The organism is Magnetospirillum sp. SS-4, assembly GCF_902729425.1.
Taxonomy (GTDB): domain Bacteria; phylum Pseudomonadota; class Alphaproteobacteria; order Rhodospirillales; family Magnetospirillaceae; genus Phaeospirillum.
In genome coordinates this window covers 1-56089 of sequence record NZ_LR746532.1, presented here as the reverse complement: position 1 = coordinate 56089, position 56089 = coordinate 1, and the positions used below count along the sequence as shown (strand labels likewise).

The window sequence follows — 56089 nt, the reverse complement described above, 5'->3', positions numbered from 1 at the left end:
ATGGCGAAATGGGCGTCCTCGCCCACCGCGACGGGGCCGCCTTCCACCGTGCCGAAATGGACGATCAGGTCGCCCAGCTTCTTCTGGGTGTCGGTGACGGCGACGATGGCCTTGGCCCCGGAACCGGGGGCGCCGATGGTGATGATGCCGGTATCGCCCATCTGGCCGCCGGACTCGCCATAGAACGGAGTCTGGTTGGCGATGATGGCGACGCTGTGGCCGGGATGAACCGCCTCGACGCTCTTGCCGTTCTCCACCAAGGCGACGATCTTGCCCTCGGCCTGCTCGGCGTCGTAGCCGAGGAATTCCGAGGCCCCCAGCCGGTCGCGCAGTTCGAACCACAGGCCCTCGGTGGCGGCCTCGCCCGAGCCGGACCATGCCTTGCGGGCCTCGGCGCGCTGGCGTTCCATGGCGCCGGCGAAGCCGTCGGTATCGACGCCGATGCCCTTGGCCTTCAGCGCGTCCTGGGTCAGGTCCAGCGGGAAACCATAGGTGTCGTACAGCTTGAAGGCCACTTCGCCGGCCAGGGACTGGCCGTTGCCCAGCTTGCCGGTCTCCTCCTCCAGCAGCTTGAGACCCTTGTCCAGGGTGACCTTGAAGCGGGTTTCCTCCAGCTTCAGGGTCTCGGTGACCAATGCCTGCGCGCGGATCAATTCGGGATAGGCCTCGCCCATCTGCCGCGCCAGGGCGGGGAACAGCTTGTACAGCATGGGCTCGGTGGCGCCCATCAGGTGGGCGTGGCGCATGGCCCGGCGCATGATGCGGCGCAGCACGTAGCCGCGCCCTTCGTTGGAGGGCAGCACGCCGTCGGCGATCAGGAACGAGGCCGAACGCAGATGGTCGGCGACCACCCGGTGCGACACCCGGTGGGGGCCGTCGGGATCGGTTCCCGAGGCCTCGGCCGAGGCGGCGATCAGCGAACGCATCAGATCGACGTCGTAATTGTCGTGCTTGCCTTGCAGCAGGGCGGCCAGGCGCTCCAGCCCCATGCCGGTGTCGATGCTGGGCTTGGGCAGCGGAATGCGGGTGTCCTTGTCCACCTGCTCGAACTGCATGAACACCAGATTCCAGATCTCGATGAAGCGGTCGCCGTCTTGGTCGGGGCTGCCCGGCGGGCCGCCGGGAATCCCGTCGCCATGGTCGTAGAAGATTTCCGAGCACGGACCGCACGGGCCGGTATCGCCCATCGCCCAGAAATTGTCCGAGGTGGGAATGCGGATGATGCGGGATTCGGGCAGGCCGGCGATCTTCTTCCAGGCCGCCGCCGCCTCGTCGTCGTCGTGATAGACGGTGACCAGCAGCCGGTTCTTGTCGATGCCGTATTCCTTGGTGATCAGCCGCCACGCCAGCTCGATGGCCAGATCCTTGAAGTAGTCGCCGAACGAGAAATTGCCCAGCATCTCGAAGAAGGTGTGATGCCGCGCCGTATAGCCCACATTGTCCAGGTCGTTGTGCTTGCCGCCGGCGCGGACGCATTTCTGCGAGGTCGCGGCGCGGACGTAATCGCGCTTCTCGATGCCGGTGAAGACGTTCTTGAACTGCACCATGCCGGCATTGGTGAACATCAAGGTGGGATCGTTGCGCGGCACCAGGGGGCTGGACGGCACGATGGCGTGGCCGTTCTTCGCGAAGAAGTCGAGGAACGTGGTGCGGATGTCGTTGGCTGTCTGCATGGCTTCCATCGTGCTGGGGGTCAAGACCCGGACAAGGCGGCATTTTTACCGTGCGGGGACGGGCCGTGTCCAGGAGCCATCATTCCACCCCCCCGGCCAAGGATGGCCGCGAAAGGCCAGGCCGCCCAATTCGGTTGAAAGCCTTGTTCACCAGCATTATGATTGGCGCGCCCATGATCAAGGTTGCAAATATCATGACGAATTGCAGAATATGTGGAAATAAAATTGATAAATTCATGACATTCGGCCGGATGCCTCTAGCAAACGGCTTCCTTACAGAAGCACAGTTCAAGGATGAATATTTTTTTGAACTTGCACCAGCCTTCTGTGAATCCTGCCATACATTCCAGATTGTCGACCAGCCCGCGCCGGAAGCCATGTTCCATGGGGAATACGCTTTCTTCTCCCAGACATCGCGTTCCATGGCCGTTCATTTCGAGGCCTTCGCCAAGGACACCATGGCGCGGCGGCTGGGGCCGCAGGACCCCTTCGTGGTGGAACTGGGCAGCAATGACGGCATCATGCTGCGCCACTTCGCCAAGGCCGGCATCCGCCATCTCGGCATCGAGCCGTCGGCCAATGTGGCCGAGGCGGCCCGCGCCCAGGGCGTCAACACCCGCTGCGCCTTCTTCGGCGCCGAGACCGCCCGCGAGATCATGGCCGAACACGGCCAGGCCGACATCATCCAGGCCGCCAACGTCATGTGCCACATTCCCGACCTGAAGTCGGTGGCCGAAGGCGTGGCGCTGCTGCTGAAGCCGGACGGCCTGCTGATCTTCGAGGACCCCTATCTGGGCGACGTCATCCGCAAGACCTCCTACGACCAGATCTACGACGAGCACGTCTATGTGTTCTCGGCCATGTCGGTGGCGCGCATCTTCGGCGCCCACGGGCTGGAGCTGGTGGCGGTGGAACCCCAGAAGACCCATGGCGGTTCCATGCGCTATGTCGTCGGCCGCAAGGGCCGGCACGCGGTGGAGGCCTCGGTCGCCGCCGCCCTGGCCGACGAAAAGGCGCTGGGCCTGGACAGGCCCGAGACCTACGACCAGTTCCGCCGCGATTGCGAGGCGTCGCGCGACGGCCTGATGGCGGCGCTGAACGACCTGGCCGCCCAGGGCAAGCGGGTGGTCGGCTACGGCGCCACCTCGAAGAGCACCACGGTCACCCAGTATTGCGGCATCACGCCGAGGCATGTGGAGTTCATCTCCGACACCACGCCGACCAAGCAGGGCAAATGCAGCCCCGGCGCCCACATTCCGGTGAAGCCCTATGACGCCTTCGCGTCGAACTATCCCGACGTGGCGCTGCTGTTCGCCTGGAACCACGCCGAGGAGATCTTCGCCAAGGAAGACGGCTTCCGCGCCGCCGGCGGCCGCTGGCTGGTCTATGTCCCCGAGGTGAAATTCATCCCATGATCCTGTGCAGCTACCCCCCGGCGCAGAACCGGCCCCGCCGCCAGGCCATCCTGGAGGCGCTGGCCCGGGTGGTCGACGCCGAAATCTGCATTCTCGGCCGCGAGGTGGCGGCGTTCGAGCTTGAAATGGCCGCCCATACCGGAACCGGCCATTGCATCGGCGTCAACAGCGGCACCGACGCCCTGGTGCTGGGGTTGCAGGCGCTGGGGGTGGAGCCGGGCGACGAGGTCGTCACCGTGTCGCACACCGCGCTGGCCACGGTGGCGGCGGTGACCCTGACCGGGGCGGTTCCGGTGCTGGTGGACGTCGATCCCGCCACCCGCACCATCTCGCCCCAGGCGGCGCGGGCCGCCATCACTCCCAAAACCAAGGCCATCGTCGCCGTCCATCTCTATGGCCAGCCCTGCGACATGGACGCCCTGCTCGCCCTGTGCCGCGAGCATGGACTGGCCCTGGTGGAGGATTGCGCCCAGGCCCAGGGCGCCCGGCACCAGGGCCGCCGGGTCGGTTCGATAGGCGACGTCGGCTGCTTCAGCTTCTATCCCACCAAGAATCTCGGCGCCATCGGCGACGGCGGCGCGGTGACCACCAACGACCCGCAAGTGGCGGAACGGGTGCGGCAATTGCGCCAGTACGGCTGGGACGACGAGCGCGTCAGCCGCCGGCCGGGCCACAATTCCCGCCTGGACGAGATGCAGGCCGCCATCCTGCGGCTGAAACTGCCCGACCTGGACGCCGACAACGCCCGCCGTGCCGCCGTTTCCGAACGCTACAACCGCGATCTTGCCAGCCTGGACCTGACCCTGCCGCCGGTGGTGGCCGGGACCGAGGCCGCCCATCACCTCTACGTCGTCGAGACCGGAACGCGCGACGCGCTGAAGACGCATCTGGCCCAGCGCGGCGTCATGGCCGGCATCCACTACGCCCTGCCCGCCCACGCCAATCCCGGCTATGCCGATATCGTCCGCCTGCCGCCCGGGGGGCTGCCGGTGACCGAGGCGCTGGTCGGGCGCATCCTGACCCTGCCCATCTATCCCGAACTGACCGAGGCCGAGATTTCCGCCGTCATCGGCGGAGTGACGTCGTTCTTCCGGAAAGACTGACCCGGTGGAGGCGGACACGGACGCGCCCCGCTTCGAACAGGCGCTCCGGCTGCACGGGGCCGGTCGCCTCGCCGAGGCCGAGGCGGCGCTCCGCGCCATTTTGTCGTCCAACCCCGGCCATGCCGATTGCCTGGACCTGCTGGGCATCATCGCCTTCCAGACCGGACATGCCGAGGCGGCGATCGACCTGCTCGGCCAGGCCATCGGGCATGATGGCCAGTCGCATTCCCACCACACCAATCTCGGCAACATCCTGAGGGCCCTGGGGCATCCCGATCGGGCCGAGTCCTGCTATCGCCACGCCCTGGCGCTTCGCCCCGATTGCGGCCAGACCCTGTGCAACCTGGGCATCACCCTGCGTGACCTGGGCCGCCTGTCCGACGCCGAGGATTGCTGCCGCCGCGCCATTCTCCATCAGCCGGAGCTGGCGGACGCCCACCTGACCCTGGCCAGCGTGCTGAGGGGGCTGGGGCGGCCGCAAGAAGCCCGGCCGGCCTGCGAACGCGGGCTGGAGCTGGCGCCCGGAAGGATCGAGGGATGGATCAATCTCGGCAACATCCTTCAGGATCTCGGCCGGCTGGACGACGCGATCGCGCTGTACCGGCAGGTGCTGGCCCAACACCCGGACCGGGCCGAAATCCATAACAATCTGGCGACGGCGCTTGGCGACCTGGGGCATGTGGGCGAGGCGGCGGAATGCTACGAACGCGCCATCATGCTGAAGCCCGATTTCGCCGAGGCCCATTCCAATCTGGTGGTCACCCTGCCGTTCCTGTCCGGGGTGGCCGAGGAAACGGTGCTGGCCGCCGCCCGCCGCGCCGGCGCCGCGCTGGAAGCCCCGTTCCTGTCCATCCGGCCCATCCGCCATTCCAACGTTCCCGATGCCGGGCGCAGGCTCCGCATCGGCTATTTGTCGCCGTCGCTGCATTCCCATGTGCTGGCTCCCTATGTGGAACCGGTGCTGGCCGCCCATCACCGCGACCGGGTCTCGGTCCACGTCTACGCCCATGTCCCCAATCCCGATTCGGTGACGTGGCGGATGCGCGACCTGGTCGAATCCTGGACCTTCATCCACGAAATGAACGATGACCAGGTGGCGGCGCGGGTGGTCGCCGACGGCATCGACATCCTGGTCGACCCCATGGGCCACTGGGCCGGCAACCGGCTGGGGGTGTTCGCCCGCAAGCCGGCTCCCGTCCAGGTCTCCTATCTGTGCCAGGGGCTGACCACCGGACTTGCCGCCATGGATTACGTCATCGCCGACCCGTGGCTGAACCGGGACGGCGCCATGCGCGAACTGGCGGTGGAAACGGTGATTGAACTGCCGTCCGGCTTCCAGGTCACCTCGTTCCCCACCGCGCCGGACATCGGCGAACCGCCGGTCCTGACCAACGGCCACGTCACCTTCGGCAGCTTCAACAATCCATCCAAGATCTCGGACGCGACCATCGGGCTGTGGGCCAGGGTCCTGGCGGCGACGCCGGATTCCCGGCTGCTGGTCAAGGGCCGGAATCTCGACCGTCCGGGCAACCGTCGCGATCTGTTGGCCCGCCTGCATGAACGGGGCCTCCCCCCCGACCGGGTCGAGGTGCTGGGGTGGCTTGCCGCCGACAATCATCTGTCCGCCCATGACCGCATGGACATCATGCTGGACACCACCCCGTTCACCGGCGGGCGGACGACCCTGGAGGCGCTGTGGATGGGAGTCCCCGCCGTCACCCTGGTTGGCCGCGCCGCCTACGGCCGCTTCAGCTACAGCCACCTGTGCCGTGCCGGCGCGCCGGAACTGGCGGCGAATTCCCCGGACGGATACGTCGCCATCGCCACCGCCCTGGCCCGCGACCATGATCGCCTCCGCCATTACCGCCGCTCGCTGCGGCCCGCCATCCGGGCATCGTCGCTGCTGGACGCGGACCTCCATGCGAGTGAACTGGAGGCGGCTTTCCGCGAGATGTGGCGCGAATGGTGCATCTCCCTTCCGGAACCGGCCTGATGCTGCGCGAACGCATCGCCCGCGCCCTGACCGCGCGCCAGGACGGCAAGCTGCGCACCGCCCTGGCCGAGGCGCGGGAACTGGTCGCCCTGGCTCCGGAAACCTCGGCCTTCCATCAGTTCATCGGCGAGATACACGTCCAGCTGGGCGAGATGGACGCGGCCCTGGAAGCCTATGAGCGGGCCGCCGTCCTGGCCCCGGCCGAACCCACCTTGCGGCGGGCCGTCGCCCTGCTGGCGCTCAATGCCGGCCGCCCCCGGCTGGCCGCCGACCATCTGGCGGCGCTGGAGGCGCCAGAGGCCGACGACATCGCCAATCTGGCCGACGCGCTGGCCAGCGCCGGCGACCGAAACGCCGCCATCGCCGCCTATGAGCGGCTGCTCCGGCTGCGCCCGGATTCGGTGGACGCCCTGGTGGCGCTGTCCAGCCAGCTGATCAAGGCCGGCCGCCATGCCGAGGCTGAACCGCCGTTGCGCCGGGCTCTCGACCTGGCCCCCGACGACGCCGGAGCCCTGACCGACCTGGGGCTGGTCATCCTGGAGCGGGGCGAGCCCGAACGGGCCATCCCGCTGCTGGAACGAGCCGCCGGCCGCTCCTCGCCCAGCCTGGAGAGTCTGGTGGCGCTGTCCACCGCCCGCCAGAACTCGGGCCAGGCGGTCGGAGCCATCGAGGCCGCCCGCGCCGCCGCCGCCCTGGCGCCCCCCGACGACATCCATGTGGGCTTCGCCCTGGCGGCGGCCCTGACCACCCTGGGAGACGGCGCCGAGGCCGCCGCCCTGCTGCGGCGATGCCGGGAAGCCGGCCGGGAACCGGTCTCGGCGGTTTCGTGGCCGGTGCAAAGCCGGCTGCTGTTCAGCCTGCAATACGTCCCCGAGCTGCCGCCGGCCGAGATGCTGGCCGAGGCCCGCCGCTGCAACCGGCTGATCAGCCACATCCGGCCGCCGCCGCCGCCGCCGCGCTCCTGGGACCCCGGGCGGCGGCTGCGCGTCGGCTACGTCTCGACCGATTTTCGCGAACATGCCTGCCGCTATTACCTGGAGCCGCTGATCCGCCACCACGACCGCGAGGCCGTCGAGGTGTTCTGCTATGCCGAGTTGGGCAGGCCGGACGCGGTGACCGGGCGGTTCCAGGCGATGGCCGACCACTGGCGCCGCTGCGCGGACCAGGGGGACGAGGCGCTGGCGGAAACCATCCGGACCGACGGCATCGACATCCTGGTCGACCTGTGCGGCCACGCCGCCGGCAACCGGATGCCGGTCTTCGCCCACCGCCCCGCCCCGGTCCAGGTGGCGACGCTGATCGGCTATTCCGCCACCACCGGCTTCGACGGCTTCGACTATCTGCTGGGCGATCCCCATCTGACCCCGCCCGAACGCGACGCCGATTTCAGCGAGACCGTGATCCGCCTGCCCCGCATCATCGCCCCCTTCCAGCCACGGGACGACTGGCCCGAAATCGGCGGCGACGACGGCGACGACGGCATCGTGTTCGGCTGCGTCGCCGAGGCCGCCCGCGTCGACCGCCGCACCATGGCGACGTGGCGCCGGCTGCTGGAACGGGTTCCCCACAGCCGCATCCTGTTCAAGCAGGCCCAGTTCAACGATGCCCCCACCCGGCAGGCCTGGGCGGCACGGCTGGCCGAGCCGGCGGGCCTGGGCGAACTGGCCGGACGGGTCGACCTGGAGGGGATACCCGGCGGCTGGGGGCGCAACATGGGGATCTATTCCCGCCTGACGGCGGTGCTGGATTCGCCACTGCATTCCGGCAACACCACCGTGCTGATCCCGCTATGGATGGGGGTGCCGGTGGTCACCCTGGCCGGCCCCAATTCGTGGCAGCGGGCCGGAGCCTCGATCCTGGCCAATGCCGGATTGCCCGACCTGATCGCCCGAACGGATGAAGAATACGTGGAAATCGCCGCCGGACTGGCCGCCGATCCGGAACGGCGGCGCCGGCTGCGCCATGGCCTGCGCGCCATGATGCTCGCTTCGCCGGTCTGCGACGCCAGGCCGGTGGTGGCCGACCTGGAAGCGGCCTATCGCGGGATGTGGCGGGCCGCCTGCGCCGGCCGGTCCTGATCCCCCCTCACGCCAAATCCCGACAATCGGAACCGCCGATAGCCGAGGCCCCTTGGGCCTAGCGCGACACCCAGACCACCGACAGGTCGTCGTGGAAGCCAAATCCCCTATCCGCCAGGGTCTTGACCTCGCCGTCCAGATCGCCGGAACAGGTCTCGGCGATCCGGCGCACCCCTTCCTCGCCCAGCATGCCGTCCTGGCCGTCGCTGGCCTCGCTGAGGCCGTCGCTGTAGACCAGCAGGGCCGAACCGGGACCGAACGGCACCTCGATGGTCCGGAAGCGGGATTCGGGAACAAGGCCAAGGGGATGGGAATGGCTGACCAGCAGGCCGGCGGTGCCGTCCGCCGCCCGATGCACCGGCGCGGTGCCGCCCGCCGAGGCGAACACCGCCTTGTTGCGGGCCACGTCGAACACCACGTAGATCATGGTGGCGAACTGGCCGCGTTGCAGCACCGACAGCAGCGCCTGATTGACCCGTTCCAGCAGGGCCGCCGGATCGATGGCCTGATCGGCCAGCTTGGCCATCAGCACATGCAGGCGGAAGGTGTTGATGGCGGCGGCGATGCCATGGCCGGAAAAATCCACCAGATAGAGCCCGAAACGGTCGGGGTCGATGGCGACCACGTCCCACAGGTCGCCGCCCAGTTCGGACGAACTGCGAAACAGCGACGCGATCCGGACCCCATAGGCGCTCTCGATGGCCTTGACGCGGTTGGGGGCCGGCAGCAGGCCGTCCTGCATGGCCGCCGCCGCCGCCAGATCGGCCCGCAGCCGTTCCTGATAGCGCCGCAGCCGCGCCAACTGCATCCGGTTACGCAGATGCACCGAGACGCGGGCGATGAACTCGCGCTGGTCGATGGGCTTGACCACGTAATCCGAGGCGCCGAGGTCGAACGCCCGCGCCCGTTCCGCCTTCTCGCTCAGGGCGGTGGTCACCAGGACGGGAACGTCGCCGTGATCCGGGTCGGCGCGAAGACGCGACAGGAACTCGAAGCCGTCCATCCGGGGCATCATGATGTCGAGGATGATGATGTCGGGCACCAGTTGACCCAGCCGTTCCAGCCCGTCGGCCCCGTCGACCGCCATTCCGATGGTGCCGATGCCCATGGCGCCCAGCAGCGCCTCCACCAACTGACGGTTGAGAGGATTGTCCTCGACGATCAAGGCCCGGCATTGGGCGAACTCGGGTGGCTGTATCATGCATCTCTCCTCCCTGCACTATTATGCACGACGCTGGCCTTACGGCCACAACCATGCTTCAGTATCGAAATGTTTTCCGGGCAGGGTATCTACGTATGGGAGATCAGGCAGAGTTCGCCGCCATGGCCAAGCGGCTGGGGGATCGGGTCAAGGGATTCCGGGCGCGGCGGGGCATGTCCCGCCGGGATCTGTCGCTGCACACCGGCATCTCCGAACGCTATCTCGCCCAGTTGGAAAGCGGTCAGGCCAATGTCAGCTACAATATCTTGTGGCTGCTGGCCCAGGCCATGGGCCTGCCCATCGCCGAACTGATCGAGGCCGAGGCCGAGGGGCATCACCCCGACCTGCCGCTGGCGCGCAAGCTTCTGGAATCCCTGTCGCCCGAGCAGCAATCCGAAGCCTACGTACTGCTGCGCCAGACGTTCAAGCGCGGCATCAAGCTGTCGCGCCGCGTCGCCCTGGTGGGGCTGCGGGGCGCCGGCAAGACCACCCTGGGCAAGCGGCTGGCGGAACGCTACGGCGTGCCCTTCGTCCGGGTCACCTCGGTGATCGAGCAGATCGCCGGCATGGACATGACCGAAATCCTGCTGTCCATGGGGCAGAAGGGATATCGCAAGCTGGAATTCAGCGCCCTGGAGACCTCGATCGCCAGCCAGCCCAGCATGGTGCTGGAATCCGGCGGCTCGCTGGTGTCCGAGCCCCACACCTACGACCTGCTGCTGCAATCGTGCTTCACCGTCTGGATACAGGCTTCCCCGGAAGAGCATATGCGACGGGTGATGAGCCAGGGCGATCTGCGCCCCATCGAGGGCCAGGGCCACGCCGCCATGGAGGACCTGCGCTCGATCCTGGAGGCGCGCAGCCATCTCTACGGCCGCGCCGACGCCACCCTCGACACCTCGGCGAGAAGCGTCGACGACAGCCTGGAGGAACTCTCCCGACTATGCGCCTCGCATCTGGGGCTGTAGTTCAGCCGGCGGCCGCCACGTCGAGTTCGGACTTGACCCGGTTGCGGCCATCGCGCTTGGCGAGATAAAGCGCCTCGTCGGCGCGCTGGACCAGGGCTTCGCCGCCCTCGCCCGCCGCCAGCACCGCGACCCCCACCGACAGGGTCACCTGTCCCAGCACCTGGCCGGTGCGGCGGTTGGTCACCCGCCGGGCCGCCACCTGGGTCCGGATGGTCTCGGCCACCGTCAGGGCATCCGCCAGCATCGTCCGGGGCAGGATGACGGCGAATTCCTCGCCGCCATAGCGGGCGGCGGTGTCCTTGACCTGGACGATCTCGGTCAGCGAGCGTCCCACCAGCTTGAGAATCTGGTCGCCCAGGGGGTGGCCGTAGGTATCGTTGAACTGCTTGAAATGATCGATGTCGATCATCAGCAGGCCCAGCGGTTCGCCGGTGCGGCCGGCGGCCTCGACCGCGTGCCTGAGGGCGTGGTCGAACATCTTGCGGTTGGCCAATTGGGTCAGGGCGTCGGTGGCGGCTTCCCGCTTCAGGTCGTCCAGTTCGTTGCGCAGACGGGCGATCTCGGTGCTCGACAGTTCCAGATTGCTGGTCAGTTGCCGGTTGATATCGGCCATGGCCTTGGTCTCGGCCATGATGGCGCCCACCGCGTCGGCGAGGTAATCGGGCGCCGGCCCACCGCTCAGCCGTCCCGAGAAGGTCTCCAGGGCATTGCCGTAGCTGTGGGTTCCATCCCCGGCATTGCTGAGGTATTCCAGAACCCGGCCCACCGCCTCCTCGACCCGCAGCCCGACCTCGCGCAGTTCGGCCTTGTCCTGGCCGAACACGGCGAAGCGCTCGTACAGCTGTTCATTGACCTTCTCGGTGAATTTCTTGCCGCTGTTCAAGATGGCGTTGATGGCGGCGGTAAGCTCGGGGTTGCGGCCGGCGACGAAGGCGTACCAGATGGAAAAGTTCTCGGGCGTCGGCGGCACCTTGTGCCGCTCCATCAGCCCCAGGGCGGCGCGGGCGCAGTGGGAAGCCACATCGATCGGATCAGTCGTCTTCATTCCAGCCCATGCCCACTCAGATTCAGTTGCACTGCCCCAGCGATCCCTCGGCGCACAGCTTGACGCCATCGATCCAGCGAGCCCCGGACAGGTCGGCATTCAGCAGATCGGCCCCCGTGATCCTGGCGCCGGTCAGATCGGCGCCACGCAACGAGGCATGAAAGAATTTGGCCCGGCGCAGGTCGGCCCGCGCCAGCGAGGCGCCGGACAGATCGGCCTTGGTGAAATCCGCCTCGCTGAACAGGCCGTCATCCAGCCTGGCGCCCTTCATGGCGGCGCTGATGAAGCGGGCCCGATAGCCGTCGACCCGGCTGAGATCGACGCCGGACAGATTGGAACGCTGGAAACTGGTCTCGCGAATGCGCGAGCGGCCAAGGTCATGGCCGGTAAAATCGCGGCCGTCCATGTAGCAGCGCTGCCAGTCGACCCCCGGCGCGGCCGCGACGGTGCAATCGGCGGCAATGGCTGACGAAGCGCCGGCGAGCAGGACGATGACGGACAGAACCAACCTCATGAGGGTAGGTTTAATCCCCCTGTTGACGCAGGTCAAAGAACTATTTGTGGCTGAGTGGTTTACCGCCGGCCGGCGAGGGCTTAGGCTGTCACCAGGATGCAACACTGACGGACAAGGCCCATGACCCGCACCGAGGCCGACACCATCTTGGACGAGGCGGAGAAACTTTGGCTGGCCGGTGACAAGCAGCCGGCCCGCGAGGCGTTCCGCCGCGCCCGTCTGCTCTACCACGAAGCCGGCGACGCCGCCGGCGAGGCCGGCGCCCTGACCCAGGTTGGCGACCTGGAGGCCGAGACCGGCCATTCCTCCGCCGCCCGCGAGTCCTATGTGGAGGCCCGCGCCCTTCTCGCCCATGCCGGCGACCAGCACGGCCAGGCCGGCATCCTGGCGCGGCTGGCGCGGCTGGCGCAGCGCGACGGCAACGCCGCCGAGGCCGAAAGCTGCTATCTGTCGGCGCTGGCGCTTTACGATTCCGCCGCCGACCATTCCGGCATGGGCCATGTCAGCCGCCGCCTCGGCCACATGGACCGCGACGCCGGCCGCCACGACCGGGCGCTTGACCGGTATCGGCAGGCCCTGGGCCATTTCCGGCGGGCGGCCGACACCCTGGGCGAGGCCCACACCCTGCGCTCGCTGGCCGCCATCGCCCGCATCCTGGGGCAACTGGACCGCGCCCGGGCCGATTACGAACGGGCCATCGAACTGTTCCGCGAGGTCGGAGACATGCTGGGCGAGGCCCGCAGCCACCGATCGATCGCCTATGTCCTGGCCGACGAGGGCGACAAGGCCTCGGCGGGCAAGGCCCTGCACCAGGCGGCCCGGCTGTTCGCCCGCGCCGGCGACCTGCGCGCCCACGACGAAACCGAGGCGGAAGCCAGGGCCATGGCGTAGACCGCCACCCCAAGGATGCAATCGATATGGATTGTGTATTTTTAGTTGCCTTAAAGTCGATGAAAACATTTCTCCTGCGCATTATGATCAAGGTCACGACATAAGGACGCAGCCAGTTCCGGGCTACATCAATCAATGGCGCGTCCTCCGCCGGAGGCCGCAATGAGCACCATTCCATCCACCTGGATGACCGACCAGATGAACCGCATCTCCCCGCGCCGGCTGGGAGATGTCCGCCTGCCCGGCGCCCGTGGCGCCGGCATGCACGACCTGACCCATTCAACCTTGTTCTCCAACCACGGCAATACCCGGACCCAGTACGACGGCATCGCGACGCAGCTTCGAAGCGGCGCCCGCTATTTCGACATCCGCCCGGCCATCTGGACCGATGGCGCCTTCCATTGCGGCCAGTTCTCCGAAAATCCGGCGTTGGGCTGGCAGGGCTCGACCGGAGAGATCCTGCGGGACGCCTTCATCGCCATCCGGACCTTCGCCAAGGCCAATCCCCGGGAACTGATCATCCTGGGGTTCTCCGGCTATCGGAACTGCCTGTGGTGGCGAGGCTTCGATTCCGTCGAGAAAGCCCAGTTGGCCGCCCTGACGAGGAACGAACTGGGCGGGCGGATGATCACCCACGGCGATGCCGGCGTCGATCTGGCGGAGCTGACGCTGGACGATCTGCTGCGCGGCGACCGCAACGTCTTGTGCCTGTTCGACGACTTCGACGGCTTCGTCAATCCGGCCGATGGCCTGTTCGGCATGGTGAACGGCAGGCGGGTCCATCCGGTCTCGACCCTCTCCGCCCCGGCCATCGCCTGTGGCGGAAACGGCCGCCTGCACGCGGTCCGCGCCGCCGGCCCGTCATGGATCTTGTCCATCTCCGACGACGGCGGCAGAACCTGGGGCATCAACCGGGCCATCCTGCCCCACCGGTTCGAGACTCCTCCCGCCGTGGCGGTGGACGGCGCCGGCACGCTGCATCTGGCATGGTCGGAAGACCCCCGCCATCCCCGGCTGATGCTGTCGTCGTCCCCGGACCAGGGGCGAAGCTGGTCGCCGGCCGCGACCATCGCCCAATTGCCGGACCTGACGGCCGCGGCCATGGCCCACGATCCCGACGGCGACGTCCTGCATGTGGCGTGGCGCGGCGGCGGCATCGTCGTCCTGGCCAGCCGCAAGCATGGCGAGGCCGGTTGGACCCGCATTCCGGTCGCCGGCCTGCCCGCCGCCGCCGCCGTGGCGCTGGCCGCCCGCCGGGGAAGGCTGTGCCTCGCCGTCCTGGCCGAAAACACCCTGTTCGTCACCACCTCCGGCGACGGCGGAAGCTCGTGGACGCCGCCCCGGCCGGTGGACGGCCTCGTCACCATGACGCCGCCTGCTCTCGCCATGGACGACGACGGCGGCGCGATCCTCTTGGGAAAACCGGTGTTCGACAATCCGGAAGACCGGCTGTCCATCCTTCGCTCGGCGGATTTCGGCGCCACCTGGACGGCGCCGGCCCCCATCCCCATCACCGCCGCGACCGGCCGTTCGGCGGCGACGGTCGCCACCGGAGGACAGGGATACGCCATCGTGTTTCCGGCGTCGCCGGACGGAAACGCCGACGCTCCGGCGGTGCTGAACCTGTGCGGATCGAGTAATGGCGGCCGTTCGTGGGATAGCCGCCATGTCGGGATGGTGGCCGGCAATCTGGGCGTGTCCGACCGGCCCGGCGGCGGCGGCGTGGTCCTGCTGTCCGGCGCGGAACAGGGCGACGGGACGGACGCCCCCTCGCTCTATGACAGGGCCGGCGCCGCCAATCCGGGACTGGTCGCCGCCCTTGGCCGGCACCCCGCCGTCGCGCTGATGCATTATCTGCGCCCCGCCGCCGCCGGGGCGGTGGCGAAACTCAACATCGGGGAATAGCAAGGGCGGGCGGGGTGTTCCCCCGCCCGCCGACGCCGGTGTCAGTCGGGAATGACCGCCGTGGCTTCCAGTTCGATCTTGGCGGGATGGTCCAGCAGATCGGCCACGAAGATCATGCTCATGGCCGGGTAGTGCTTGCCCATCAGCTCGCGCCAGATACGGCCCAGTTCGCGCCGGGTCTCCAGATACTGGGGCCGGTCGATGCAAAAGGCGGTGATGCGGATGATGTGCTCGGGCTTGCCGCCCGCCGCCTTCAGGATATCGAGGATGTTCCGCAACGCCTGTTCGAATTGCGGCACCAGCTTGTCGCTTTCGAACACCTGCTTGGCGTTCCAGCCGACCTGGCCGGCCAGGGCCAGCACCCGGCCCTTTTCGGCCAGCATGGCGTTGGCGTAACCGATGGGCGGGTCCCACCCCTCGGGCAAAATGGATTGATGGGCCATGGTCAGTCTCCAGCTTCCCAGTTGGGGTCGTCGTCGTCGTCGTCCCAATCATCGGGCGGCACCGGCGAATCGTCCCGCTTCGCCTTCATCCGCTCCACATGTTCCCGCTCGCGCAGGACCAGGCGGACGGCCTCGGCCTTGACCTCCGGATAGGGGGACTTCTCCGCCAGGGCGGAAAACAGGGCCAGGGTTTCCTGCTCGTGACGCAACGCCAGGTCGAAGGCATGCCAGGGATGCATCAGGTAATGCACCGCGCTGGGGTCGGCGATCTCGGGGTCGTCCTCGCCCCAGACCGCCAGGTCGGGACGAGGCCCGGCGAGAGCGGGGAACTCGGCGGCATGCCGGTCCTCGCCCTCGGCCAGATCGCGAAAGGCCTCGGCGGTTTCGAGATTGTTGCACGACGTCTCGAACGCCTCGGCCAGTTCGCGGTACCGCTCCGCCGATCTCTCCTCCATCCGTCGAACGATGGCGAGCAGGTCGGCGGAGGTCTTCACCGCCGTGAAATCAGGCGATCCGCTCAAAGAGCGAACTCCGCGTCCAGGTCGGAGATCTTGGCGACCGCCTTCTTCTCCTTGCCGTAGGACACCCGGTTGCCGCGATAGAGCACGCCGCAATTGAAGCCGTCGTCGGTCATCAGGCGACGGGCGGCCTGGGCCGCGTCGGTGGTGGCGTCGATGGCGGTCTTGCGCATGGTGTCCTTCCAGTCGCGCTGCTCTTCGCGGAAGGTGATGCAGGGGCTCATCACCGCCACGAACGAGAAGCCGGGATGACGGATCGCCTCGGCGATGATCTCGGCGGTGCCGTTCGGATCACCCGAGAAGCCGCGCGCGACGAAGTTGGCCCCCGCCGCCAGCGCGATGGCCAGCGGATGGAAGGGGGTGAGGCCGGTGCCGCCGGGCGGAGCCATGGCCGAGGCGTCCCAATCCGACTCGGTGGTCGGCGAGGGCTGGCCCTTGGTCATGCCGTAGACCCGGTTGTCCATGACGATGTAGGTGAGATCGACGTTGCGGCGGCAGGCGTGCAGGAAATGGTTGCCGCCGATGGAGAAGCCGTCGCCGTCGCCGCCGGCCACCAGCACGGTGAGATCGGGACGGGCCAGCTTCAGGCCCTGGCCGACCGCCAGCGCGCGCCCGTGGATCGAGTGGAAGCCGTAGGTGTTGGTGTAGGCGGGAATGCGCGACGAGCAGCCGATGCCCGACACCACCGAGGTTTCATGGGGCTTCAGCCCGAGATCGGCGAACGCCTTGGTGATGGACGACAGCACGGCATAGTCGCCGCAGCCCGGACACCAGACCGGCTTCACATCGGACTTGAAGTCCCTGGCGGAGTAGGTGGTAGCGGTGGAATTGCAGCTGGACATGACTTACTTCCCCATCGACAGGAGGCGGGCGTGGATTTCGCCGGGACGCATGGGCAGCGGACCGGGACGCGAGAGCTGCTCGGGCTTGACCGGCAGATCGTACTCGCCACGCAGGTAACGGGTGAACTGGCCCAGATGGCTTTGCTCCACCACCAGGATCTTCTTGACGCCCTTCAGCGCCTCGTCCAGATGCTCGGGACGGGTCGGGTAGATCAGACGGACCGAGATCAGCCTGGCGTTGACGCCATCGGCCTTGGCGCGGGCGATCGCCTCGCGGGCGGCGCCGGTGCACGAGCCCCAGGTGATGACGGCGATGTCGCCCTCGCCCTCGATGGTGGCCCAGTGATTGCCGTAATCGAAGCCGGTCAGCTTGCGCAGGCGCTTGTCCAGCTGCATCGAGTGGTCGGCGGCCTGCGAGGTCGGGGTGCCGGTCTCGGTGTGCTCAAGCCCGTCGGCGGTGTACTGGCAGCCGGCGACGCCGGGAACCGGCATCGGCGAGACGCCGCTGGCGGTGTTGGCGTAGCGCTTGAACACCTCGCCCTCGGCGGGGGGGACCGCCTCCAGCCGCTTGCCGACGAAGGCGACGTCGGCGGGGGCGTCGATGATGGCGCGGCTCTGGCCCAGGGCCTGATCCGACAGCACGATGCAGGGGCTTTGCAGGGTCTCGGCCAGATACACGCCCCATTGGGTGGTGAACATGCAATCGCCGATGGAATCGGGCGCCACCACCAGGTGGGGGGCGTCGCCGTGCAGGCCGTAGACCGCGATGTTGAGGTCCGACTGCTCGCACTTGGTGGCGATGCCGGTCGAGGGGCCGACGCGCTGGACGTCCACCACCACCACCGGGGTTTCCGAGGCCATGGACAGGCCCAGGCCCTCGATCATCAGCGACAGGCCGGGACCGGCGGTGGCGGTGATGGAGGGTTCGCCGCCATAGGAGGCGCCGATGCACATGTTGACAGAGGCCAGTTCATCCTCGGCCTGGACGAACACGCCGCCGACCTTGGGCAGGGCGGAGGTGAGGTATTCGAGCACTTCGGTGGCCGGAGTAATGGGATAGGCGGCGCAGAAGCGCACACCGCCCCTGATGGCGCCCAGGCCGGCGGCGGAATTGCCGGTGATGGTCCAGCGCTTCACGTCCTTGGCCTTGGGCTGGCCGATGGTCTTGGCCCCGCTCAGCGAAGCCGCCGCCTCGGCGCCCGACTTCACCGCCGCCACCGACGCCTCGAAGGCATCGGCGCGCTTCTTCTTCAGCGACTTGCCCAGCACCTCGGTCAGCTGCGCCACCGGGAAGCCGATCATGGCCGCCACCGCGCCCAGCGCGATCATGTTGGGACGCCCGCCCGGAATGGCCTTGGCCAGATCCTTCATGGGCAGATGAACGATGCTGGCGCCGCTCTGGACATAGGCCTCGGGGACCTCGCCGGCGGAGGGATCGCAGATGATCACGCTGGACTTCGACAGCGGCAGTTCGGCGGCGAAACGCTGAACCCCCAGCCAGTCGATGGCCAGCAGGATATCGAAGGTGTCGTCGACCGAGCTGACCGGGTCCACCGACAGACGCACCAGGGCCGCCGCCTCGCCGCCGCGAATCTGCGGCCCCGACGAACGGCTGAACAAGGCGTAGAACCCAGCCGCCGTGGCGGCGTCAAGGAACATGTTGGCGGCGGTCATCACACCAGCGCCGCCGCTGCCGCACATTGCTATCGAGACAGATCCCGATCCGGAACTCGTCGTCATATTCTCTTACCCCCGAAAGGCCCCCTGATCTTCGTCGCGGGGTGCCGGGCCACAGTTTAGGGTTAACCCGCGCGGACCATCCGCGCATTTTCCGCCAGGACCGGCGGACCGACAGGCCAACCGGACAAGATGTTATTTCATCCCGCCGCTTGGATTCCAACCACAAGGTCCTCTTGACGGATAAATCGGTATTGTGGTACGCATTTACCCAATAATACACACCGAGCCGAATCAGCGTCAATGGTTCGATACGGACGGACACCGCAGAAGAGAGGGAATCGCATGACCACGTCACCTTACCGCTGGATGATGACCGGAGTGGGACAGCCCATGATCAAGGAGCCGATGGAGATCGGAACCCTGGAACCGGGCGAAGTCCTGGTGGCCATTGCTGGCTGCGGCGTGTGCCATACGGATCTCGACTACTACTACAACGGTGTCCGCACCAATCATCCGCTGCCCCTGGCCCTGGGCCATGAAATCAGCGGCCGCGTCGCCGGCGTGGGTGCGGGTGCCGAATCCTGGCTCGGCAAGGCGGTCATCATACCCGCGGTCATCCCCTGCGGCGAGTGCGATTTGTGCAAGCGCGGCAAGGGCACCATCTGCCGGTCGCAGAAGATGCCGGGCAACGACCTCCAGGGCGGCTTCGCCACCCACGTCAAGGTTCCGGCCAAGGGTCTGTGCGAGGTCGATGAGGCCCGCCTCAAGGCCGCCGGTCTCGAACTGGCCGAGGTTTCGGTGGTGGCCGACGCGCTGACCACCCCGTTCCAGGCGGCCACCCAGGCCGGCGTCGGCCCCGGCGACCTGGTGATCGTCATCGGCTGCGGCGGCGTCGGCGGCTATTCGGTGCAGGTGGCCTCGGCCATGGGCGCCAAGGTGGTGGCGCTGGACATCGATCCCTCCAAGCTGGAGGCGGTCAAGGCCTCGGGCGCCACGCTGACCCTCAACCCCAAGGACTTCCCCGGCACCCGCGAGATCAAGAAGGAAATCGGTGCCTTCGCCAAGGCCCAGGGCCTGCGCTCCACCGAATGGATCATCATGGAATGCTCGGGTTCGGTGCCCGGCCAGCAGACCGCCTTCGACCTGATGGTCCACGGCTGCACCATCTGCGTGGTCGGCTACACCATGAACAAGGCTGAATTCCGTCTTTCTAATCTGATGGCCTATCACGCCAGGGCCCTTGGAAATTGGGGCTGCACCCCCGACCTCTATCCGGGTGCGCTCGACCTCGTCCTGTCGGGCAAGGTCAACGTCAAGAATTTCGTCGAATGCCGGCCGCTGGACTCGATCAACGAGACCTTCGCCGACGTGCATGACCACAAGCTGTCGCGCCGCGCCGTGCTGCGCCCCCACGTTTAAGAAAATCCGAAGAGGGAGAACCGACGTCATGAAGAAGGATACCGCCGCCATCGTCGAGAAGACGGCCCCCGCCCACCTGAACGACCATAATCTGGTCCCCACCGAGGTGGTCCCCGGCGTTCTCTACGAAAAGCGTCCGGCCAAGCGGGCCGACGGCACCGTCGCCGAAGGCCTGTACAACGCCTGGATCACTCTGGACAACCAGAAGCAGTACAATTCCTACACCACCGACATGGTGAAGGGCGTGATCATGGCGTTCCGCGACGCCTCCAACGCCCGCGACGTGTCCTCGGTGGTCTTCACCGGCGCCGGCGACAAGGCGTTCTGCACCGGCGGCAACACCAAGGAATACGCCGAGTACTATGCCGGCAATCCGCAGGAATACCGCCAGTACATGCGGCTGTTCAACGACATGGTGTCGTCGATCCTGGGCTGCGACAAGCCGGTGATCTGCCGCGTCAACGGCATGCGCATCGGCGGCGGCCAGGAAATCGGCATGGCCGCCGACTTCTCGGTCGCCCAGGATCTGGCCAAGTTCGGCCAGGCCGGCCCCAAGCACGGTTCCGCCCCCATCGGCGGCGCCACCGACTTCCTGCCGGTGATGATCGGCTGCGAGCAGGCCATGGTGTCCGGTTCGCTGTGCGAGCCCTGGTCGGCCCACAAGGCCTACCGCACCGGCATCATCATGGACGTGGTCCCCGCCCTGAAGGTGGACGGCAAGTTCGTTCCCAACCCGCTGGTGATCACGGATCGCTATCTGGACGAGTTCGGCAAGATCGTTCACGGCGAGTCCAAGACCGGCGCCGAACTGGCCGCCGGCAAGGAGCTGCTGAAGAAGGGCACCATCGACCTGTCCCTGCTGGACGCCAAGGTCGAGGAAATCTGCGCCAAGATCCTGCACACCTTCCCGGATTGCTTCACCAAGACCATCCAGGAACTGAGGAAGCCCAAGCTGAACGCCTGGAACGCCAACAAGGAAAACAGCCGCGACTGGCTCGGCCTCAACATGATGACCGAGGCCCGCACCGGCTTCCGCGCCTTCAACGAAGGCCCGAAGGAAGATCGCGAGATCGACTTCGTGGCGCTGCGTCAGGCCCTGGCCAAGGGCGCGCCCTGGACCCCCGAGCTGATCGAGTCGCTGATCCCCAAGGCGGGTCACTGAACATGGCCGATTCCGCACTCAAGGTCTGGAAGGACCGCGACGGCAAGCTGCTCCGGCTTCGCCTGTCGCGGCCCAAGGCCAACATCGTCGATGCCGAGATGATCGCGGCATTGCACAAGGCCCTGGTCGAGGGTAGCAGCGATTCCCACATCCGGGCGGTGCTGATCGACCACGAGGGACCGCATTTCAGCTTCGGCGCCTCGGTGCCGGAGCACATGCCCGACCAGTGCGCCGCCATGCTGAAAGGCCTGCACGCCCTGGTCCTCGTCATGGTCGAGTATCCGGTGCCGATTCTGGTGTCGGTGCGCGGCCAGTGCCTGGGCGGCGGTCTGGAGGTGGCCATGGCCGGTCACATGATGTTCGTCTCGCCCGACGCCAAGCTGGGCCAGCCGGAAATCGTGCTGGGCGTGTTCGCCCCGGCGGCGTCCTGCCTGCTGCCCGAGCGCATGCCTCGGGTGGCGGCGGAGGATCTGCTTTACTCCGGTCGTTCCATCTCCGGCGAGGAAGCCGCCCGTCTTGGCCTGGCCAACGCGGTCGCCGACGAGCCGGAGGCGGCGGCCCTGGCCTGGTTCGATGCCGGACCGGCCAAACACTCCGCCTCTTCGTTGCGCTTCGCGGTCAAGGCCGCCCGTCTCGGCATGAACGAGCGGGTCCGGGCCAAGATCGCCGCGGTCGAAGACCTTTACCTCAACGGCCTGATGGCCACCCGCGACGCAGTCGAGGGGCTGAATGCTTTCGTCGAAAAGAGAGCGGCACTTTGGGAGGACCGATAGGATGTCTGGAAAGAATAGGACCGTCGCCGACATCGTGGGCGTTTGCCAGGAGATGTTCGAAGACCTGAGTTTCAATTATGCCCGCAAGTGGAAGGCCGCCAAGCCCGGCCGCAAGGTCGTCGGCTTCCTGCCGGTCTACTCCCCGCTTGAAATGATCCATGCCGCCGGCTGCCTGCCGCTGGGGATCTTCGGCGGTGGCGACCAGATGGAAGTCATCCACGGCGACGCCTACTATCAGAGCTATATCTGCCGCATTCCGCGCTCGACCATCGAACTGGGCGTCACCAACCGTCTCGACTTCGTCGACGGCATGATTTTCCCGTTCGTCTGCGACGTGATCCGTAATCTGTCGGGCATCTGGAAGATCATGTTCCCCAACGTGTGGAGCAAGTTCTTCGACACCCCCCAGAACTACGACAAGTCCATCGGCGGCACCTACTACGTCCAGGAGCTGCACGAGCTGAAGGAAGGCCTGGAGCAGATGACCGGCCGCAAGATCAGCGACGCCGACATCAAGAATTCCATCAAGCTGTACAACGAGAACCGTCGCCTGATCCGCGAGGTCTATTCCTTCCGCGCCAAGCAGCCGTGGCTGGCCCCCACCTCCGAGGTCTACCTGCTGATGCGGGCCGGCCTGATGATGGACGTGGAAGAGCACAACCAGATGCTCAAGGACTACATGGCCGCCGCCGCCAAGGAAGACCGCCCGAAGCGCGACAACGTCCGCGTCTCCATCTACGGCTCGTTCTGCGAGCAGCCGCCGCTGAACCTGATCAAGTCGATCGAAATGGCCGGCTGCTACGTGGTCGATGACGACTACTCGCTGAACAACCGCTTCCTGATGACCGACGTCCCCACCGACGGCGACCCGCTGGAAGCCCTGGCCATGACCTATATCGAGAACTCGGTCGAGACCTCGTGCAAGTACGTTCCCGACGGCAAGGTCAAGGGGCAGTTCCATGTGGACGCCATCAAGGCCTGCGGCGCCGAGGGCGTCATCTACGCGACCCCCAGCTTCTGCGATCCGGCCCTGCTGGACCGCCCGATGATCTGCAACAAGCTGTCGGAAGCGGGCATCCCCTACATCGCCTTCAAGTACGCCGAAAACTCGGGCCAGATGCAGCCGATCCGCGAGCAGGCTGGCACCTTTGCCGATTCCATCAAGCTGTGGAGCTGACATCATGAGCAAGCCAGAAGCCGTCAAAGAAGCATCGATGGAGATGCAGAAGAAGATGATCGCTCGTAACTACGACGCGATCACTTCCAAGCACGAAACCGGCCGCAAGGTGTCGTCCACCTTCGTTCCGGGCAACCTGAACGAATTGTTGATGTGTTTCGATATCGTCAACAACCTGCCCGAGATCAACGCCATCCAGGCCGGCATGCGCAAGGCCTCGGGCGGCTACATCATGGAGGCCGAGAAGAGCGGCCATTCCGAGGACGTCTGCACCTATGTGAAGGCGGATATCGGCCAGATGTCCAAGGGCAACATCGCGCCCAACGGCAAGCCCTATCCCAATCCGGACGTGCTGATGCTCAGCTACACCGGCTGCTATACCTTCATGAAGTGGTTCGAGCTGCTGCGTGAAGAGTACAAGTGCCCGACCCTGATGCTGCACGTGCCCTACGAGGGCGACGGCCATTCCACCAAGAACATGCGCGACTACATCGTCAAGCAGCTCAAGGAAGTGGTGATCCCCGGCCTGGAGCAGGTCTCCGGCGTCAAGTTCGACATCGACCGCCTGCGCCAGTACCTGCGCAACTCGGCCAAGGCCGAGGACAATCTGGTGTGGTGCCTGGAGCAGGGCAAGGTGACTCCGTCGCCGATCGACGCCTATTTCGGCGGCGTCTACTACATCGGCCCGATCTTCACCGCCTTCCGCGGCACCGACGACGCCGTGGCCTATTACGAGATGCTGCGCAAGGAAGTGCAGGGTCGCGTCGAGAACCACCAGGGTCCGCTGACCCCCGAGGGCACCTACTTCAACGACCAGAAGTACCGCCTGATCGTCGAAGGCCCGCCGAACTGGACCAACTTCCGTGAATTCTGGAAGATGTTCTACGACGAGGGCGCGGTCGTGGTCGCCAGCTCGTACACCAAGGTGGGCGGTCTCTACGACCAGGGCTTCCGCCATGATCCCGAGAACCCGCTGGAGAGCCTGGCCGATTACTGCCTGGGCTGCTACACCAACCTGAACCTGCCGACCCGCGTCGATCTGCTCGCCAAGTACGTCGAGGAATACCAGGCCGACGGATTGCTCATCAACTCGATCAAGAGCTGCAACAGCTTCTCGGCCGGCCAGCTGATGATCATGAAGGAAGTCGAGCGTCGCACCGGCAAGCCCGGCGCCTTCATCGAAACCGATCTGGTCGACCCGCGCTACTTCTCGGCGGCCAACGTCAAGAACCGTCTGGAGAGCTACTTCCAGATGATCGAGCAGAAGCGCCGTGGCGGCGGCTCCAAGACCGTGGCCGCGTAAGGGAGGAACGAATAATGCGTTGTTTCATCGGCATCGATCTGGGCTCCACCACCACCAAAGCCGTGGTGATGGACGAGAACCTCCAGATCCTGGGGCGCGGCATCACCAATTCGCGTTCCAACTACGACACCGCGGCAGCCGTTTCCAAGCAGGAAGCGCTGATCGACACCCGCCTGACCCTGTTCCGCCGCGGCCTCGCCTCGGTTCCGGAAGTGTCGGGCAAGGTTGACGAGATCCTGGCGGATCTGGAGCGCAATTTCCGTCACGTCCAGTTCCTGGAGCAGCTCGAAGACCTGCAACAGACCTGCATCGCCAACATCAAGGGGCCGCGCTTCGCCGGCCGCGAGAAGGCGGTGATCGAGGCTCTGGAAGGCACCTTCTCGCGGCTGCGCGACAGTTCGGCCGCCCAGTACGCCCCCGGCGTCAAGCGCAAGTCCGACTTCTTCCGCGATCTGGCCGGCGCCGAGTTCATGAGCCACGGCGAGGCCGTGTGCAAGGAAGCCGGCCTGGGCTTCGACCTGATCCTCAACGTCTATGACAAGTCGATCATCGAAGTGGAAAACCGTCCGCCGTCGGGCGACATGGAGGGCAAGTTCGTCCGCGCCCTGGAAAAGGGCACCATGACCGGTTCCTCGATCCTGAAGCCGGTCCAGGCCGCGCTGGCCATTCCGCTGGAGGAGACCTACGTGGTCGGCACCGGCTACGGCCGCGTCCGCCTGCCCTTCCCCAAGGAGCACATCCGTTCCGAGATCCTGTGCCACGGTCTCGGCGCCCACATGATGTATCCCGACACCCGGACCGTTCTCGACATCGGCGGCCAGGACACCAAGGGCATCCAGGTGGACCCGGTCGGCATCGTCGAGAACTTCCAGATGAACGACCGCTGCGCCGCCGGCTGCGGCCGCTATCTGGGCTACATCGCCGACGAGATGAACATGGGCCTGCACGAACTCGGCCCGCTGGCCATGAAGTCCAACAAGCAGGTCCGCATCAACTCCACCTGCACCGTGTTCGCCGGCGCCGAGTTGCGCGACCGTCTGGCGCTGGGCGAAAAGCGGGAAGACATCCTGGCCGGTCTGCACCGCGCCATCATCCTGCGCGCCATGTCGATCCTGTCGCGGGCCGGCGGCGTCAAGGACCAGTTCACCTTCACCGGCGGCGTCGCCAAGAACGAGGCGGCGGTGCGCGAGCTGCGCAAGCTGATCAAGGAAAACTACGGCGACGTGACCATCAACATCGACCCGGACTCGATCTACACCGGCGCTCTCGGCGGGGCCACCTTCGCCGTCCGCGCCGTCGTGAACTGATCTGGAAGGGAGGAGAGACCAATGTCCGAACTTATCACCACCGGCGTCGATATCGGTTCTGGTTGCATCAAGACCGTCGTGTTCAAGATCAACGGCGACAAGGTCGAGTGGCTGGGCAAGGAAACCGCGCGTATCCGTAACCGCGATCCCTTCCAGCTGACCAACGAAGCCTATGACCACATGCTGAAGACCGCGGGCGTCGACAAGAAGGACGTCGCCTACGTGGCGTCGACCGGCGACGCCGAGAATCTCAGCTTCGCCACCGGCCACTTCTACTCCATGACCACCCACGGTCGCGGCGGCCTGTACCTCAACCCGGAAGCCCGCGCGGTGCTCGACATCGGCGCGCTGAACGGCCGCGCCATCCGCATGGATGGCTCGGGCAAGGTGCTGTCCTACAAGATGACCAGCCAGTGCGCGTCGGGCTCGGGCCAGTTCCTGGAAAACATCGCCCGCTACCTGGGCATCGCCCAGGACGAGATCGGCAGCCTCAGCCAGGCGGCCGACAACCCCGAGAAGGTGTCGTCGATCTGCGCCGTGCTGGCCGAGACCGACGTCATCAACATGGTCTCGCGCGGCATCTCGGCGTCGAACATCCTCAAGGGCATTCATGTGTCCATGGCTGTGCGTCTGGCCAAGCTGCTGAAGTCCATCGGCGCGGTCGAAGGCATCGTCCAGGTCACCGGCGGCCTGGCGCTCGACGCCGGTCTGGTCGCGGCCTTGAACGAGGCGGCCGAGCAGGAAAAGGTGAATCTGGTTGCAACCAGCCACCCCGACTCGATATATGCCGGTGCCATCGGCGCCGCGCTGTGGGGTGCCTTCCGCCACGAAAAGCTCGCCCGCCTGGGTCAGGCGGCGTAGTATGGAACCATCCCCGGCCACCCGCGAATAATGCGGGGGCCGGGGATGAATTCCGCGGGGTTGCGAGGAGAGGAGAGGAATAAAAAATGTCTCTGAAGATTACCGACGACTGCACCAGCTGTGACGCTTGCGTCTCCGTGTGCCCGAACAACGCCATTTCCGCCGGCGACGTGATCTATGTGATCAATCCCGCCGCCTGCACCGAGTGCGTCGGCGCCGAGGACAGCCCGCAGTGCCAGATGGTCTGCCCGGCCGACTGCATCGTCGTGGGCGATGTCGAGAGCAAGGATGTCCTGATGGCCCGCTATCACTCGCTTCACGGCTGAGTGACCGGACGACGCAAGGCCCCCCGTCGGATTTTCCGACGGGGGGCCTTGTTTTTTCAACGTCGCGACGAAGCCGGCATGATCGCGGGTTCCGTCGCCTGTCCGATCGCGACCGCGTCCAGGACGCCGCCGGTCATCCCGGTGACGGTCGCCGGCACGATGGCGCCCGGCTCGGCCCGGCAGCCGTCGATCCGCACCGGCAGGTAATGTCCACAATGCCCCTGGCCGTCGCGTTCGACCAGCACGCTGGCGCCCCGGCCGATTCGCGACGCCATGAAGGCGGCCAGTGCCGCCTCGCCCCTGGCGCGCAGGCGGGCGGCGCGTTCCTTGACCACATCGCCCCTGACCTTGGGCATCTTGGCCGCCGGCGTGCCCGGCCGGGCCGAGAACGGAAAGACGTGCAGATGGGTAAGGCCAGCCTCGTCCACCAGATCCAGCGAGCGCCGGAACATGTCCTCGTCCTCGGTGGGAAAGCCGGCGATGATGTCGGCGCCCAGCGCCACGTCGGGCCGGAGCGAGCGGATGCGGTCGGCCAGACGCAGCACGTCGTCGCGAAGATGACGGCGCTTCATGCGCTTCAGGATGGTGTCGTCGCCGGCCTGGACCGACAGGTGGATATGGGGCATCAGCCGTTCTTCCCCGGCGATGGCGGCCAGTAGCTCGTCGTCCACCTCCACCGGGTCCAGCGACGACAGCCGCAGGCGGGGAAGCTCGGGCACCGCCGCCAGCAGGCGGCGGACCAGCTGGCCCAGCGACGGCTTGCCCGGCAGGTCGCCGCCATAGGCGGTGACATCGACGCCGGTCAGCACCACCTCGCCATAGCCGGCCTGGACCAGTTCGCGGATCTGCCCGACCACCCGGCCCATGGGAACCGAGCGGTTGGGGCCGCGCCCGAACGGAATGATGCAGAAGGTGCAGCGATGGTCGCAGCCCTGCTGCACCTCGACGAAGGCCCTGGCGCGGCCCTCGAAGCCCGACACCAGATGCGAGGCGACCTCGCGCACCGCCATGATGTCGCCGACCACGATGCGCCCGGCCGGCGGAACCGCGAACACCTCGGGCCGCATCTTCTCGGCATTGCCGAGGATCTGGTCGACCTCGGCCATGGCGGCGAAGGTCTCGGGATGGGCCTGGGCGGCGCAGCCGGTGACCACGATGCGGGCGGCGGGGCGTTCGCGCCGGATCTTGCGGATGGCCTGACGCGCTTGGCGCTCGGCCTCGGCGGTAACGGCGCAGGTGTTGACGATCACCGTCTCCACCCCGCTCTCGGCGGCGCGGGCGTGCTCCTTCATCACTTCCGACTCATAGGCGTTGAGACGGCAGCCGAAGGTCAGGACCTGCGACTTCGGTTCGCTCATGGCAGCAGCGTCGGGTCCAGGACACCGGCGAAGCTGGTGGCCACCGGACCGGTCATCAGCACATGGTCGTCGGGCAGCCATTCGATGGCGAGCAGGCCGCCGTCCAGCACGATCTCGGCCTTGCGGGGGGAAAGGCCGCGCCTTGCCGCCGCCACCAGGGTGGCGCAGGCGCCGGTGCCGCAGGCCATGGTGATGCCCGATCCACGCTCCCACACCCGCATGCGGATGCGACCCAGGGCGGCGTCGGGTGGCGTCAGCACCTGGGCGGCCTCGATATTGGCGCGCTCGGGGAACAGGGAGTGATGCTCCAGCCCCGGCCCGAAGGCGGCGAGGTCGACCGCCTCGGCATTCTCGACGAAGAACACCGCATGGGGGTTGCCCATGCTGACCCCCACCGGATCGGCCAGCGGCCCGGCGGCGATGCCGAGATGCAGGGTATCGACCGCCCTGGCCAGGGGAATGTCGCGCCAGTCCAGCCCCGGCCGGCCCATGTCCACCGCCACCAGATGCTCGCCGCGGGATTCCGCGTCCAGCAGGCCGGCGCGGGTCTCGATCACCACCTTGGAGGCGCCGCTTTCGCGCATCAGGTGCCAGGCGACGCAGCGGGTGGCGTTGCCGCAGGCCGAGACCTCGGAACCGTCGGCGTTGAAGATCAGCATGGTGGCGTCGCTGACCTGGCCCTTGGCCGGCGCGATCACCACCAGTTGGTCGCAGCCGATGCCAGTGCGCCGGTCGGCCAGCGCCCGCACCCGCTCGGGCGTCAGGGCGAGGGCGCGAGTCCGCGCATCGAGAACGACGAAGTCGTTCCCGAGCCCGTGCATCTTGACGAAGGGCCAGGCGGCGGTCTGGATCATGGCTGGTTTATATGGGGCTTGGCCTCGCGAAGTCCAGCACCTCGCCACCACCCCAGGACCAGCGCCGCCACCAGGGTCAGGAAGGCCAGCGACCACAGCGCCGCCGACGCCGGAATCAGGATTTCGGGCGCGACGCTGGCGGTGATGCGCAAATCGGCGGCGACGACCAGCAGCGCCGCCACAAGAATGCCGATCTTGCGCCAGCGGTGCCCCTTGCGTTCGCGGATATGGTCGATGCGCAGCATCATGGCGCTGGTCACCAGCCCGATGCCCCCCAAGGTGGCGAGGTGCAGCGCGTCGGTGCCCGGCCCCATGCCGATCACGTCGGCCACCGAGGCCAGGACCAGACCGCTCGCCAGCAGGAAATAGCCAAGCTGGATCGGCCCCATGGAGGCGTCGGTCAACGACAGCATCGGCCGCCAGCGGCCCTGGCGCGCCAGGGCGGCGATTCCCGCCACCGCCATGGCGCCGACATGAGGCAGGCCCAGCGCATCGCTCAGCGCCTCCAGCGCCAGCCCCAGGATCACCACCCATTCCAGCCAGGGGCGGTTGCGGTCGAACAGTTGGCGGCTTTCCTCCTTGCGCACCAGACCGGCCATGGCGGCGGGAATCACCCGGCCGCCCATCACCAGGATCAGCAGCGCCACCATGTCGAAGGCGGTGAGAACCCCGCGCCGCTCGCCCGCCTCGATCAGCCCCAGCCGACCGGCCTGATACAGCGCCTCGGCCACGGCGAAGGTGGCGATGGCCGGCGCGAACACCATGTTGTGCCCCAGCTTGGCGGCCTTGAGGAACGGCCAGCCGCCAAAGGCGAACAGCAGCGCCGGATAGCCCAGCGCCAGCACCAGCCCGGCGGGACCGTCAAGCCCGGTCCAGGCGCCGACGCGCGCCGCCGCCCAGGCCGCCAGGGCCAGGATCAGGCGTGGCCACGTCACCTTGGTGAACAGATAGCCGCCCAGCACCGCCGCCGCGAATCCCAGCAGCATCTCATGGGCGTGGCGCGCCGCCGGGTCGCAGTCGCGGCAGCCCGGCAGCCACCCCGCCCATTCCGCCCACCACAGCGGCGCCGTCAGGGCGCCGTACAGGCAGGCGGCCAGGAAGAACGGACGATGCGCCTTGGGATAGCGGCCGCTGCGGGGAACGGAAGCAGGTTCTGACATGTTCTCCACCCAACCCATCCGCGACGCCAGCCCGGCCCCCGGCGGTCGTGTCGGCCCGGAAACCGCCGCGTGGAAGACAAGATAGTGCCGCAGGAAAATGGCGGCAACGCGATTCAGGCCGGGATACGACGATGGTCATTGATCTTTTCTGCCTATCTGAAGGATAGACGGATGCCGAATTGAATATCAGTGATTTTGAACCCATCTCTTGGAACAGCCCCCATCACGGGGAAATCGAACCGAAGTCCAAGGAGAGCGTCATGACCTTCAACAGCAGCACCACCGGCTCGAAAACCGCCTTCGACCACGACCGCGAGTTCAAGCGGCGCACCAAGGCCGTCAAGCAGTTCGGACTTTGGGCTGCCGGGCGCCTCGGCCTTGCCGGAGACGCCGCCGAGACCTATGCCCGCGAGGTGGTGATGGCCGATTTCGAGGAGGTCGGCGACGACGACATCCTGGCCAAGGTCGGTCCCGACCTGACCGCCACCGGGTTGAGCGAGGCCGAGATAAGGGCGCAGCTTGACGGCTATCTCCACGCCGACCCGGCCTGACCGGACCCGACATAAGCGGAATAAAGGTGAAAGCCCCTATCCCCCTCCCGCTTGCGGGAGGGGGGAAGTTCTTCCGGCGCCCGTTTCCACCGGCCGGGCATCCCTCAATGGCTGGTGCCGGTGGAATAATTGATCTTGTTGAAGACGTTGTACTTGCCCACCGGGCGTTTCATCGGCATCCGCTTCAGTTCCTCGAAGCTGGCGGCGTCGTAGACGATCATCTCGCCCTCGGCCTCCATCACCGAGATCAGGACCTTCTTGCCCCAGCGGTCGAATTCGGCGTGCGCGGTGGTGCGGCCCGGCGCCGGCCGCAGGGTCTTGACGATTTCCAGGCTGTTCAGGTCGATGATCTGGATGGCGTCCTTCTCCTTGCCCATGGACACGTCGATCCAGGCGAAGCCGGTGTTCTCGTGACTGCGCATGAAGAAGCCCGGTCCCAGCGTCTGGATGCGCTTCACCGTCTTCCAGGTGGTCATGTCGATGACGCTGATCACCGCCTCCTTCAGGTGCGGCGTCGCCATGAAGCTGCGGCCGTCCTTGTTGAAGATGATGCCAGATCCCAGGTGCGGCATGCCGGGCAGGTCGATCTCGGCCATGCGGCGCTTGATGTCGAGATCCATCACCATGCCCTTGGTGCCGTCGCGCGACGCCCCCATGGCGCGCTCGTAGGTCTGGTCGAAAAAGAAATCGTCCAGGTAATCGGGCGTGTTGATGCGGATGGCCTGGAAGCGGCCACCGGGGCTGATGCCTTCCTCCATGCCCTTCTCGTAGGAATGGACGAAGCCGTTCATCACCGGCCCGGCGTCGTCGGCGTAGGGAATCTCCCACAATTCCTTGAGGTCCTTCAGGGCGACGACGAAGCTGGCCCGCGGCGGCGCGGTATAGACCGCCGACACCCTGGAGGTCGCGCCCTTCTCGCCCACCACCGGAATCACCTGGATGGGCGTCAGGTCGCGGGAATCCAGCGCCACCAGGGTATGGGGCAGCATGTTGCCGGCCATCAGGAAACGGCCGTCATGGGAAACCGCGACGTTGCGGGTGTTCACCCCGACCCTGATCTCGGCGATGATCTGAAGGGTGTAGAGATCGTATTTGGTGATCCAGCCATCGCGGGAGGCGAAATAGACGAAACGGCCGTCGGGCGAGTACTTGGCGCCGCCATGGAGCGCGAAGCGGCTTTGAAAGCGGGCCAGCGCCGTCAGCGAATCGCCGTCCAGGATGGTGACGTGGTGATCGCCGGTCTCGACCACCGTGAACAGGTTCAGGGGATCGGCCTTCCATTGCGGCGTGGCCGGCAAGGTGGCGGGATCGACGCTGACGACCCGCGACGCCCTGATCTCGTCCATGCCCCAGGTCGGCACGGCGGCCAGCGGCGTGTAGATGTAATCCACCAGCGCCTTGACCTGGGCGGCGTTCAGCTTGTCGCCAATTCCCGGCATCTGGGTGGCGGGACGGCCATTGACGATCACCTTCTCGGCCTCGGGCTTCCTGAGGCGGCCAAGATTCTCGGGCAGCAGCGCCGGCCCGATGGCGCCCAGCCGGTCGCCGCCGTGACAGGCGGCGCAATGCTCGGCGAACAGCCTCGGCGCCTCGTCGGAGGCCAGGGCGGGAGTGACGGCAAGCAGCGTCAGCGCGAACAGCAAGGCCTTCATGCGAGTCCGATCTCCTCGTCGGTCAGGTAGCAGCCGGGGTCCTCGGCCCAGACGTTGCCGGTGACGCGCTGGGCGCGCACCCGGGTATTGCCGTTGCAGGCGGCGAGGTGGGCGCAGGCGGCGCAGCGGCCTTCCACCGGGCGGGGGTGGCGCTTCAGCCCCGCCATCAGCGGGTCCGAGACATCCTGCCAGATGGCCGAGAACGGCCGGTTCCGCACATTGCCCAGATTGTGGTTCCACCACATGGTGTCGGGATGGACCTCGCCCAGATTGTCGATATTGGCGACGTTGACGCCCGACGCGTTGCCGCCCCACTGCACCAGCTTGGCGGCGATGTGCCCGGCCCGGTCGGGAAAGTGGCGCTTGACCCAGGACAGGAAATAAGGCCCGTCGGCGTCGTTGTTGCCGGTGACGAATTCGCGCTCGCGCCCAGCCCCGGCGTGTTTCCAGGCGGTGTCGAACAGAAAGTCCATGGCGTCGCGGGTGATCTGGATGGTGGCGTCGTCCAGCCGGTTCTTGTTGCCGCGCCCGGCATAGTTGAGGTGGGAGAAGTAGAACTTGGTCACCCCCTCGCTCTCCATCAGGTCCACCACCTGCGGCAGCTCGGCGGCGTTGTCCATGGTCATGGTGAAGCGCAGCCCCACCTTGATGCCGCGCGCCACGCAGCGGCGGATGCCGCCCATGGATTCGGCGAAGGCGCCCTGGCGCGCCCGGAAATGGTCGTGGGTGGCGCCGATGCCGTCGATGCTGATGCCGACATAGTCGAAGCCGATTCCCTTGATGCGGTCGGCCATAGCCTCGTCAATCAGGGTGCCGTTGGACGACAGCGCGGTGTAAAAGCCCATGGCCTTGGCCTTTTCCGCGATGGTGAAGATATCGGGGCGCAGCAGCGGCTCGCCGCCCGACAAGATCAGCACTGGCACCTTGAAGCCGCGCAGGTCGGTCATCACCTCGAACACCTCGGCGGTGGACAATTCGCCGGCGAAATCCTTGTCGGCCGAGATGGAATAGCAGTGCTTGCAGGTCAGGTTGCAGCGCCGGATCAGGTTCCAGATCACCACCGGACCGGGCGGATTGCGGCGCGGCCCCACCGGAGTGGGGGCGACAAGCTCGTGCATGAACTGCGACACACGGAACAAGGCAAAACTCCTAGAACGCCAGATCCTCGCCCTTCGAGACGCTTCGCTCCTCAGGACGAGGATTTACATGAAACCTCATCCTGAGGAAGCCCGAAGGGCTGTCTCGAAGGATGTCATCACAGACGCAACCCCGTCTTCTTGAGGATGCGCGAGCTGAACAACACCAGATTCCCCCGCGACAGGGGGCCGAGAACCGCGGCGATCCGTTCGACCAGGGCGTCGGCGTCGGCGCGTTCCCTGGCGTGGATCATGGCGAACAGCGAATAGGGCCAGTCGGGCAGGTGGCGCGGCCGATGATAGCAGTGGCTGACGAAATCCAGCCCGCCGACCAGCCGCCCGGCCTCGGCGATGTCGGAATCGGCGACATCCCACACCGTCATGCCGTTAAAGCGATAGCCGAGCGCATAATGATTGGGCACCAGCCCGATGCGGCGGATGATGCCGGCCTCCAGCAGCCGCTCCATCCGCGCCATCACCTCGTCCGGGGCGATGCCGACCATTTCGGCGACGGCGTGATAGGGCCGCTCCACCAGGGGCAAGCCGTCCTGGGTGGCCTTGACGATGGCGCGGTCGATGGAATCGATCATGCCTCGAACCTCAGGCCGACGAAGAATTCCTCGATCTTGGGCATGTCGTGGACGGCAAGGCCGGTGCGGGCCTCGATCTCGTCCAGCACCTCGCGGATGCGTCCGGGCCGCTCGGTGGCCACCACGAACCACATGTTCAGCGCGTGCTCGCGGGCATAGTTGTGCGCCACCTCGGGGAAGGAATTGACGATGGCGGCAACCTCGTCGAAGCGGTCCTCCGGCACCTTCATGGCGGTGAGCGTCAGGCCGCCCCCCATCTTCTCGGCATGCCACATGGGGCCGAAGCGCGAGATGGTGCCGGCCTCGCTGAGCGCCTTGACGCGGGCGATCAGGTCGGCCTCGTCCAGGCCCAGAATCCGGGCGGCGGCGGCGAACGGCCGCTCGACGATGGGAAAGCCGCCCTGGAACGTGTTGATGATGCGGCGGTCGATGTCGTCCATGAACTCCTACTCCGCCGCCTTGCGGCGGCCATAGCGGGCGCCGGTCTGCTTGAAGCGGCGGGTGGAGAACAGCACGGCGTGGCCGTGCCCGTCCAGTCCGTGGCGCTGGATGAGGTCCGTGATCGCCTGTTCCACCCCCGGCCGGTCACGGCCGTGCACCATGCAGAACAGGTTGTAGGGCCAGTCGGGCAGCCGCCGGGGCCGGCGATAGCACAAGGTCACCTCGGGCGAATCGCCCAGGCGGCGTCCTATTTCGCTCACCTTGTCGTCGGGGATGTCCCACACCGACATGGCGTTGGCCCTGAAGCCCAATTCGTGGTGGCGCACGATGATGCCGAAACGGCGGATGATGCCGGCCTCCTTCATGGCCTGGATGCGGGCGATGACCTCGACCTCGCTCATGCCGACAGCCTCGCCGATGGCGAGATAAGGCCGCTCCACCAGGGGCAGGCCGTCGCCGATGGCCGAGACCAGGGCAAGATCGCGGTCGCTCAGCTCCATTTGAGGTCGAATCCCAGGTCGATGTGAAAATGTTCCAGCAATGGCAGGTCCAGCACCTCCAGCCCGGCACGGGCGGAAATGTCGGCCAGCACCGCACCCACCGCCTCGGGGGATGGCGCCGTCACCACGAACCACAGGTTCAGGCGATGCTCGCGCTGGTAATTGTGGTTGACCTCGGCATAGGAACTGACCAGGGCGGCGACCCGTTCCAGGTCGGCCGGCGGCACCGCCATGGCCGCCAGGGTGCTGCCGCCGACGGTATGGGGCCGGAACACGGCGCCGACCCGGCTGACGCTGCCCTGGTCGGACAGATGGGCAAGACGCCCGATCACCTCGGCCTCGGACATTCCCAATTGCTCGCCCAGCGCCGCGTAGGGGTGCGGCACCAGCGGAAAATCCCGCTGGAAGTCGTTGAGCAGATGCCGATCAAGCTTGTCCATTTCAATTGCCCCTCAAACGCCGGGCGGGGCCATCCGGCCCCTTGGCTCCTCCGCTACGCTCCGGGGCGCTCAATGCGCCCGCGCTCGCTCGCGCTCGCTCGAACATTACAGCCCCGTCCGATGGGCGCGCGAGGTGAAGAAGATGCCGCTGGGCTTGGCCGCCGGCAGTTCCGCCACCTGTTCCAGGGTCTCGGTGTCGTAGACCACCACCTTGTCGGAATCCCGGGCCGACAGCCACACCCGTTCGCCCTTGGCGGTGAATTCCATGTGCAGGATGGCCTTGCCGGGCTCGATGGTCTTGACGACCGTCTTGCTGGGCACGTCGATCACCTGCACCACGTTGTAATTCGGCACCGCGAAATTGACCCACACCTGCCGGCCGTCCGGCCGCGCCATGGCGAAGACCGGCTGGCCGGCAACGTCGACCCGGGCCTTTTCCGTCCAGGTGGTCTTGTCCACCACCAGCACCTGATGATGGCCGATGGCCGGCAGCCAGACCTCGTTTCCCGCCACCGCCCAGCCGCGCAGATGCGGCATCTTGAAGACCGGCAACGGTTCCTTGCCCTTGCCGTAGTGATCCAGGATGCGCGTCACCCCCTTGTCCAGGTTCCACAGGTCCAGCATGGCGATGCCGTCCTCGCCGAACAGGCCGGCCAAATACCAGCGGCCGTCGCCGGTGATCAGGGCGTCATAGGGCAGCTTGCCGATATTGGTGAACTTGCGCACGGCCGGCTTGGCCGGGTCGGTCAGGTCGGCGATCCAGATCTCGCCGGAATCGTAGAGGGAATAGATGAAGCGGCGGCCCGGCAGGTCGGCGATGCCGATCACCTTGCTGGCCTTGCCGTCGGCGCCGATGGCGGGAATGTCGGCGACCGGTTCCAGGGTCTTGGCGTCGAACACCTTGATTCCGCCCGGCGTGTAGTTGGCCACCGCCACCAGCGAGCCGTCCTGCGAGATGGCCCCGCCGATGGAATTACCCGACTGGATGACCCGGCCGCCGATGGTTCCCGTCAGCATGTCCACCTTGGTCAGGCCGCCATCGCGGCCGAACACGAAGGCATGGCGGGCGTCGCGGGAATAGACGGCCGCCGCGTGGGACAGGTCGCCCAGGCCGGGAACCGAGGCGAGAACGGTCGAGCCGGTATTCTCGACCACCATGACGCGGCCGTCGGCCCGTTCTACCACCAGACCGAGGTCGCCGGTGCCGCGCAAGGGGGCGGAACACCCCGCCAACAGCAATCCGGCCAGGGCGACGGATAGGATCGGACGGCTCATTTCACCTCTCCCAGCAGATAGGCGACGATCCAGGCGGCGTCGTCGCGGCTCAGAATACTCTTCCAGGGCGGCATGGGCGTACCCGGCCGCCCCTCCAGGATGGTCTCGACCAAGCCCTCGGCCGAGACCTTGGCCAAATCCTCGGCCAGCAGCGGCGATCCCAGGCCGCCCTTACGGGTCATGCCGTGGCACGATCCGCAATCCTGCTCGACCATGTTGCGAAGCTGATGCCGACGCGCCTCCGACGGTTCGGCGACGGCCGGAAACGCAACGGCCAGAACCAGTCCGATCACCCCCAGGGACACCCGCAGCGCCATCATCACCTCCGATGCACAGAGATAGTGATATCAGGCGCTAGGGCCAAGCGGTTTGACGTTAGGCAAGAGCGATTCCAGTCGGGGTGGCGAAAAAAGCCGCGACCGCCGTCAGGCGGTGATGTCGACCCTGGTGCCGCGGCTGGCGGAAGAACTGTCCGTGGTCGCGGCGCCGGTGCTGCCATAGCCCTGGTAACTGGCGCGGACTTCCGCGTTGGCCTCGGTCAGGGCCAGCCCCACCGCCTCGGTCGACTTGGATATCACCTGGGCCAGGACAAGGCCGCCGGTATTGACGTAGGGGGTCGGCCTGCCGACCTCGCGCGGGATTCCGTCGGTGGAAGGCAGGCGCGCATCCGCGACCCGCTGTCGGTAGCTGACCGGTTCAGGATATCCGTAAGGGACCAATTCGACAGCCATGGCATGCCCAACGTCCAGGCGCGGAGGCATCGCCTCCCCGACCCCTTAATTATGCGTCAATTCCCCACGGCTTTCCACGCCATTTCACGGCCCGGTCACAGCATGGTCCCGCGGATATGGGCCAGCAGGCCGGCGGAACCGGCCTCGATCATGTCCAGCACCTTCTCGAAGCCGTCGGGACCGCCGTAATAGGGGTCGGGCACGTCGAGCAGGTTGAGATGGGGCGCGAAGGACAGGAACATGGCCAGACGCGGCCCGAGACCGTCAGGGCAATTGGCCTGGAGCGTCTGAAAATGTCCGCGATCCATGGCCAGCAACAGGTCGAAGTCGCGGAAATCCGACAGCGCCACCTGACGGGCGCGCAAGTCCTTGATCTCGACGCCGCGCCGCCGCGCCGCCTCGGCCGAGCGGCGGTCGGGAGGTTCCCCCACATGATAGGCATGGGTGCCGGCGGAATCGACCGCGACTCGCCCGGACAACCCCTCGCGCTCGACCAGGGCGCGGAACACGCCGTGAGCGGTGGGCGAACGGCAGATATTGCCGGTGCAGACGAACAAGACCTTGACCATGGCGCCTTCCCTCCGGGTCTGGGAATTAACCCCTCCCGGCGGAGGTCGCAAGCCCTATTCGCCCGCTGCCGACTTTCGTTCCAGACTGGCCAGCGACCTGTGCAGGGCGATGAAGTCGAAGCCCCCCTGCCGCGACGCCGATTCGGCTTCGGAACCGCCGAGTCCAAGGGCACGCGCCGCGCCGCCCAGCCAGCTTCTGGGCTTGGCCGCCTTTTCCTTGGCCGGTGACGAAAGCGATGAGCCGCCGCCAGCCATATCCTGCGATAATTCGGACATAGATCTCTCCCTGGCGGTCCCGATCGGGACTCTGATTATTAGCATTCATAATGACGGCGGATTCTGCCAATACGAAGCGTTGAAATGTGACAATCGACGCCTCCATGACCTATGGCTAGACTGGAACCCGACCATCCGCCAGGAGTCCCGCATGATCGGCATAGCTTCGAACACCACCATCCTCATCCTGACCGGCGCCGGAATTTCAAAGGAATCCGGACTCGATACCTTCCGCGACCGTGACGGAATCTGGAGCAGGGTCAGTCTGGAGGACGTCGCCACCCCCGAAGGCTTCCGCCGCGATCCCGAGCGTGTCCACGCCTTCTACAACGCCCGGCGGCGAAGCCTGATTTCCGACGGTATCGCCCCCAATCCGGCGCATGCCGCCCTGGCCCGGCTGGAGCGCGACTGGCCCGGCCGCATCGTGGTGGTGACCCAGAACATCGACGACCTGCACGAACGGGCCGGTTCGCGCGCGCTGATCCACATGCACGGCGAATTGCTCAAGATCCGATGCCGCCATTGCAACCGCCCGCGAGAGTGGCGGGCCGACCTCGATTGCGCCCATGTCTGCCCCGATTGCCGCCGCGCCGGCAGCCTGCGCCCGCATGTGGTGTGGTTCGGCGAAATGCCGCTGGAGATGGGGCGGATTTCCGAGGCGCTGTCGGAATGCGGCCTGTTCGTCTCCATCGGCACGTCCGGCCACGTCTATCCGGCCGCCGGCTTCGTGGCCGAGGTGCGCAGCCACGGCCGCGCCCACACCCTGGAATTGAATCTGGAGAGGTCCGAAGGCGCCGGCCTGTTCCACGAGTCCCGCACCGGACCAGCGTCGGAGCTGGTTCCGGCCTTCGTCGACGAATTGCTTCATCGTCAGGACGCTTGACTCCTGGGCCATTCCGGGTAGGCATGTGCGGGTTGAACCACAGGGGAAGCCCATGACGGCCCATCCCGGCGACGGAAAGTCCCGGAACGTGCCCGCGCTGATGCTCGCCGCCGTCGGCGTGGTGTTCGGCGACATCGGCACCAGTCCGCTTTACGCCATGAAGGAAACCTTCGCCGGCCATCATCCGCTGGCGCTGGACCGCGGCAACATCCTGGGCGTGCTGTCGCTGATCTTCTGGGCGGTGACCATCATCGTCTCGCTGAAATACGTCATCATCATCATGCGCGCCGACAATCGCGGCGAGGGCGGTTCCCTGGCGCTGATGGCCCTGGTCAGCCATGCCGCCGAGGGTCGCGGCCGGCTGCCGATCATGGTGAGCGCGCTCGGCATCTTCGCCGCCGCCCTGTTCTACGGCGATTCCATCATCACCCCGGCGATCTCGGTGCTGTCGGCGGTCGAGGGGCTTCAGGTGGCGGCGCCGCACCTGTCGCAATGGGTGGTGCCGCTGACCATCGCGATTCTGTTCGTGCTGTTCGCCATCCAGTCGCACGGCACCGACCTGATGGGCAGGATGTTCGGCCCGGTGATGCTGGCGTGGTTCGCCACCCTGGCCGTCCTCGGCATCAAGAACATCGGCCTCGCCCCCGGCGTGCTGGCGGCGCTCAGCCCCCATCACGCCATCTTGTTCATCTATCACGAAGGCTGGCGCGCCTTCCTGGCGCTGGGCACGGTGGTGCTGGCGGTGACGGGGGCCGAGGCGCTCTATACCGACATGGGCCATTTCGGCCGCCTGCCGATCCGCCTGGCCTGGTACCTGTTCGTGCTGCCGGCGCTGATGCTGAACTATCTGGGCCAGGGCGCCCTGCTGCTGGTCCATCCCGAGGCCATCGTCAATCCGTTCTTCAATCTGGCGCCGCAATCCATGGCGATGCCGCTGGTGGTCCTGGCCACCGCCGCCACCGTCATCGCCTCGCAGGCGGTGATCTCGGGCGCGTTCTCGGTGACCCGCCAGGCCATCCAGCTGGGCCTGCTGCCGCGCATGGAGATCATCCACACCTCCAAGGACGAGATGGGGCAGATATATCTGCCCCTGGTCAACTGGCTGCTGATGGTCTCGGTCATGGCCCTGGTGGTCGGGTTCCAGACGTCGGGCAACCTGGCCGCCGCCTATGGGGTGGCGGTGACCGGCACCATGGTGATCGACGCCCTGCTGATCGGCACGGTGATGCTGCTGATCTGGAAGTGGAGCCCGCGCAAGGTCAAGATCTTCGTCGGCTGCTTCCTGGTGGTCGATCTGGCCTTCTTCCTGGCCAACGCCACCAAGATTCCCGACGGGGGCTGGTTCCCGCTGGTGGTGGGCGCCGTGCTGTTCCTGATCCTCAATACCTGGAAGGACGGCCGCCGCCGGCTGCTGGCCCGCCTCAGGGCCGACGCCTTCCCGGTGGCGGACTTCCTGGCCAGCCTGTCCGACCGGGTGCCGCGCGTTCCCGGCACCGCCGTATTCCTGACCGGCACGTCCGAGGGCGTTCCCATCGCCTTGCTGCACAACATGAAGCACAACAAGATCATCCACGAACGGGTGGTGCTGCTGACGGTGCAGGTGGAGGAGATTCCGTTCGTCGCCGAGGAGCGGCGGCTGGAGACGACGCTGCTGGCGCCCAATTTCCATCGGCTGTTCCTGCGCTACGGGTTCATGGAAAGCCCCAACATCCCCAAGGCGCTGGCCCATGCCCGCAGCGACGAGCTGGGCTTCTTCTACGAGCCGATGTCGGTCTCCTACTTCGTCTCGCGCGAGACCCTGATCCCGTTGCCCAAGCCGGGGATCAGGGGCTGGACCGACCAGTTGTTCGCCGCCCTGGCGCGCATGGCCACCAGCGCCATGGATTACTTCCATCTGCCCAGCAACCGCGTGGTCGAGCTGGGAACGCAGGTCGAAATCTGATGGAAACGCCCGCCGCCAAGCCGGATTCCCGCCGTCTCGCCCCCCTGGCCCTGGCCGCCATCGGCGTGGTCTACGGCGATATCGGCACCAGCCCGCTCTACACCTTGAAGGAATGCTTCAACCCGGATCACGGCGTGCCGCTGACCCCCGACAACGTCTACGGCATCGCCTCGCTGGTGTTCTGGGCCATCATCATCGTCGTCACCCTGAAATACGTGCTGTTCGTCATGCGTGCCGACAATCGCGGCGAGGGCGGCATCCTCGCCCTGCTGGCCCTGGCGCAGCGCGCCGCCGGCGCCGACCGCAACCGGCTGGGATTACTGATGGCGCTGGGCATGATCGGGGCCGCCCTGTTCTTCGGCGACGGCGTCATCACCCCGGCGATCTCGGTGCTGTCGGCGGTCGAGGGGCTTCAGGTGGGCTCGAAGGCGTTCGAGCCCTATGTGGTGCCGCTCACCTTGCTGGTGCTGGTGGGCCTGTTCTCGATCCAGCGGCATGGAACCGAACTGGTCGGCCGCCTGTTCGGCCCGGTCATGGTGGTGTGGTTCCTGGTCCTGGCGGTCCTGGGGGGACTGGAAATCCGCGAGCACCCCGAAATCCTGAAGGCGCTCTCACCCGTCCACGGCATCTCGTTCATGGCGCGGCACGGCTGGGTCGCCTTCATCGCCCTGGGCGCGGTGGTGCTGGCGGTGACCGGCGGCGAGGCGCTGTACGCCGACATGGGCCATTTCGGCAAGCTGCCGGTTCAGCTGACCTGGTTCGTCCTGGTGCTGCCCGCCCTGATGCTGAACTATCTTGGACAGGCGGCGCTGCTGATCGCCCGTCCCGACGCGGTCAGCAACCCGTTCTATCTGCTGGCGCCCGGCTGGGCGCTGTATCCCATGGTGATCCTGTCGACCATGGCGACGGTGATCGCCAGCCAGGCGGTGATCTCGGGCGTGTTCTCGCTGTCGCGCCAAGCGGTGCAGCTGGGCTACTCCCCCCGCCTCGACATCCGCCACACCTCCGACGAGGAGGAGGGCCACATCTACATCCCCCGCGTCAACTGGGTGCTGCTGGCCGCCATCATCGCCCTGGTGGTCGGCTTCAAGACGTCGAGCAACCTGGCCGCCGCCTACGGCATCGCGGTGACCGGCACCATGGCCGCCACCACGGTGCTGGCCCTGGTGGTGGCCCGCGCCAGCTGGCGGTGGCCGCTGGGGGTATGCATTGCCGTGGGAGCGCTGTTCCTGATGGTGGATCTGGCCTTCTTCGGCGCCAACCTGCTGAAGTTCACCCATGGCGGCTGGTTCCCGCTGGCGGCGGCGGCGCTGATGTTCCTGCTGATGGCGACCTGGCGCAAGGGCCGGCTGATCCTGGGCCGACGCCTGGCCGAAGGCGCCATGCCGCTGGACCTGTTCTTGCAGCAGCAGAAGGACTCGGCCAGCATCCTGCGGGTCCGCGGCACCGCCATCTACATGACCGGCGACGCCGAGACCGTCCCCATCGCCTTGTTGCACAACCTGAAGCACAACAAGGTGCTGCACCAGCGGGTGGTGTTCATGACGGTGATCACCGAGGACATCCCCCGGGTGTCGGCCCGCGACCGGGTGGTGGTGGAGGGGTTGGCCGAGGGCTTCTACCGCATCACCGTGCGCTACGGCTTCGTGCAGGAGCCGGACATTCCCAAGGTGCTGCGGCTGTGCAAGGCGTTCGGCCTGGAGTTCGAGATGATGGACACCTCGTTCTTCCTGGGGCGCGAGACCCTGGTCTCGGCCCCCCATCCCGAAATGGCGGAATGGCGCGAGCGCCTGTTCGTGGTCATGAGCCGCAACGCCGTCAGCGCCACCGATTTCTTCCGGGTTCCCGCCGGCCGGGTCGTGGAACTGGGCACCCAGGTACAGATGTAGCCATGACCATGCTTCGAACCATCGCCGCCGCCCTGCTGAGCTGGACCGCCCTGATGGGAACCGCCGCCGCCGCCGAGCCGGGGGCCTCGGACTGGGCGAGCAGCGAATCCGCCAAGGTCCGGCTGGTCGCCGCGGTCACCGCCGCCGGCCAGTCCGACGGCCTGAGGGCCGGACTGCACTTCAAGATGGAGCCGGGCTGGAAGATCTACTGGCGCAGCCCCGGCGATGCCGGCTATCCGCCCCGCCTGGACTGGAGCGGGTCGACCAATGCCGGAACGCCCCGGCTGCACTGGCCGGCGCCGCACCGCTTCGTCCTGGCCGGATTGCAGAACCACGGCTATGCCGGCGAGGTGGTGCTGCCGCTGGACATTCCCCTGCCCTCTCCCGGCCGGGCGGTCGGCCTGCGGGTATCTGTGGATTTCCTCGCCTGCGCCCAGATATGCGTGCCGCAACAGGCGGATCTGGCCCTGAGCCTGCCGGAAGGTGCGGCGGCCCCCTCGGCCTTCGCCCACGATATCGGCCGGTTCATGGCGCTGGTTCCCGGCGACGGCCGCCGCCACGGCCTGAGCCTGGAAGCGGTCGAGACCGCCGGCGCGGGCGATTCCTCGATCCTGCGCCTCGTCCTCGCCGCCGCCGAGCCCCTGACCGGGCCGGACGCCTTCGTCGAGGCCGAGGATGTCGCCGCCTTCGGCCAGCCCCGCGTCAGCCTCTCGTCCGACCGCCGCCGCGCCGTGATCGAGGCGCCGGTCGTCCCCGGAACCGTGCTGAAACCCCTGTTGGGCACCGCCCTGCGGGTGACGCTGACCGACGGCCCGCGCTCCATGGAGGCCGAGGCCGTGCCGGTCGCCGGCGCCCCCCCGGCCCCTTCCGCCCCGGCCGGCGACGGCCTGGCCGCCATGCTGGCCATCGCGCTGCTGGGCGGGCTGATCCTCAACCTGATGCCCTGCGTGCTGCCGGTGCTGTCCATCAAGCTGCTGGGCGTGCTGGGCCATGGCGGCGGCGAGCGCGGCCATGTGCGAGCCAGCTTCCTGGCGTCGTCGGCCGGCATCGTCGTGTCCTTCCTGGCGCTGGCCCTGGCCGCCATCGCCGTCAAGCAGGCCGGAATGGCGGTCGGCTGGGGCATCCAGTTCCAGCAGCCCGGCTTCCTGATCGCCATGATCGCGCTGTTGTGCCTGTTCGCCGCCAATCTGTGGGGGATGTTCGAGATTCCCATGCCGGTCTGGCTGCTGAACCGGGGCGGCAACGGCGTTCCCCATCACACCCTGCTGGGCCACTTCCTGTCGGGCGCCTTCGCCACCTTGCTGGCGACGCCGTGCTCGGCGCCGTTCCTGGGCACCGCCATCGGCTTTGCCCTGGCGCGCGGCTCATCGGACATCCTCGCCATCTTCGCCGCCCTCGGCCTCGGCATGGCCGCTCCCTTCCTGGTGGTGGCGGCGTGGCCCGACGCGGCGCTCCGCATGCCCCGGCCGGGACGCTGGATGGTCACCGCGCGCAAGGCCATGGGGGTGGCGCTGGCCGCCACCGCCCTGTGGCTGGGAACCGTGCTGGCGGCGACGCTGGCCCCGGCTCCATCCGACGATGCCGGGGGGGCCGTTCCCTGGGTCGCCTTCGACCAGGCCGCCCTTCGGGACCGGATCAAGGAAGGCAAGGTGGTATTCGTCGACGTCACCGCCGACTGGTGCATCACCTGCAAGGTCAACAAGGCGGCGGTGATCGAGCGTGGCGAGGTGGCGGCGCGGCTGGCCTCGGCCGGAATCGTCGCCATGCGGGCCGACTGGACCCGCCCCGACGAGGCGATCTCGCGCTATCTGGCGTCGTTCGGCCGCTACGGCATTCCCTTCAACGCCGTCTACGGCCCCTCGGCCCCCGACGGGCTGGCGCTGTCGGAACTCCTGACCGAGGCCGAGGTGATGGCCGCCCTGGACAAGGCGCGGTGAGCGCCGGATGAACGGCGAGCCCTATCCCTCGATGCAGTCATGGCCGTGCTGCTTGCCGTGTTCGGACAGCAGCGAGGCGCTGAGGATGGTGCAGTAATCGCCGAAGGGGCAGACGCTCATGCGGGGGCAGGCCAGTGTCTTGCGGGTGAAATCCACCAGGGCCTTGGGGTCGCCGGCTTCGAGCAGAGCCCGGCCGGTATCCGACACCAGTCGGAAGTTGCAGTGTTCGGTACGGAGCGTCATGGACGCCTCCCCCGCCAGTCGCGACCGGCCATGCCGGCTGCGGCACCTCGTGACCGGTTCCGGACATTCTATCCGCAACCCCCACGCCGGTTAGTATACGTCTGGATAGTTAAAAAGTGAACAACTTAACTGAAAGGTTATATGACAGGGGATTTTATCAATACTTTAGAATAGGATTGATAAAATTTTATCCGCTTTGACTGGATCGCCCTACTCCAGCCACTCGCCGCGATAGACCCCCCATATCTCGTCACGGCGCAGCCAGCCCTGGGTCTGGCCCACGTCGACCCGGCAATAATCGCGGTTGCGCGGGCATTGCAGCAGACGCCCCAGCACGCCGGGCTCCACCACCGCCAGGGTATCGGCGGAATCGGAATCGGAACCGCGCAACTGGCGCTGTCCGCCGATCACCACCATCATCCGCCGCCCCGACAGCATGCTCTGATGCACCCATCCCTCGGTTCCCTGCCAGTCGCGAATCTTGCGCCAGGCTTCGAACTCGGCGACCACCTCCACCGGCAGGTCCTTGCGGGCATAGATCCAGTCGATGGGGTAGCGCTGCCCCGGACCGGCACGCAGATTGACCTCGTCCGAGCGCAGGGAAACGAAGCGCGGCAGCGGCAGGCCACTGGTCTCGGCCGCCCCCGCCACGGACAAGGCTGCCGTGAGCAGCACGCATGCCGGCAAAAGCAGTTTCACCATTCCCCCGGACCATCTCGACTTCATCGTCCCTCCGGCCGCATTATAGGAGCGGCCCGGACCCGTCGGTCAAGGCGGGTGGAGGCCGAGTGGGAAAAACGGCTATGGACAAGCCCACTCCGAGTTGCTAGGTCGTGAGAACAGGCACCGGGAGGAGTAGAGAAAATGCCACACAAGAAGCCGGTCGTCGTGGTCAGCCGCAAGCTGCCCGACGTCATCGAAACCCGGATGATGGAACTGTTCGACACCAGGCTGAATGTCGATGACCATCCCATGACCAAGGCCGAGCTGATCGAGGCGATCAAGGACGCCGACGTGCTGGTCCCCACCGTCACCGACCGCATCGACGCCGCCATCATGTCGCAGGCAGGTCCCAATCTGAAGCTGATCGCCAATTTCGGAACCGGCGTCGATCACATCGACCTGGCCAGCGCCCGGCAGCGCGGCATCACCGTCACCAATACCCCCGGCGTCCTGACCGAGGATACCGCCGACATGGCCATGGCCCTGATCCTGGCGGTGCCGCGCCGCATCTCCGAGGGCGAGCGCCTGATCCGCTCGGGCGAGTGGAAGGGCTGGGGTCCCACCTTCATGCTGGGCCACCGCATCTGGGGCAAGCGCCTGGGCATCATCGGCATGGGCCGCATCGGCCAGGCGGTGGCGCGGCGCGCCAAGGCCTTCGGCATGTCGATCCACTATCACAACCGCAAGAAGGTCCATCCCGACATCGAGGCCGAGCTGGAGGCCACCTACTGGGAAAGCCTGGACCAGATGCTGGCCCGCATGGACGTGGTCACCGTCCATTGTCCGCACACTCCGGCCACCTTCCACCTGCTGTCCGCCCGCCGGCTGGAGGTGCTGCCCAAGCACGCCTACGTGGTCAACACGGCGCGCGGCGAGATCGTCGACGAGAACGCGCTGACCCGCATGCTGATCAGGGGCGATCTGGCCGGCGCCGGCCTCGACGTGTTCGAGCACGAACCGGCGGTTAACCCGAAACTGCTGTCGCTCAACAACGTGGTGCTGCTGCCCCATCTCGGCTCGGCCACCATCGAGGGGCGCATCGACATGGGCGAAAAGGTGCTGATCAACATCAAGACCTTCGCCGACGGCCACCATCCGCCGGACCGCGTCCTGGCATCCATGTTCTGAGACCGCATTCCCGCCCGCCCGGCGCCCCCCTTCACCGGGGGCCGCCGGGCGTTGTCTTTCGTCCGTTCTAAATCCGTGGTCACGGGGGACAAGCTCGACTACACTGCCGTCCGGGTCTCGGGGGAATGCGAACTCTGGATAGAGAGTCCTGATGCATGTCTGATCCCGGAAGCAATCACCATGGCAAGGCCGCCCAGGAAGTCGTCGAGCAGCTTCGGCTCGAATTCATCGACGAACTGACCGAAACCCTGCAATCCCTGGACATGGCCTTCGATGCCGCCCGCAACGGCCACCGGGACCTGCGCGGCGTCATCACCGATTGCCGCCGCGCCGCCGTGCTGCTGCGCGGCCAGGCCGCCAATTTCACCATGCATCGCCTGGCCACCGTCGCCCACCGCCTGGACGAGTACCTGACCAACGCCCCCGAGATCGCCCCGCCACGCCTGTGGGACGACGTCATCGGGTATTTCGACCTGATGACCCGGCTGGCCCAGGGCAGGGAAGACATCGAACGCGAACGCGACCCCGCCACCCTGGTCCGGGGACTTCCGGCCAAGCTCGGCTTCGACCTGGGCGACATCGAGATCCGCAATGTCGAGGTGCTGCTGGTGATGCCGCCGGGGGCGCAGACGCGCTTCGTCGAACGCGAGTTGCAGCAATGCGGCTATCGCGTCTCCATGATGCCGGATTCGCTCCACGCCTTCGCCATGGTGGTGCAGACCAAGCCCGATCTGGTGATCATATCGGCGGTGATGCCGGAACTGGAAGGCATCGATCTCGCCATGGCGCTGTCGGCGATGCCGTCCACCCGCAACATCCCCCTGGCGGTGATCACCAGCCTGGACAAGGACGACGAGTCCCTCAAACTGCTGCCCAAGCGCGTTCCGGTCCTGTTCAAGGGGGCCAGCTTCGCCGACGATCTGTTCAAGGCGCTGGATAACCTGTTCCTGATCTGACATGGCCGCCCCGCCCTGATCGCGCTTGCCCTGCGGCCCCCTTGCGGGCACAGTCCCCGCGCCTTGTGTGAATTCGGATCGCGGGTCACGGAATGCTGGGTCGATTGACGGTGGTGGTGGTGGAATGGTGCTGGCGGCACGCGGTGGCGGTGCTGATCCTGTCGCTGGTCGCATCGGGGCTGCTGGCCGCCTATGCCGCCACCCATCTCTCCATGGACACCGACGAAAGCAAGCTGATCTCGGCCGACCTGCCGTTCCGCCAGGCCGAACGGGTGGTCGACCGGGCGTTTCCCCAATCCACCGACCGCATGGTGGTGATGCTGGACGCCCCCTCCCCCGATCTGGCGGAAGACGCGGTGGAACGGCTGGCGGCGGCCCTGGCGGCCGAGACCGGCCTGATCCTGCGGGTGAACCGTCCGTCGGAGGAGATGTTCTTCCGCCGTCACGGCCTGTTGTTCCTGTCGGCTTCCGAACTTGGCGAGATGGCGGACAAGCTGATCCGGGCCCAGCCCATGCTGGGCGCGGTGGCGCGCGACCCCAGCCTACGCGGATTGCTGTCGTCGGTGGAGATGATCCTCCAGGGCGTCGCCCGCGGCCAGGCCAGGATAGAGGACATGGAGCCGCTGATCCGCCAGTTGGACAAAGCCGCCGCCGCCATCGCCGGCGGCGGACGGGCCGAGCCGGTGGACTGGCAGTCCATGATGGCCGGAGGAGAACGCCGCGACGAGCCCCGGCGCATCCTGCTGGTCCAGCCGGCGCTGAATTACGGAGCGCTGGAGGCCGGGGCGGATGCCGACCGCCTGATCCGCCGCACCGCCGAATCCCTGGACCTGCTGCCGGAACGGGGCTACCGCATCCGCATCACCGGATCGGTGGCCCTGGCCGACGCCAATTTCGCCACCGTGGCCGAGGGCATCGAGATTTCCGGGCCGCTGTCGATCCTGGCGGTGCTGGGCCTGCTGTTCTGGGCGGTGCGCTCCGCCCGGGTGGTGGCCGCCATCATGATCAGCCTGATGATGGGACTGATCGCCACCGCCGCCTTCGCCGCCTTCGCCATCGGCACCCTCAATCCGATCTCGGTCGCCTTCGCGGTGCTGTTCGTCGGCATGGGAGTGGATTTCGGCATCCAGTTCGTCACCGCCTACCGCGCCGAACGCTTTCACGGCGTCCCGTCCTCCCAGGCGGTCCTGACCACCGCCCGGACCATGATGGCGCCGCTGTCGCTGGCCGCCATCACCACGGCGGCCGGTTTTCTGTCGTTCCTGCCCACCGCCTATACCGGCGTGTCCCAGTTGGGGCTGATCGCCGGCATGGGCATGATGATCGCCCTGGCGACCTCCTTCACCGTGCTGCCCGCCCTGCTGGCCCTGCTGAAGCCGCCGGCGGAAAAGGGGGCCGTGGGCTTTCCCCTGGCCTCCGCCGATTCCTGGGTGAAGCGGCGGGCGAGGCCCATCGTCGCCGCCGCCGCCCTGGTGAGCGCGGCGGGAGCGGCGCTGCTGCCGACATTGCCGCTTGATTTCGATCCGCTGAACCTTCAGGACCCCAAGGCCGAGGCGGTGGCAACCTTCTTCGAGATGGCGAGAAATCCGGATTCCGGCGTCTACGCCGTCGAGGCGCTGGCGCCGTCGCTGGCCGAGATGCCGGCCCTCGCCGATCGCTTCGAGGACTCGCCGCTGGTGCTGCGCGCCATGACCATCAACACCTTCGTTCCCGAGGCGCAGGACGAGAAGCTGGCGATCATCGCCGACATCGCCACCGTTCTGGGACCGACCCTGTCGCCGGCCACGACGATGCCGCCGCCGACGCCGGACGAATTGCGCGCCACCATCGCCGGCGTGGCCGAGCAACTGGCCGCCACCGCCCCCGGGCACCAGCCGTCGCAATCCCTGGCCGGCAATCTTCGCCGCATCGCCGCCGCCGGCCCCGAGGCGGCCGAGGCGCTGCAACGGGCCGGCGCCGCCGGCCTCGCCACGCTGGTGTCAAGCCTGCGCCGCAGCCTCGACGTCGGGCCGGTCAGCCTGGAGACCTTGCCGCCCGATCTCAAGGCCGACTGGATCGCCGCCGATGGGCGCGCCCGCATCCGCGTCCTGCCCAAGGAACACATGTCCGACCAGGCCGCCCGCGGCCGTTTCGCCGACGCGGTCAAGGCGGTGACGCCGCTGGTCGCCGGCCCGCCCATCACCATGGAGGAATCCGGCCGGGTGGTCATCGGCGCCTTCGCCATCGCCGCCGCCACCGCCCTGGTGGCCATCGGCCTGCTGCTGTGGCTGATGCTGCGCCGGATGCTGGATTCGCTGCTGGTGCTGGCCCCGCTGCTGGTGGGGGCGATGGGAACGGTGATCGCCGCCCACCTCCTCGGCATCGCCCTCAACTTCGCCAATGTCATCGCCCTGCCGCTGCTGCTGGGCATCGGCGTCGCCTTCAACATCTACTTCGTGGTCAACTGGCGCAATGGCCTCGCCGACCATCTGCAATCGCCGACCGCCCGGGCGGTCCTGTTCAGCGCCCTCACCACCGCCTCGGCCTTCGGCTCGCTGGCGCTGTCGCCCCATCTCGGCACCGCCTCCATGGGCCTGCTGCTGACCCTGTCGCTGGCCATGACGGTGGCGGCGACCTTCCTGGTGCTGCCGGCCCTGGTCCACCTCGTCGGAAAGCCCAGGCCATGAGCAGACGGCTGATTGTCACCGCCGATGATTTCGGCCGCTCCCTGCCGGTCAACGACGCGGTGGAGGACGCCCACGTCAACGGCATCCTCACCGCCGCCAGCCTGATGGTGACCGAAGCCGCCCGGGATGATGCCGTCCGGCGGGCCAGGGCGCTGCCGTCGCTGGGCGTCGGATTGCACATGACGCTGGTGGACGGCGTTCCCGCCCTGCCGCCGTCCGAGATTCCCGATCTGGTGGACGCGAACGGCCACTTCACCCTGGATCTGGTGCGGCTGGGCACCCGCATCTACCTGTCCAGGACGGTGCGGAATCAGGTCGCCGCCGAAATACGGGCCCAGTTCGAGCTGTTCAAGGCCACCGGCCTGCCCCTGGCCCATGTGGACAGTCACCACCATTACCATCTCCATCCCACCGTGTTCGACCTGATGCTGGATCTGGCGGTGGAATACGGGGCGCCCGGCATCCGTATCCCGTGGGAACCGCCGCTGCCGTCGTGGCGGGCGCGCCGGAACCGCCTGGGCCTTCGGCTGTTCAACGGAATCTTCCACTGGCGCCGGACGGAGCGCATGCGGAAAAGGGTGGAGCAGGCCGGCCTGATCGCCAACGGACAGGCCTTCGGCCTCAACGATTCCGGCGCCATGGATGCCGGAACGGTCGGCGACTTCCTCGACGCGCTGCCCGAGGGACTGACGGAAATCTACAGCCATCCCGCCACCCGCCATTGGGACGAACGTCCGATGCCGCCGCATTACCGCGTGGCCGACGAGTATTCGGCCCTGACCGACGCCGGCAACCGCGCCAAGGTGCAAGACGGCGGCATCGTCCTGACCACCTTCGCCAGGGAAGCCGAGCGGGCATGACGGCGGCGGTCCTGCGCCTCGCCCTGATCGGCGTCGTTCTCGGCGTCGCATGGTGGCTGCGCGAGGGCTTCGGCGACGTCAAGGGAGCGCTGGACACCGCCGGTTGGACCGGGGTCGTCATTCTGGCCTTCTACCACATGCTGCCGATGACGCTGTGCGGCCTCGGCTGGAACGTCCTGCAAACCGGCCTGCCGCTGCGGCTGTTCGTGATGGGGCGCTGGATTCGCGACGGCATCGGCGAACTGGCCGGCTTCCTGCCGCTGTCGGGCGAGGTGGCGGGGGTCAGATTGCTGGCGGCGCGGGGGATGCGAACCGCCGACGCCAGCGCAGTCGTCGTGGTCGACGTCACCGCCGAAGCCGTCGCCCAGGCCATCTTCAGCCTGCTTGGCGTCGCCTTGTGGCTGCGCAACTATCCCGAATCCGAGGTCACCCGCTGGGCCTTGATCGCCATGGCGCTGAGCGTGCCGGGACTGGCCGCCTTCGTGGCGCTGCAACGCTCGGCGCTGACGCGCTTTCTCGAAACCCTGCCGTCGCGGCTGATGCCCCGGACCTGGGAGGCTCCCGATGCCGATGCCGGCATCCATGCCGCCATCCACGCCGTCTATGCCGACCGCCGCCGGGTTCTATCGTCGGTGGCCTGGCATGTCGCCGCCTGGATCGCCGGAGCGGGAGAGGCCTGGGTAGCGCTGCATCTGCTGGGCCACCCCCTCGACTTCGCCGACGTCCTGGCCCTGGAAAGCATCATCTTCGCCATCCGCAGCATCGCCTTCATGGTGCCGGCGGCCATCGGGGTTCAGGAAGGCGGCTACATGATCGTCGGCGCCCTGCTGGGCCTGCCGACCGAAATCGCCCTGGCGGTGTCCCTGCTCAAGCGCGGCCGCGAATTGCTGCTGGGCCTGCCGGCATTGCTGGCCTGGCATTTCGCCGAGGGCGCCGCCGCCAAATCCCGCCAGAACGCCTCAGAGTAGCTTGACCACGAAGAATCCGCCGATCAGCAGGACGACGAACACCGTCGTCACCAGCTTGAGACGGGTCTCGACGAAGTCGCGGATCGGCGGGCCGAATTTCCACAGCAGCGCCGCCACCAGGAAGAACCGCATGCCGCGCGCCAGGAACGAGGCGAAGGTGAAGTTGGCCAGATCGAAATCGAACGCGCCGGCGGTGATGGTCACCAGCTTGTAGGGAATCGGCGTCATCCCCTTGATGATGATGAACCACACCCCCCACTCGTCAATGATCGGCTTCAGCGCCAGGAACTTGTCGTTCAGGTGAAAGGCGCCGAGAATCGCCGCGCCGATGCTGTCCATGGCGAAGTAGCCGATGGCGTAGCCGAGATAGCCGCCGGCCACCGAGGACAGGGTGCAGATCATGGCGATGCGCAGCCACTGGGTGGGCGCGGCGATCACCATGGGAATCAGCATGACGTCGGGCGGAATGGGGAAGAACGAGCTTTCGATGAAGGATACCGCCGCCAGCCACCAGATGGCGTGCCGATGCGCCGCCTTGTCCATCATCCAGTCGTAAAGCCGCTTCAGCATGATCTTCCCTCTCGCAGGATGGCCGGAGGTTTACCCCGGATTTCCCACGCTGTCACGAAGGCAAAGACCCTTTTCATTGATCCAGAGCCAAATCCGATCCATCAGGGTGGTGCGGATATGGGGCTCGCCGCACCGGCCATCTTGGGGCTAACCGTACCTTTGCCCTAATCTTGCCGCCGGGCTTGCATGTCCTGCCGCAAGGCGGCGATCTCGGCCCTCAGGTCCTTCACCTCCGCAAGGATCGCCGCCGATTCCTTGTGGGCAATATCTTGAATGTCATGCTCGATCTCGCCGCGTTCCTGTTCATGCAAGGTTTGCATGGCGTTGACGATCACTGCGATGAAAAGATTCAGCATGGTGAAGGTGGCAATCAGGATGAACGGAACAAAAAACACCCAGGCCAAGGGAAACTTCTCCATTACCGGGCGGACGATACCCATGGACCAGCTTTCCAGGGTCATGATTTGGAACAGGCTATAGAGAGACGCAGCCAAAGAGCCGAACCATTCGGGAAAATCCTCGCCGAACGTCTTGGTGGAAATGACGGCGGCCACATAGAACAGCAGGCTTTGCAGCAGCGCGATCATTCCCAATCCCGGCAGCGACGACAGCAGTGCCTGGACAATCATCTTCAGGCGCGGCAAGACCGTGATCAGACGCAACACGCGCAGAACGCGCAACGACCGTAGAACCGCCAAGCCCGGGCCGGTCGGCAAAACGGCAATCAACACCACGGCCAGATCGAACAGGCTCCAGCCATCCTTGAAGAACTCCGCCCGCCGATACGCGATGCGCAAGGTGAGTTCAACGATGAAGACACCCAGGATGGCGTCATCGAGAATGCTCAGGAACGGGCCAACATGCGCCACCACGACGGCCGAGGTTTCAAGGCCGAGAATGATGGCGTTAATGATGATCAGGACCGTGATGAAAAGCTGTATCTGACTGCTTTCCACCCACTTGCCGGCTCTCTCGCACACCCCGACCGGAGCTGTTGTCGCATCCATTTACAAAAATCCCCCTTATCCACCCTCGGCCGGCGACTATGCCGCCGCGATCATGACGAATGCCACGCCGGTGGCGATGAACAGAACTGGAAAGGCCCAGGACAGGAAACCGAACGCTTGTTCCTGCACGTAAGGACCGAACCAGGTGGCCGGAAGGCGATAGCGGTAAAACACCACCGTGATTATCGTGCCGACCGCCAGGGCGACGTAATTCAAGGCGAGAAGCCGCGTGACCGTGTTGTCGCCCGCCATAAGCGCCGGAAACGCGGAACTGATGGTGAAGCTTAGGGCGATTACGGCAAACAGTCCGCCGATGATGACGTTGCCGAGTTCGAACGCTTCGACCTCGAACTCTCCCTCTACGGCCTTGTTCATCCAGGTCGCCAGGAAGGGAATCAGCAGCGAAGCGAACAGCGGGATGAAAATGGTGGAGAGGGATTCGACGGCGACCCGCCCGACATCGATCATCACCGCCACCTTGGCGTAACGATCGCCGTTCCAGCCCTTGACGAGATCGCGGTTCAGTCTCACCAGGCCGGGCGTCCACCCTCCGATCTCGACGGACTTGGCGACGCGGCTGAAGCTGACATCATCGCTGGTGAAATCCATGTCCACCGTCTCGACCGTGTCTTCGTGCACCATCAGTTCGATTGGCAGCGCCTGACGGTCGAACGGAAATTTCGTGGTGTCGACCGTCACCTTATAGACCGCCGTGGTGCGGGCGATGACCTCGACCATTCCGTTGGGAAAAAGCCGCAATCGCCTTTCGATGAACGAGGGTTCGCCGACGCGGTTCAGATGCCGTATCCGTGGGGTCCAAATCCTGGCAAGCTCTTCTTCCGCCGCCGAGGCGCGGTATTCCTTGTAACCGTGCAGCCCCTCTTCGGCGGGGTAGCGTAATCTGGTGTCGAACCAGGTCAGGCGTAAATCGGTGGTCGCCTCGAAGGTCCCTTTATTGTCGTCGAAGGATTCGACGTGATTGACGAACAGGCCGGTCCGGACGACGACCGGCAGTCCCTTCCCGGTGGGAATCGAAGTCAGCGGCGGAGCGCCGACGGAGGACAGAGCCGGTTCCGGAGGCTTCGCATCTGCCGTCGCCGCCAACGTCGCGATGCCGGCGGCAACCCCCAGCAGAATCGCCAGAAACGGTCCTGAAGCGCGGAAGACGGCGCGGATCATGGCGCATCCCCTTTGCCGGCTTCGCCCGCCGCCCGCGCGGCAAGACGTTCGCAGCTTTCCGCCAGAACCTGCATTTCACCGCACAAGGCTTCGGGAAGGTCGCGGCCCTCGGCCCCATCGGCCAGGGCTGCGACGCGCTCGTTCAGAACTTCCAGCGGACGCAGGATCTTGCCCCGGACCATGACCAGAATGACGCCGATCTGCAATACGCCGGATACCAGCGCCAACAATATCTGCCACACCACCGCCTGGCCATCGGCGGAACGGGTATCGGTGAAATCAGCGGCTATGGCCATGACTCCGATCGGCTTCTTGGCATAGTCATAAACCGGCTGAAGCAGCACGCCGTACGGCACGCCGTTCACCTCGTGCAGGTAGTGCGTCTGCTCGGTCACATTGATAACGCCGTCGGTCACCAGCGCCTTCAGCAAGTCAGGGTGAGTCGAACTGAACCTGACGAAGGAGCCGACCCGTTTCTGGTCGCTGAAGATATCGCCTTTGATGTGGGTTGCGGTCTCCCGCAGAATTTTCTCGTCAACGAAGAACCCCACTTCAAAGCCGTACGCTTTCTTGATTTCCTCCAGCAGCGGCTCGATTTCAAACCCCATCTCGAAGCTGCCGATGGGCTTGCCGGCTTCATCGGCCACCGGCATCGTGCCGAACACGCCGATACCCGTGCTCGTAATTTCGATTCCCTTGCGGATTCCGTTGCTGCGATTGACCTCGACGACCATCTGCCGGGCCTTGGACAGATCGTCTCCGAATCTATCAGGGCGATGCACCCTGAGAAACGACACGGCCGGCGCCAGATGGAACTGGGCCTGGCTGATGCCGTATTTCTCATGCTGCACCTGATAGGCGTCCTGGGTGGCCGCCAGAAGCTGGGCGCGGTCGCGGGCGGCGAAAGCCTTCTTGACCACCGGCATGGCTGCCACTATTTCAGCGGCGGCGATGGCCTTCCCTTCGGCGCCATGCAGTTTGGACTGCATGATCTGCCCCATCAGGTCA

At 66.6% G+C, this 56089-nt stretch carries 53 protein-coding genes (1 of these 53 cut by a window edge); 25 read left to right on the top strand and 28 right to left on the bottom strand.

What is annotated here, in order from left to right; all coding sequences use genetic code 11:
* Positions 1-1673, bottom strand: partial view of an alanine--tRNA ligase gene (gene alaS / locus MTBSS4_RS21615; protein ID WP_173985452.1) — the 5' portion only. The gene continues 964 nt to the left of window position 1, outside the view; the window shows 1673 of its 2637 coding nt (coding positions 1-1673); it begins with the start codon at positions 1671-1673; its stop codon lies off the left edge, out of view.
* 158 nt (positions 1674-1831) lie between these two features.
* Here alaS and MTBSS4_RS21610 point away from each other — a divergent pair, with 158 nt between their 5' ends.
* From MTBSS4_RS21610 to MTBSS4_RS22745, 4 genes are read left to right on the top strand one after another with little or no spacing between them, the layout of a single operon-like run.
* Positions 1832-3088 carry a methyltransferase domain-containing protein gene (locus MTBSS4_RS21610; RefSeq protein ID WP_368667811.1) on the top strand — a complete coding sequence of 419 codons (1257 nt, stop codon included), beginning with the start codon at positions 1832-1834 and terminating at the stop codon, positions 3086-3088.
* The gene (locus MTBSS4_RS21605) at positions 3085-4191 is read left to right on the top strand and encodes a DegT/DnrJ/EryC1/StrS aminotransferase family protein (RefSeq protein ID WP_173985450.1); all 1107 of its coding nucleotides are present in this window, start codon (positions 3085-3087) and stop codon (positions 4189-4191) included. Before MTBSS4_RS21610 ends, MTBSS4_RS21605 begins: the two co-directional genes overlap by 4 nt.
* 4 nt (positions 4192-4195) lie before the next feature.
* Positions 4196-6184 carry a tetratricopeptide repeat protein gene (locus MTBSS4_RS21600; RefSeq protein WP_173985449.1) on the top strand — a complete coding sequence of 663 codons (1989 nt, stop codon included), beginning with the start codon at positions 4196-4198 and terminating at the stop codon, positions 6182-6184.
* Entirely contained in the window at positions 6154-8262 is a 2109-nt protein-coding gene (locus MTBSS4_RS22745) for a tetratricopeptide repeat protein (RefSeq protein WP_173985448.1), read from the top strand. Before MTBSS4_RS21600 ends, MTBSS4_RS22745 begins: the two co-directional genes overlap by 31 nt.
* Before the next feature lie 58 nt (positions 8263-8320).
* On the opposite strand, the gene MTBSS4_RS21590 is transcribed toward MTBSS4_RS22745, so the two are convergent.
* Positions 8321-9463 (bottom strand): PP2C family protein-serine/threonine phosphatase, encoded by a 1143-nt coding sequence (locus tag MTBSS4_RS21590; protein WP_173985447.1) that lies wholly within the window; start codon positions 9461-9463, stop codon positions 8321-8323.
* A gap of 95 nt (positions 9464-9558) precedes the next feature.
* Between MTBSS4_RS21590 and MTBSS4_RS21585 the strand changes: the two genes are divergently transcribed.
* Positions 9559-10431 carry a helix-turn-helix transcriptional regulator gene (locus MTBSS4_RS21585; protein ID WP_173985446.1) on the top strand — a complete coding sequence of 291 codons (873 nt, stop codon included), beginning with the start codon at positions 9559-9561 and terminating at the stop codon, positions 10429-10431.
* 1 nt (position 10432) lies between these two features.
* On the opposite strand, the gene MTBSS4_RS21580 is transcribed toward MTBSS4_RS21585, so the two are convergent.
* Together MTBSS4_RS21580 and MTBSS4_RS21575 are read right to left on the bottom strand one after the other, a co-directional pair.
* The gene (locus MTBSS4_RS21580) at positions 10433-11476 is read right to left on the bottom strand and encodes a GGDEF domain-containing protein (protein ID WP_173985445.1); all 1044 of its coding nucleotides are present in this window, start codon (positions 11474-11476) and stop codon (positions 10433-10435) included.
* A 22-nt stretch (positions 11477-11498) separates the two neighbouring features.
* Entirely contained in the window at positions 11499-11990 is a 492-nt protein-coding gene (locus MTBSS4_RS21575; protein WP_173985444.1) for a pentapeptide repeat-containing protein, read from the bottom strand.
* A gap of 120 nt (positions 11991-12110) precedes the next feature.
* Here MTBSS4_RS21575 and MTBSS4_RS21570 point away from each other — a divergent pair, with 120 nt between their 5' ends.
* Positions 12111-12881 carry a tetratricopeptide repeat protein gene (locus MTBSS4_RS21570; RefSeq protein WP_173985443.1) on the top strand — a complete coding sequence of 257 codons (771 nt, stop codon included), beginning with the start codon at positions 12111-12113 and terminating at the stop codon, positions 12879-12881.
* Positions 12882-13043: 162 nt separating this feature from the next.
* Positions 13044-14786 (top strand): hypothetical protein, encoded by a 1743-nt coding sequence (locus tag MTBSS4_RS21565; protein ID WP_173985442.1) that lies wholly within the window; start codon positions 13044-13046, stop codon positions 14784-14786.
* 41 nt (positions 14787-14827) lie between these two features.
* Here the strand turns inward: MTBSS4_RS21565 and MTBSS4_RS21560 are convergent, their stop codons facing one another.
* The 4 genes from MTBSS4_RS21560 to MTBSS4_RS21545 are packed head-to-tail and all read right to left on the bottom strand — an operon-like array spanning position 14828 to position 18329.
* Complete coding sequence (locus tag MTBSS4_RS21560; RefSeq protein ID WP_173985441.1) at positions 14828-15229, bottom strand: RidA family protein; 402 nt, start codon at positions 15227-15229, stop codon at positions 14828-14830.
* Positions 15230-15231: 2 nt separating this feature from the next.
* Complete coding sequence (locus MTBSS4_RS21555) at positions 15232-15750, bottom strand: ferritin family protein (RefSeq protein ID WP_254432704.1); 519 nt, start codon at positions 15748-15750, stop codon at positions 15232-15234.
* Complete coding sequence (locus MTBSS4_RS21550; RefSeq protein WP_173985440.1) at positions 15747-16589, bottom strand: 2-oxoacid:ferredoxin oxidoreductase subunit beta; 843 nt, start codon at positions 16587-16589, stop codon at positions 15747-15749. Before MTBSS4_RS21550 ends, MTBSS4_RS21555 begins: the two co-directional genes overlap by 4 nt.
* A gap of 3 nt (positions 16590-16592) precedes the next feature.
* Entirely contained in the window at positions 16593-18329 is a 1737-nt protein-coding gene (locus MTBSS4_RS21545) for a 2-oxoacid:acceptor oxidoreductase subunit alpha (protein ID WP_173985439.1), read from the bottom strand.
* A gap of 282 nt (positions 18330-18611) precedes the next feature.
* Between MTBSS4_RS21545 and had the strand changes: the two genes are divergently transcribed.
* The 8 genes from had to MTBSS4_RS21505 all read left to right on the top strand — a co-directional run bounded on the left by had (position 18612) and on the right by MTBSS4_RS21505 (position 26597).
* Positions 18612-19688 (top strand): 6-hydroxycyclohex-1-ene-1-carbonyl-CoA dehydrogenase, encoded by a 1077-nt coding sequence (had, locus tag MTBSS4_RS21540; protein WP_173985438.1) that lies wholly within the window; start codon positions 18612-18614, stop codon positions 19686-19688.
* Between the two features lie 28 nt (positions 19689-19716).
* Positions 19717-20850 (top strand): 6-oxocyclohex-1-ene-1-carbonyl-CoA hydratase, encoded by a 1134-nt coding sequence (gene oah, locus MTBSS4_RS21535; protein WP_173985437.1) that lies wholly within the window; start codon positions 19717-19719, stop codon positions 20848-20850.
* A 2-nt stretch (positions 20851-20852) separates the two neighbouring features.
* Positions 20853-21623, top strand: coding sequence for a cyclohexa-1,5-dienecarbonyl-CoA hydratase (locus tag MTBSS4_RS21530; RefSeq protein ID WP_173985436.1), 771 nt, complete (start codon positions 20853-20855; stop codon positions 21621-21623).
* A gap of 1 nt (position 21624) precedes the next feature.
* Positions 21625-22800, top strand: a complete 1176-nt coding sequence (gene bcrC, locus MTBSS4_RS21525; RefSeq protein ID WP_173985435.1) for a benzoyl-CoA reductase subunit C — start codon at positions 21625-21627, stop codon at positions 22798-22800.
* Positions 22801-22804: 4 nt separating this feature from the next.
* A complete protein-coding gene (gene bcrB / locus MTBSS4_RS21520) occupies positions 22805-24103 on the top strand; it encodes a benzoyl-CoA reductase subunit B (protein ID WP_173985434.1) in 1299 nt (432 codons plus the stop codon).
* Positions 24104-24117: 14 nt separating this feature from the next.
* The gene (bcrA, locus tag MTBSS4_RS21515; RefSeq protein ID WP_173985433.1) at positions 24118-25410 is read left to right on the top strand and encodes a benzoyl-CoA reductase subunit A; all 1293 of its coding nucleotides are present in this window, start codon (positions 24118-24120) and stop codon (positions 25408-25410) included.
* 21 nt (positions 25411-25431) lie between these two features.
* Positions 25432-26271, top strand: coding sequence for a benzoyl-CoA reductase subunit D (bcrD, locus tag MTBSS4_RS21510; protein WP_173985432.1), 840 nt, complete (start codon positions 25432-25434; stop codon positions 26269-26271).
* Positions 26272-26357: 86 nt separating this feature from the next.
* Positions 26358-26597 (top strand): YfhL family 4Fe-4S dicluster ferredoxin, encoded by a 240-nt coding sequence (locus tag MTBSS4_RS21505; RefSeq protein ID WP_173985431.1) that lies wholly within the window; start codon positions 26358-26360, stop codon positions 26595-26597.
* Between the two features lie 56 nt (positions 26598-26653).
* Here MTBSS4_RS21505 and mtaB read toward each other — a convergent pair whose 3' ends face one another.
* The 3 genes from mtaB to MTBSS4_RS21490 are packed head-to-tail and all read right to left on the bottom strand — an operon-like array spanning position 26654 to position 29969.
* Positions 26654-27955: a tRNA (N(6)-L-threonylcarbamoyladenosine(37)-C(2))-methylthiotransferase MtaB gene (gene mtaB, locus MTBSS4_RS21500; RefSeq protein WP_173985430.1), complete on the bottom strand. Its 1302-nt coding sequence runs from the start codon at positions 27953-27955 to the stop codon at positions 26654-26656.
* Entirely contained in the window at positions 27952-28809 is an 858-nt protein-coding gene (gene dapF / locus MTBSS4_RS21495) for a diaminopimelate epimerase (protein WP_173985429.1), read from the bottom strand. Before dapF ends, mtaB begins: the two co-directional genes overlap by 4 nt.
* Positions 28806-29969, bottom strand: a complete 1164-nt coding sequence (locus MTBSS4_RS21490; protein ID WP_173985428.1) for an NnrS family protein — start codon at positions 29967-29969, stop codon at positions 28806-28808. The genes dapF and MTBSS4_RS21490 overlap by 4 nt, the downstream gene beginning before the upstream one ends.
* Before the next feature lie 260 nt (positions 29970-30229).
* Between MTBSS4_RS21490 and MTBSS4_RS21485 the strand changes: the two genes are divergently transcribed.
* Positions 30230-30520: a DUF1476 domain-containing protein gene (locus MTBSS4_RS21485; RefSeq protein WP_173985427.1), complete on the top strand. Its 291-nt coding sequence runs from the start codon at positions 30230-30232 to the stop codon at positions 30518-30520.
* A gap of 104 nt (positions 30521-30624) precedes the next feature.
* Here the strand turns inward: MTBSS4_RS21485 and MTBSS4_RS21480 are convergent, their stop codons facing one another.
* The 11 genes from MTBSS4_RS21480 to MTBSS4_RS21430 all read right to left on the bottom strand — a co-directional run bounded on the left by MTBSS4_RS21480 (position 30625) and on the right by MTBSS4_RS21430 (position 38130).
* Positions 30625-32172 (bottom strand): cytochrome D1 domain-containing protein, encoded by a 1548-nt coding sequence (locus MTBSS4_RS21480; protein ID WP_173985426.1) that lies wholly within the window; start codon positions 32170-32172, stop codon positions 30625-30627.
* Positions 32169-33302: a heme d1 biosynthesis radical SAM protein NirJ gene (nirJ, locus tag MTBSS4_RS21475; RefSeq protein ID WP_254432707.1), complete on the bottom strand. Its 1134-nt coding sequence runs from the start codon at positions 33300-33302 to the stop codon at positions 32169-32171. The genes MTBSS4_RS21480 and nirJ overlap by 4 nt, the downstream gene beginning before the upstream one ends.
* Positions 33303-33427: 125 nt before the next feature.
* Positions 33428-33898: an AsnC family transcriptional regulator gene (locus MTBSS4_RS21470; protein ID WP_173985424.1), complete on the bottom strand. Its 471-nt coding sequence runs from the start codon at positions 33896-33898 to the stop codon at positions 33428-33430.
* Positions 33895-34338 (bottom strand): Lrp/AsnC family transcriptional regulator, encoded by a 444-nt coding sequence (locus MTBSS4_RS21465; RefSeq protein ID WP_173985423.1) that lies wholly within the window; start codon positions 34336-34338, stop codon positions 33895-33897. The genes MTBSS4_RS21470 and MTBSS4_RS21465 overlap by 4 nt, the downstream gene beginning before the upstream one ends.
* A 6-nt stretch (positions 34339-34344) precedes the next feature.
* A complete protein-coding gene (locus tag MTBSS4_RS21460; RefSeq protein WP_173985422.1) occupies positions 34345-34839 on the bottom strand; it encodes an Lrp/AsnC family transcriptional regulator in 495 nt (164 codons plus the stop codon).
* Positions 34830-35279, bottom strand: a complete 450-nt coding sequence (locus tag MTBSS4_RS21455) for an AsnC family transcriptional regulator (protein ID WP_173985421.1) — start codon at positions 35277-35279, stop codon at positions 34830-34832. Before MTBSS4_RS21455 ends, MTBSS4_RS21460 begins: the two co-directional genes overlap by 10 nt.
* 105 nt (positions 35280-35384) lie before the next feature.
* Positions 35385-36554, bottom strand: a complete 1170-nt coding sequence (locus tag MTBSS4_RS21450) for a cytochrome D1 domain-containing protein (RefSeq protein ID WP_173985420.1) — start codon at positions 36552-36554, stop codon at positions 35385-35387.
* Positions 36551-36874 carry a cytochrome c gene (locus MTBSS4_RS21445; RefSeq protein WP_173985419.1) on the bottom strand — a complete coding sequence of 108 codons (324 nt, stop codon included), beginning with the start codon at positions 36872-36874 and terminating at the stop codon, positions 36551-36553. Before MTBSS4_RS21445 ends, MTBSS4_RS21450 begins: the two co-directional genes overlap by 4 nt.
* Positions 36875-36979: 105 nt before the next feature.
* Positions 36980-37285 (bottom strand): hypothetical protein, encoded by a 306-nt coding sequence (locus tag MTBSS4_RS21440; RefSeq protein ID WP_173985418.1) that lies wholly within the window; start codon positions 37283-37285, stop codon positions 36980-36982.
* Positions 37286-37380: 95 nt separating this feature from the next.
* Positions 37381-37854: a low molecular weight protein-tyrosine-phosphatase gene (locus tag MTBSS4_RS21435; protein WP_173985417.1), complete on the bottom strand. Its 474-nt coding sequence runs from the start codon at positions 37852-37854 to the stop codon at positions 37381-37383.
* A 54-nt stretch (positions 37855-37908) separates the two neighbouring features.
* Positions 37909-38130 carry a hypothetical protein gene (locus MTBSS4_RS21430; protein ID WP_173985416.1) on the bottom strand — a complete coding sequence of 74 codons (222 nt, stop codon included), beginning with the start codon at positions 38128-38130 and terminating at the stop codon, positions 37909-37911.
* Between the two features lie 151 nt (positions 38131-38281).
* On the opposite strand from MTBSS4_RS21430, the gene MTBSS4_RS21425 reads away from it, so the two are divergent.
* From MTBSS4_RS21425 to MTBSS4_RS21410, 4 genes are read left to right on the top strand one after another with little or no spacing between them, the layout of a single operon-like run.
* Positions 38282-39013 (top strand): NAD-dependent deacylase, encoded by a 732-nt coding sequence (locus tag MTBSS4_RS21425; protein WP_173985415.1) that lies wholly within the window; start codon positions 38282-38284, stop codon positions 39011-39013.
* Between the two features lie 52 nt (positions 39014-39065).
* On the top strand, positions 39066-40955 hold the full coding sequence (locus MTBSS4_RS21420; RefSeq protein WP_173985414.1) for a potassium transporter Kup: 1890 nt from the start codon (positions 39066-39068) through the stop codon (positions 40953-40955).
* Entirely contained in the window at positions 40955-42844 is a 1890-nt protein-coding gene (locus MTBSS4_RS21415) for a potassium transporter Kup (protein WP_173985413.1), read from the top strand. Before MTBSS4_RS21420 ends, MTBSS4_RS21415 begins: the two co-directional genes overlap by 1 nt.
* A 2-nt stretch (positions 42845-42846) precedes the next feature.
* A complete protein-coding gene (locus MTBSS4_RS21410) occupies positions 42847-44781 on the top strand; it encodes a protein-disulfide reductase DsbD (protein WP_173985412.1) in 1935 nt (644 codons plus the stop codon).
* Positions 44782-44802: 21 nt separating this feature from the next.
* On the opposite strand, the gene MTBSS4_RS21405 is transcribed toward MTBSS4_RS21410, so the two are convergent.
* Together MTBSS4_RS21405 and MTBSS4_RS21400 are read right to left on the bottom strand one after the other, a co-directional pair.
* Complete coding sequence (locus tag MTBSS4_RS21405; RefSeq protein WP_173985411.1) at positions 44803-45024, bottom strand: hypothetical protein; 222 nt, start codon at positions 45022-45024, stop codon at positions 44803-44805.
* A gap of 210 nt (positions 45025-45234) precedes the next feature.
* Positions 45235-45726, bottom strand: a complete 492-nt coding sequence (locus MTBSS4_RS21400) for an SH3 domain-containing protein (RefSeq protein ID WP_173985410.1) — start codon at positions 45724-45726, stop codon at positions 45235-45237.
* Between the two features lie 162 nt (positions 45727-45888).
* Here MTBSS4_RS21400 and MTBSS4_RS21395 point away from each other — a divergent pair, with 162 nt between their 5' ends.
* The 5 genes from MTBSS4_RS21395 (at position 45889) to MTBSS4_RS21375 (ending at position 52325) form a co-directional block, all read left to right on the top strand.
* Positions 45889-46875, top strand: a complete 987-nt coding sequence (locus tag MTBSS4_RS21395; protein WP_173985409.1) for a D-glycerate dehydrogenase — start codon at positions 45889-45891, stop codon at positions 46873-46875.
* Positions 46876-47030: 155 nt separating this feature from the next.
* Positions 47031-47831 (top strand): response regulator, encoded by an 801-nt coding sequence (locus MTBSS4_RS21390; protein ID WP_173985408.1) that lies wholly within the window; start codon positions 47031-47033, stop codon positions 47829-47831.
* 92 nt (positions 47832-47923) lie between these two features.
* The gene (locus tag MTBSS4_RS21385; RefSeq protein WP_173985407.1) at positions 47924-50497 is read left to right on the top strand and encodes an MMPL family transporter; all 2574 of its coding nucleotides are present in this window, start codon (positions 47924-47926) and stop codon (positions 50495-50497) included.
* Positions 50494-51357, top strand: coding sequence for a hopanoid biosynthesis-associated protein HpnK (hpnK, locus tag MTBSS4_RS21380; RefSeq protein ID WP_173985406.1), 864 nt, complete (start codon positions 50494-50496; stop codon positions 51355-51357). The genes MTBSS4_RS21385 and hpnK overlap by 4 nt, the downstream gene beginning before the upstream one ends.
* A complete protein-coding gene (locus MTBSS4_RS21375; RefSeq protein WP_173985405.1) occupies positions 51354-52325 on the top strand; it encodes a lysylphosphatidylglycerol synthase domain-containing protein in 972 nt (323 codons plus the stop codon). The genes hpnK and MTBSS4_RS21375 overlap by 4 nt, the downstream gene beginning before the upstream one ends.
* On the opposite strand, the gene MTBSS4_RS21370 is transcribed toward MTBSS4_RS21375, so the two are convergent.
* The 4 genes from MTBSS4_RS21370 to MTBSS4_RS21355 form a co-directional block, all read right to left on the bottom strand.
* Positions 52317-52895, bottom strand: a complete 579-nt coding sequence (locus MTBSS4_RS21370) for a YqaA family protein (protein WP_173985404.1) — start codon at positions 52893-52895, stop codon at positions 52317-52319. The genes MTBSS4_RS21375 and MTBSS4_RS21370 overlap by 9 nt on opposite strands.
* Positions 52896-53059: 164 nt before the next feature.
* The gene (locus MTBSS4_RS21365; RefSeq protein ID WP_173985403.1) at positions 53060-53902 is read right to left on the bottom strand and encodes an ion transporter; all 843 of its coding nucleotides are present in this window, start codon (positions 53900-53902) and stop codon (positions 53060-53062) included.
* A 36-nt stretch (positions 53903-53938) separates the two neighbouring features.
* A complete protein-coding gene (locus MTBSS4_RS21360) occupies positions 53939-55081 on the bottom strand; it encodes a hypothetical protein (protein ID WP_173985402.1) in 1143 nt (380 codons plus the stop codon).
* The coding region (locus tag MTBSS4_RS21355; protein WP_217425596.1) for a cache domain-containing protein at positions 55078-56089 on the bottom strand (1012 nt) is incomplete at its 5' end. The genes MTBSS4_RS21355 and MTBSS4_RS21360, both read right to left, overlap by 4 nt.

Coding starts and splice junctions, on each gene's coding strand:
- MTBSS4_RS21610 (WP_368667811.1), top strand. CDS start 1,832: ATGATTGGCGCGCCCATGATCAAGGTTGCAAATATCATGACGAATTGC.
- MTBSS4_RS21605 (WP_173985450.1), top strand. CDS start 3,085: ATGATCCTGTGCAGCTACCCCCCGGCGCAGAACCGGCCCCGCCGCCAG.
- MTBSS4_RS22745 (WP_173985448.1), top strand. CDS start 6,154: ATGGTGCATCTCCCTTCCGGAACCGGCCTGATGCTGCGCGAACGCATC.
- MTBSS4_RS21590 (WP_173985447.1), bottom strand. CDS start 9,463: ATGATACAGCCACCCGAGTTCGCCCAATGCCGGGCCTTGATCGTCGAG.
- MTBSS4_RS21585 (WP_173985446.1), top strand. CDS start 9,559: ATGGGAGATCAGGCAGAGTTCGCCGCCATGGCCAAGCGGCTGGGGGAT.
- MTBSS4_RS21580 (WP_173985445.1), bottom strand. CDS start 11,476: ATGAAGACGACTGATCCGATCGATGTGGCTTCCCACTGCGCCCGCGCC.
- MTBSS4_RS21575 (WP_173985444.1), bottom strand. CDS start 11,990: ATGAGGTTGGTTCTGTCCGTCATCGTCCTGCTCGCCGGCGCTTCGTCA.
- MTBSS4_RS21570 (WP_173985443.1), top strand. CDS start 12,111: ATGACCCGCACCGAGGCCGACACCATCTTGGACGAGGCGGAGAAACTT.
- MTBSS4_RS21565 (WP_173985442.1), top strand. CDS start 13,044: ATGAGCACCATTCCATCCACCTGGATGACCGACCAGATGAACCGCATC.
- MTBSS4_RS21560 (WP_173985441.1), bottom strand. CDS start 15,229: ATGGCCCATCAATCCATTTTGCCCGAGGGGTGGGACCCGCCCATCGGT.
- MTBSS4_RS21550 (WP_173985440.1), bottom strand. CDS start 16,589: ATGTCCAGCTGCAATTCCACCGCTACCACCTACTCCGCCAGGGACTTC.
- MTBSS4_RS21545 (WP_173985439.1), bottom strand. CDS start 18,329: ATGACGACGAGTTCCGGATCGGGATCTGTCTCGATAGCAATGTGCGGC.
- had (WP_173985438.1), top strand. CDS start 18,612: ATGACCACGTCACCTTACCGCTGGATGATGACCGGAGTGGGACAGCCC.
- oah (WP_173985437.1), top strand. CDS start 19,717: ATGAAGAAGGATACCGCCGCCATCGTCGAGAAGACGGCCCCCGCCCAC.
- MTBSS4_RS21530 (WP_173985436.1), top strand. CDS start 20,853: ATGGCCGATTCCGCACTCAAGGTCTGGAAGGACCGCGACGGCAAGCTG.
- bcrC (WP_173985435.1), top strand. CDS start 21,625: ATGTCTGGAAAGAATAGGACCGTCGCCGACATCGTGGGCGTTTGCCAG.
- bcrB (WP_173985434.1), top strand. CDS start 22,805: ATGAGCAAGCCAGAAGCCGTCAAAGAAGCATCGATGGAGATGCAGAAG.
- bcrA (WP_173985433.1), top strand. CDS start 24,118: ATGCGTTGTTTCATCGGCATCGATCTGGGCTCCACCACCACCAAAGCC.
- bcrD (WP_173985432.1), top strand. CDS start 25,432: ATGTCCGAACTTATCACCACCGGCGTCGATATCGGTTCTGGTTGCATC.
- MTBSS4_RS21505 (WP_173985431.1), top strand. CDS start 26,358: ATGTCTCTGAAGATTACCGACGACTGCACCAGCTGTGACGCTTGCGTC.
- mtaB (WP_173985430.1), bottom strand. CDS start 27,955: ATGAGCGAACCGAAGTCGCAGGTCCTGACCTTCGGCTGCCGTCTCAAC.
- dapF (WP_173985429.1), bottom strand. CDS start 28,809: ATGATCCAGACCGCCGCCTGGCCCTTCGTCAAGATGCACGGGCTCGGG.
- MTBSS4_RS21490 (WP_173985428.1), bottom strand. CDS start 29,969: ATGTCAGAACCTGCTTCCGTTCCCCGCAGCGGCCGCTATCCCAAGGCG.
- MTBSS4_RS21485 (WP_173985427.1), top strand. CDS start 30,230: ATGACCTTCAACAGCAGCACCACCGGCTCGAAAACCGCCTTCGACCAC.
- MTBSS4_RS21480 (WP_173985426.1), bottom strand. CDS start 32,172: ATGAAGGCCTTGCTGTTCGCGCTGACGCTGCTTGCCGTCACTCCCGCC.
- MTBSS4_RS21470 (WP_173985424.1), bottom strand. CDS start 33,898: ATGATCGATTCCATCGACCGCGCCATCGTCAAGGCCACCCAGGACGGC.
- MTBSS4_RS21465 (WP_173985423.1), bottom strand. CDS start 34,338: ATGGACGACATCGACCGCCGCATCATCAACACGTTCCAGGGCGGCTTT.
- MTBSS4_RS21460 (WP_173985422.1), bottom strand. CDS start 34,839: ATGGAGCTGAGCGACCGCGATCTTGCCCTGGTCTCGGCCATCGGCGAC.
- MTBSS4_RS21455 (WP_173985421.1), bottom strand. CDS start 35,279: ATGGACAAGCTTGATCGGCATCTGCTCAACGACTTCCAGCGGGATTTT.
- MTBSS4_RS21450 (WP_173985420.1), bottom strand. CDS start 36,554: ATGAGCCGTCCGATCCTATCCGTCGCCCTGGCCGGATTGCTGTTGGCG.
- MTBSS4_RS21445 (WP_173985419.1), bottom strand. CDS start 36,874: ATGATGGCGCTGCGGGTGTCCCTGGGGGTGATCGGACTGGTTCTGGCC.
- MTBSS4_RS21440 (WP_173985418.1), bottom strand. CDS start 37,285: ATGGCTGTCGAATTGGTCCCTTACGGATATCCTGAACCGGTCAGCTAC.
- MTBSS4_RS21435 (WP_173985417.1), bottom strand. CDS start 37,854: ATGGTCAAGGTCTTGTTCGTCTGCACCGGCAATATCTGCCGTTCGCCC.
- MTBSS4_RS21430 (WP_173985416.1), bottom strand. CDS start 38,130: ATGTCCGAATTATCGCAGGATATGGCTGGCGGCGGCTCATCGCTTTCG.
- MTBSS4_RS21425 (WP_173985415.1), top strand. CDS start 38,282: ATGATCGGCATAGCTTCGAACACCACCATCCTCATCCTGACCGGCGCC.
- MTBSS4_RS21420 (WP_173985414.1), top strand. CDS start 39,066: ATGACGGCCCATCCCGGCGACGGAAAGTCCCGGAACGTGCCCGCGCTG.
- MTBSS4_RS21415 (WP_173985413.1), top strand. CDS start 40,955: ATGGAAACGCCCGCCGCCAAGCCGGATTCCCGCCGTCTCGCCCCCCTG.
- MTBSS4_RS21410 (WP_173985412.1), top strand. CDS start 42,847: ATGACCATGCTTCGAACCATCGCCGCCGCCCTGCTGAGCTGGACCGCC.
- MTBSS4_RS21405 (WP_173985411.1), bottom strand. CDS start 45,024: ATGACGCTCCGTACCGAACACTGCAACTTCCGACTGGTGTCGGATACC.
- MTBSS4_RS21400 (WP_173985410.1), bottom strand. CDS start 45,726: ATGGTGAAACTGCTTTTGCCGGCATGCGTGCTGCTCACGGCAGCCTTG.
- MTBSS4_RS21395 (WP_173985409.1), top strand. CDS start 45,889: ATGCCACACAAGAAGCCGGTCGTCGTGGTCAGCCGCAAGCTGCCCGAC.
- MTBSS4_RS21390 (WP_173985408.1), top strand. CDS start 47,031: ATGTCTGATCCCGGAAGCAATCACCATGGCAAGGCCGCCCAGGAAGTC.
- MTBSS4_RS21385 (WP_173985407.1), top strand. CDS start 47,924: ATGCTGGGTCGATTGACGGTGGTGGTGGTGGAATGGTGCTGGCGGCAC.
- hpnK (WP_173985406.1), top strand. CDS start 50,494: ATGAGCAGACGGCTGATTGTCACCGCCGATGATTTCGGCCGCTCCCTG.
- MTBSS4_RS21375 (WP_173985405.1), top strand. CDS start 51,354: ATGACGGCGGCGGTCCTGCGCCTCGCCCTGATCGGCGTCGTTCTCGGC.
- MTBSS4_RS21370 (WP_173985404.1), bottom strand. CDS start 52,895: ATGCTGAAGCGGCTTTACGACTGGATGATGGACAAGGCGGCGCATCGG.
- MTBSS4_RS21365 (WP_173985403.1), bottom strand. CDS start 53,902: ATGGATGCGACAACAGCTCCGGTCGGGGTGTGCGAGAGAGCCGGCAAG.
- MTBSS4_RS21360 (WP_173985402.1), bottom strand. CDS start 55,081: ATGATCCGCGCCGTCTTCCGCGCTTCAGGACCGTTTCTGGCGATTCTG.